Source organism: Adlercreutzia caecimuris B7, from assembly GCF_000403355.2.
In the GTDB taxonomy this organism is placed as follows: domain Bacteria; phylum Actinomycetota; class Coriobacteriia; order Coriobacteriales; family Eggerthellaceae; genus Adlercreutzia; species Adlercreutzia caecimuris.
Map to the genome: position 1 here is coordinate 2,370,501 of NZ_KE159646.1, position 57,671 is coordinate 2,428,171.

Annotated in this window: 44 protein-coding genes (2 of these 44 cut by a window edge); 35 read left to right on the plus strand and 9 right to left on the minus strand. The window is 64.1% G+C overall.

The features are described 5' to 3' along the window. Both C811_RS13575 and C811_RS13580 read right to left on the minus strand, forming a co-directional pair. Window positions 1–380, minus strand: the 5' portion of a protein-coding gene (locus C811_RS13575) for an FAD-dependent oxidoreductase (RefSeq protein ID WP_016310244.1). The gene continues 1,240 nt to the left of window position 1, outside the view; the window shows 380 of its 1,620 coding nt (coding positions 1–380); it begins with the start codon at window positions 378–380; the stop codon falls past the left edge of the window. Window positions 381–540: 160 nt separating this feature from the next. Continuing rightward, a complete protein-coding gene (locus C811_RS13580) occupies window positions 541–1,992 on the minus strand; it encodes a helix-turn-helix transcriptional regulator (protein ID WP_016310245.1) in 1,452 nt (483 codons plus the stop codon). A gap of 322 nt (window positions 1,993–2,314) precedes the next feature. Between C811_RS13580 and C811_RS13585 the strand changes: the two genes are divergently transcribed. The 8 genes from C811_RS13585 (at window position 2,315) to C811_RS13620 (ending at window position 13,093) form a co-directional block, all read left to right on the plus strand. Next, window positions 2,315–3,724, plus strand: a complete 1,410-nt coding sequence (locus C811_RS13585) for a Sapep family Mn(2+)-dependent dipeptidase (protein ID WP_016310246.1) — start codon at window positions 2,315–2,317, stop codon at window positions 3,722–3,724. 198 nt (window positions 3,725–3,922) lie between these two features. Then, window positions 3,923–4,636 (plus strand): LytR/AlgR family response regulator transcription factor, encoded by a 714-nt coding sequence (locus C811_RS13590; RefSeq protein ID WP_016310247.1) that lies wholly within the window; start codon window positions 3,923–3,925, stop codon window positions 4,634–4,636. A gap of 97 nt (window positions 4,637–4,733) precedes the next feature. Then, window positions 4,734–6,635, plus strand: coding sequence for a glucose-6-phosphate isomerase (locus C811_RS13595; protein WP_016310248.1), 1,902 nt, complete (start codon window positions 4,734–4,736; stop codon window positions 6,633–6,635). A gap of 378 nt (window positions 6,636–7,013) precedes the next feature. Continuing rightward, window positions 7,014–9,590, plus strand: coding sequence for a carbamoyltransferase HypF (locus tag C811_RS13600; RefSeq protein WP_016310249.1), 2,577 nt, complete (start codon window positions 7,014–7,016; stop codon window positions 9,588–9,590). A gap of 82 nt (window positions 9,591–9,672) precedes the next feature. After that, window positions 9,673–9,921: a HypC/HybG/HupF family hydrogenase formation chaperone gene (locus tag C811_RS13605; protein WP_016310250.1), complete on the plus strand. Its 249-nt coding sequence runs from the start codon at window positions 9,673–9,675 to the stop codon at window positions 9,919–9,921. A 320-nt stretch (window positions 9,922–10,241) separates the two neighbouring features. Next, window positions 10,242–11,333, plus strand: a complete 1,092-nt coding sequence (gene hypD / locus C811_RS13610; RefSeq protein ID WP_016310251.1) for a hydrogenase formation protein HypD — start codon at window positions 10,242–10,244, stop codon at window positions 11,331–11,333. 165 nt (window positions 11,334–11,498) lie between these two features. Continuing rightward, window positions 11,499–12,797 (plus strand): ATP-binding protein, encoded by a 1,299-nt coding sequence (locus C811_RS13615; protein WP_016310252.1) that lies wholly within the window; start codon window positions 11,499–11,501, stop codon window positions 12,795–12,797. A gap of 5 nt (window positions 12,798–12,802) precedes the next feature. Next, a complete protein-coding gene (locus C811_RS13620) occupies window positions 12,803–13,093 on the plus strand; it encodes a GIY-YIG nuclease family protein (protein ID WP_016310253.1) in 291 nt (96 codons plus the stop codon). 281 nt (window positions 13,094–13,374) lie between these two features. On the opposite strand, the gene C811_RS13625 is transcribed toward C811_RS13620, so the two are convergent. The 5 genes from C811_RS13625 to C811_RS13640 form a co-directional block, all read right to left on the minus strand. Then, window positions 13,375–13,818: a GatB/YqeY domain-containing protein gene (locus C811_RS13625; protein WP_016310254.1), complete on the minus strand. Its 444-nt coding sequence runs from the start codon at window positions 13,816–13,818 to the stop codon at window positions 13,375–13,377. A 46-nt stretch (window positions 13,819–13,864) separates the two neighbouring features. Further along, window positions 13,865–16,072, minus strand: a complete 2,208-nt coding sequence (locus tag C811_RS13630; RefSeq protein ID WP_016310255.1) for an ABC transporter permease — start codon at window positions 16,070–16,072, stop codon at window positions 13,865–13,867. Beyond that, the gene (locus tag C811_RS0104030) at window positions 16,062–16,820 is read right to left on the minus strand and encodes an ABC transporter ATP-binding protein (protein ID WP_028027790.1); all 759 of its coding nucleotides are present in this window, start codon (window positions 16,818–16,820) and stop codon (window positions 16,062–16,064) included. Before C811_RS0104030 ends, C811_RS13630 begins: the two co-directional genes overlap by 11 nt. Before the next feature lie 637 nt (window positions 16,821–17,457). Then, the gene (locus tag C811_RS13635; RefSeq protein ID WP_016310258.1) at window positions 17,458–18,552 is read right to left on the minus strand and encodes a sensor histidine kinase; all 1,095 of its coding nucleotides are present in this window, start codon (window positions 18,550–18,552) and stop codon (window positions 17,458–17,460) included. After that, on the minus strand, window positions 18,549–19,283 hold the full coding sequence (locus C811_RS13640) for a response regulator transcription factor (protein WP_244874328.1): 735 nt from the start codon (window positions 19,281–19,283) through the stop codon (window positions 18,549–18,551). The genes C811_RS13635 and C811_RS13640 overlap by 4 nt, the downstream gene beginning before the upstream one ends. Window positions 19,284–19,666: 383 nt before the next feature. Here C811_RS13640 and C811_RS13645 point away from each other — a divergent pair, with 383 nt between their 5' ends. The 10 genes from C811_RS13645 (at window position 19,667) to C811_RS13690 (ending at window position 30,982) form a co-directional block, all read left to right on the plus strand. After that, complete coding sequence (locus C811_RS13645; RefSeq protein ID WP_016310260.1) at window positions 19,667–20,158, plus strand: PH domain-containing protein; 492 nt, start codon at window positions 19,667–19,669, stop codon at window positions 20,156–20,158. Further along, window positions 20,158–22,098 carry a PH domain-containing protein gene (locus tag C811_RS13650; protein ID WP_022926649.1) on the plus strand — a complete coding sequence of 647 codons (1,941 nt, stop codon included), beginning with the start codon at window positions 20,158–20,160 and terminating at the stop codon, window positions 22,096–22,098. Before C811_RS13645 ends, C811_RS13650 begins: the two co-directional genes overlap by 1 nt. Window positions 22,099–22,190: 92 nt before the next feature. Further along, on the plus strand, window positions 22,191–23,048 hold the full coding sequence (locus C811_RS13655; RefSeq protein ID WP_016310262.1) for a hemolysin family protein: 858 nt from the start codon (window positions 22,191–22,193) through the stop codon (window positions 23,046–23,048). 237 nt (window positions 23,049–23,285) lie between these two features. Next, the gene (locus tag C811_RS16965; protein ID WP_016310263.1) at window positions 23,286–24,104 is read left to right on the plus strand and encodes a hypothetical protein; all 819 of its coding nucleotides are present in this window, start codon (window positions 23,286–23,288) and stop codon (window positions 24,102–24,104) included. Window positions 24,105–24,158: 54 nt separating this feature from the next. After that, a complete protein-coding gene (locus C811_RS13665) occupies window positions 24,159–24,821 on the plus strand; it encodes a potassium channel family protein (RefSeq protein WP_016310264.1) in 663 nt (220 codons plus the stop codon). 9 nt (window positions 24,822–24,830) lie between these two features. Next, window positions 24,831–25,502, plus strand: coding sequence for a potassium channel family protein (locus C811_RS13670; RefSeq protein WP_016310265.1), 672 nt, complete (start codon window positions 24,831–24,833; stop codon window positions 25,500–25,502). Then, window positions 25,502–27,331 (plus strand): DUF2207 family protein, encoded by a 1,830-nt coding sequence (locus C811_RS13675; protein WP_016310266.1) that lies wholly within the window; start codon window positions 25,502–25,504, stop codon window positions 27,329–27,331. The genes C811_RS13670 and C811_RS13675 overlap by 1 nt, the downstream gene beginning before the upstream one ends. A gap of 49 nt (window positions 27,332–27,380) precedes the next feature. Then, window positions 27,381–27,908 (plus strand): shikimate kinase, encoded by a 528-nt coding sequence (locus C811_RS13680; protein WP_016310267.1) that lies wholly within the window; start codon window positions 27,381–27,383, stop codon window positions 27,906–27,908. A 232-nt stretch (window positions 27,909–28,140) separates the two neighbouring features. Then, window positions 28,141–29,094: a fibronectin type III domain-containing protein gene (locus C811_RS13685; RefSeq protein ID WP_016310268.1), complete on the plus strand. Its 954-nt coding sequence runs from the start codon at window positions 28,141–28,143 to the stop codon at window positions 29,092–29,094. 364 nt (window positions 29,095–29,458) lie between these two features. After that, window positions 29,459–30,982 carry an alanine/glycine:cation symporter family protein gene (locus C811_RS13690; protein WP_016310269.1) on the plus strand — a complete coding sequence of 508 codons (1,524 nt, stop codon included), beginning with the start codon at window positions 29,459–29,461 and terminating at the stop codon, window positions 30,980–30,982. A gap of 183 nt (window positions 30,983–31,165) precedes the next feature. Here the strand turns inward: C811_RS13690 and C811_RS13695 are convergent, their stop codons facing one another. Then, entirely contained in the window at window positions 31,166–32,794 is a 1,629-nt protein-coding gene (locus C811_RS13695; RefSeq protein WP_016310270.1) for a hypothetical protein, read from the minus strand. Between the two features lie 286 nt (window positions 32,795–33,080). Between C811_RS13695 and C811_RS13700 the strand changes: the two genes are divergently transcribed. From C811_RS13700 to dxr, 13 genes are all read left to right on the plus strand, one after another. Next, window positions 33,081–35,222 carry a S8 family serine peptidase gene (locus tag C811_RS13700; RefSeq protein WP_016310271.1) on the plus strand — a complete coding sequence of 714 codons (2,142 nt, stop codon included), beginning with the start codon at window positions 33,081–33,083 and terminating at the stop codon, window positions 35,220–35,222. Between the two features lie 157 nt (window positions 35,223–35,379). Next, window positions 35,380–36,648, plus strand: coding sequence for a molybdopterin-guanine dinucleotide biosynthesis protein B (gene mobB / locus C811_RS13705; RefSeq protein WP_016310272.1), 1,269 nt, complete (start codon window positions 35,380–35,382; stop codon window positions 36,646–36,648). Between the two features lie 18 nt (window positions 36,649–36,666). Continuing rightward, window positions 36,667–37,830, plus strand: a complete 1,164-nt coding sequence (locus C811_RS13710) for a 4Fe-4S binding protein (RefSeq protein WP_016310273.1) — start codon at window positions 36,667–36,669, stop codon at window positions 37,828–37,830. Window positions 37,831–37,965: 135 nt separating this feature from the next. Continuing rightward, the gene (locus tag C811_RS13715) at window positions 37,966–38,820 is read left to right on the plus strand and encodes an amino acid ABC transporter substrate-binding protein (RefSeq protein WP_016310274.1); all 855 of its coding nucleotides are present in this window, start codon (window positions 37,966–37,968) and stop codon (window positions 38,818–38,820) included. A gap of 282 nt (window positions 38,821–39,102) precedes the next feature. Continuing rightward, a complete protein-coding gene (locus C811_RS13720) occupies window positions 39,103–39,756 on the plus strand; it encodes an amino acid ABC transporter permease (protein WP_035009160.1) in 654 nt (217 codons plus the stop codon). A 10-nt stretch (window positions 39,757–39,766) separates the two neighbouring features. Continuing rightward, window positions 39,767–40,537: an amino acid ABC transporter ATP-binding protein gene (locus tag C811_RS13725; RefSeq protein ID WP_016310276.1), complete on the plus strand. Its 771-nt coding sequence runs from the start codon at window positions 39,767–39,769 to the stop codon at window positions 40,535–40,537. Between the two features lie 9 nt (window positions 40,538–40,546). Next, the gene (locus C811_RS16010; RefSeq protein WP_016310277.1) at window positions 40,547–41,527 is read left to right on the plus strand and encodes a histidine phosphatase family protein; all 981 of its coding nucleotides are present in this window, start codon (window positions 40,547–40,549) and stop codon (window positions 41,525–41,527) included. A 148-nt stretch (window positions 41,528–41,675) separates the two neighbouring features. Beyond that, a complete protein-coding gene (locus C811_RS13735) occupies window positions 41,676–43,250 on the plus strand; it encodes a S1C family serine protease (RefSeq protein WP_016310278.1) in 1,575 nt (524 codons plus the stop codon). 196 nt (window positions 43,251–43,446) lie between these two features. Next, entirely contained in the window at window positions 43,447–44,163 is a 717-nt protein-coding gene (gene pyrH, locus C811_RS13740) for a UMP kinase (protein WP_016310279.1), read from the plus strand. 85 nt (window positions 44,164–44,248) lie between these two features. Further along, on the plus strand, window positions 44,249–44,812 hold the full coding sequence (frr, locus tag C811_RS13745; protein WP_016310280.1) for a ribosome recycling factor: 564 nt from the start codon (window positions 44,249–44,251) through the stop codon (window positions 44,810–44,812). A gap of 182 nt (window positions 44,813–44,994) precedes the next feature. Beyond that, the gene (locus C811_RS13750) at window positions 44,995–45,774 is read left to right on the plus strand and encodes an undecaprenyl pyrophosphate synthase (RefSeq protein ID WP_016310281.1); all 780 of its coding nucleotides are present in this window, start codon (window positions 44,995–44,997) and stop codon (window positions 45,772–45,774) included. Then, on the plus strand, window positions 45,775–46,935 hold the full coding sequence (locus C811_RS0104050; RefSeq protein WP_016310282.1) for a phosphatidate cytidylyltransferase: 1,161 nt from the start codon (window positions 45,775–45,777) through the stop codon (window positions 46,933–46,935). Between the two features lie 45 nt (window positions 46,936–46,980). Then, the gene (gene dxr / locus C811_RS13755; protein ID WP_016310283.1) at window positions 46,981–48,270 is read left to right on the plus strand and encodes a 1-deoxy-D-xylulose-5-phosphate reductoisomerase; all 1,290 of its coding nucleotides are present in this window, start codon (window positions 46,981–46,983) and stop codon (window positions 48,268–48,270) included. Here dxr and C811_RS16015 read toward each other — a convergent pair. Beyond that, the gene (locus C811_RS16015; RefSeq protein WP_016310284.1) at window positions 48,206–52,120 is read right to left on the minus strand and encodes a VaFE repeat-containing surface-anchored protein; all 3,915 of its coding nucleotides are present in this window, start codon (window positions 52,118–52,120) and stop codon (window positions 48,206–48,208) included. The two genes, dxr and C811_RS16015, sit on opposite strands and share 65 nt — an antisense overlap. A 507-nt stretch (window positions 52,121–52,627) precedes the next feature. On the opposite strand from C811_RS16015, the gene C811_RS13765 reads away from it, so the two are divergent. The 4 genes from C811_RS13765 to C811_RS13780 all read left to right on the plus strand — a co-directional run. After that, window positions 52,628–53,740 carry a site-2 protease family protein gene (locus C811_RS13765; RefSeq protein WP_016310285.1) on the plus strand — a complete coding sequence of 371 codons (1,113 nt, stop codon included), beginning with the start codon at window positions 52,628–52,630 and terminating at the stop codon, window positions 53,738–53,740. 237 nt (window positions 53,741–53,977) lie between these two features. After that, window positions 53,978–55,114 carry a flavodoxin-dependent (E)-4-hydroxy-3-methylbut-2-enyl-diphosphate synthase gene (gene ispG, locus C811_RS13770; protein ID WP_016310286.1) on the plus strand — a complete coding sequence of 379 codons (1,137 nt, stop codon included), beginning with the start codon at window positions 53,978–53,980 and terminating at the stop codon, window positions 55,112–55,114. Continuing rightward, on the plus strand, window positions 55,111–56,871 hold the full coding sequence (locus C811_RS13775; protein WP_016310287.1) for a proline--tRNA ligase: 1,761 nt from the start codon (window positions 55,111–55,113) through the stop codon (window positions 56,869–56,871). The genes ispG and C811_RS13775 overlap by 4 nt, the downstream gene beginning before the upstream one ends. A 342-nt stretch (window positions 56,872–57,213) precedes the next feature. Beyond that, window positions 57,214–57,671 carry the 5' portion of a helix-turn-helix transcriptional regulator gene (locus C811_RS13780; protein ID WP_016310288.1) on the plus strand. Its footprint extends 157 nt past the window's final position, so 458 of the gene's 615 nt are visible here — the first part of the coding sequence; the start codon lies at window positions 57,214–57,216; the stop codon falls past the right edge of the window.

Sequence of the window (57,671 nt, forward strand, 5' to 3'; positions counted from 1 at the left end):
GTCATCGTCGAGTTCTTCTCAAGGATGACAACCTTGGCGCCGGCCAGGGACGCCTCTACCGCGCAGCTCATGCCGGCGATGCCGCTGCCGATGACGACGATGTCGGCCTCTTTGGACTCCTGGTTCTTCGCGGGCTTCGCCAGGGCGTCCTGCACCGTATCGGTCATAAGGTCGTCCCCGTCGGCATTGCCCGTGGTGGCCAAGTCGTCGCCACCCGCGTTTTGCGGAGCCGATGCGGCAGGCGCGGAGCCCTGGGGCGCGCACCCGGTCAGGCCGCTGCCGGCTACGACGGCCGCCGTGGCGCCCAGGCCAAACAGGAACGAGCGGCGCGACACAGCGCCGGGAGTCTTGGTGCAGTCGTTCAATTTCTCGGTAGTCATTGCTTCCTCCCTTTTTCGAGTTGTGCCGGACCCTCCTGTCCGGACGAATCGCATCATGGGGGAAGTCGCAACGGGCCGTCAGCCCCAAAAGGGGTGGTAAGCGTGTTTTTCGCCGCTCCATAGTGAACCCCTCCATTTTGGAGGGGCGGCTCGGAAGGGGCTATCGGCGCTCTCGGAAGAGCTCTACCCGGTCCAGCAAATCCTGCTTGTCCACCGACCCGCTCTTCTGATAGACATTGCGGATGTAGCCCTTGACCGTATTGGGGGACAACCCCAACTCGTCGGCGATATAGGTGCGCGTGCGTCCTTGGCACAGCAGCAGGAGCACTTCGCTCTCGCGGGCCGTCAGGGAGTGCTCGCGGGCAAAGCCCTCTACGGCATTCTCTGCCGCTTGGGTCGTCGGGACGGCGGCCGTTGCGGAATCGCCGGTATCTGCGCCCACGGATGCCCGCTGCTCGATGCGGTGGGCGAGGATGGGGTTCAGAGCGAGGATGAACAGCGATATGAGCGCAATGAGGGCGAGCGCCGTTTCGGGGCTGCCTTGGGAGAGCACAGCGGCACCGAACGCGACGCCGGCAATGACCAAGAGGCTTCCGACGCCCAGGGCGCAGCCGAGGTAGACCCACAGCGAGATGCGATCGCCGCGGCACAGTTGGCTCACGATGATGCGCACATTCATGCCCGAGAGGTAAAAGGCGGCGAAGATAAGAACCGAGGCAATGCCGTGAACCCAAGGCGTCGTGATGAACGGCAGGGCGATCAGAGCGCCGGCGACGACGGGAAAGAGGAGCCCGTAAAGGTCTGAGATCGGAACGATGCGCTTGCGGCCCAGCGAGGCTGCGAGGAAGATGAGCGCCGCCCCGATAATGCTCGCGGTGGCCTGAATCTCGATAACGGTGATGCTGTGGCTGGAGGTTTCCACCATTTGGCTCACGGCGCCGAAGACGAACGAGAACACGGCCAAGTAGGAAATGGCCTTGACGAGGTTAACGTTATCGGAGCGCGACGGGGCGTGTGAGGGCGGCTCGTCGGCAACGTTCGGCGTGCGTGTGAGGAGCGCCCCGGAGATCAGAACCGTGAGGAGAGCGAACGTGAGCTCGACCGGTCCTGTCGCGAGGAAGATGAAAGCGGCTGCGGTTCCACCCACCAGATAGGCGAGGGACACCATGCGGGGTAAAAGGGTGCCGTCGGCCTTCCCCATGGTCACGATCTTTTCCATCCATCCGAGCTCGGCGACGGCCAGCCCGAAGCCGATGCTGAGACCCGTGACAATGGCGTAGGACCAGCCGCCTTCGATGATGGAGAGATAGCGCAGCAGCATCAGCCCGTTGCCGAGGAGCACGGCGCCCAAGGCCACGACCAGCGAGGCGCGGGGCAGCGGCTTGCGGCCGACAAGGTGCCAAAGGGCAAGGGCGAGCATGGCGGCCGCGTAGGCGAGAAAGAACAGGGCGCCGAAGGAGTCGCCGGCCCCATGGGAGAGGCTCATTTCCCGCAAGAACGTGTTCGAGATCATCAAAGGGAAGGTGAGACCGCATATAATGCCGTAGCCGACCCCTCCGATAAGGAGCGCACGGCGGTTCCCCTCCCCGTTTGTTCGCGATGCGATATCCATAGGGGTGCATTATCGCATAAAACCACAGTCGACCCCGCTTTTGTCCGCGGGCCATTTCGGCCATGGTAAAGTTCGCGCCTCTGACTCAACGAGCGGCAACGCCTTCACGGCTCGTCTTCTCTAACGAGCCCGCAACAAAATGCGAAAGATGACGCGGAGGTATCGGTCGCGGTCCATAATGGAAACGATGCGAACTTAAGGAGTGTCGCCCTTAAAATGTGGGGCGCTCGTGTGTGGAACGGTGAGCGGGCCTATTAGCAGGAGGCAACCATGCTACGATGCCCCGCGCTTCAGGGGACGACTCGTTTGAAAGGACGACGACATGGATCGCAAGGAAATCGTGGCCGCGGCCGACGCCTACTGGGATGCCAATCGCGACGCCATTGTGGCGGATATCGCCAAGCTCGTGGAAATTCCCTCGACCGAGGACTTAGCCGCCGCCGCACCGGGCGCGCCCTATGGTCCCGGTCCCGCTGCTGCGTTGGCGAAGGCGCTGGAAATCGCCGAGGGTATGGGCATGACCGCCACCAACTGCGAGGGCCATATCGGCTTTGCCGACCTGCCCGGTGAGACCGACACACAGCTCGGCATCATCGGACATATGGACGTGGTTCCCGCGGGTCCCGGCTGGACCTTCGAACCCTTCAAGGTGACCGAGAAGGACGGCTTCCTCATGGGCCGCGGCTGCCTGGACGACAAGGGCCCCTCGGTGGTGGCCTTGCACGCGGTGAAGTGCCTAGCGAGGTTGGATGTGCCGCGCCCCTACACCATGCGCTTCATCTTCGGCGCCAACGAGGAAACGGGCATGCGCGACGTGGCCTGGTACCTTGAGAACTACGAGAGCCCGGCGTTCATCTTCACGCCCGATGCCGACTTCCCCGTATGCTACGGCGAGAAGGGCGGCTACGACGGGCGCATCACGAGCGCTCCCATTGCCGACCCGGTGATTCTGGACATCTCTGGTGGCGTGGTCACCAACGCGGTGCCGGGCGAGGCCTGGGCTGTGGTACGCGCCGACGCATCCGCCCTGCCCGCAGCCGAGCGCATCACCGTGGAAGACGCCGGCAACGGCACCGCCCGCATCGATGCGGCAGGCGTGAACGCGCACGCGGCCTGGCCCGAGCGCGGCATCTCCGCCATCATGCTGCTGGCCGACTATCTGCTGGAAAACGGCCTCGTAAACCAGCAGGAGCGCGAGTTCATGGAACTGGTGCGCAGCCTGGTTTCCGACACCACGGGCGCCGGTGTGGGCATCGCCACGGCCGATGAGTACTTCGGTCCGCTGACCGTGGTGGGCGGCACCATCCGCAAGGAGGGCGACCGCCTCGTGCAGACCATGGACAGCCGCTGGCCCACGTCCATTACGGCCGACGAGATCACCGCGGCGCTCACGAAGCTGACCGACGCCATTGGCGCCACCTTCGAGAACACCCTGCTCATGGTGCCGTTCTTGGTGAAGCCCGAGGATCCCGAGATCCAGGTGCTGCAGGACGCCTTCCAGTTCGTGACGGGCGATACCGAGCATAAGCCCTTCACTATCGGCGGCGGTACCTACGCCCGCGAGTTCAAGAAGGGCGCGTCTTTTGGCATCAACATGCCCTGGATCGAGAACCCCCAGTGGGTCGGTGGCGAGCACGGGCCCGACGAGGGCGTGAGCGAGGAGCTGCTGAAGACCTCCTTCGAGATTTACGTGCTGGCACTCGCCGAGCTGCAGGAGCTCGATATCGCCTAGCGCTACGGCTCGCAGAGACCCGCATCGGCGCTCACGGGGCGGCTTCGGCTACGGCTGGGGCCGCTCCTCTCATAAGAATTTCCAATCCAGCATCTGGAAATAACCCGTGGTTTATTCTTGGGTTGGGATGACGGCCCGTCAGCTGTGCTATAGAATGAGCAGGAATTTTAAACCGAGGGTTCATATTTGGAGGATACCGTGCTTAACGCGATTATCGTTGACGACGAGGCGCCTGCCCGTTCCGAACTGCGCTTCCTCCTCGATGAGGTTGGCGGGGTCGAGGTGACGGCTGAAGCCGCCAACGTGCGCGAGGCGATTGAGAAGCTGAAGGAATACCCCTGCGACGTCATGTTTATGGACGTGAACATGCCCGAGGCCACTGGTCTGCAGCTGGCCGAGGCCCTGCAGCATCTGAAATTCCCGCCGGCGGTGGTGTTCGTAACTGCCTATTCCGAGCATGCGCTCGACGCCTTCAAGGTCAGTGCCATCGATTATCTGGTAAAGCCTGTGGAAACCGAGCGTCTGTCCCAGGCCATCGCCCGCGTGCGCGAGCATGTGGCCCTGCACATGCAGGCCCACAAGTCCGAGCGTATTCCCGTGGAGAAGGGCGGCAAGAAGATCCTCATCGGCATCGACAAGATCCGCTTCGTCATGGCGCGCGATGATTACGCGTACCTGCAGACCGACACCGACCGCTACTTCAGCACCGTCAGCCTTGCCCAGCTGGAGAAGCGCCTCGATGGTCATGGGTTCTTCCGCGTGCACCGCGGCTACTTGGTGAACCTGTCCATGGTGGAGGAGATCGAGTCGGTTTCCGGCGGCACGCTGCTGCTCACCCTGAACGGCGTGGAGGAGAAAATCCCCGTGTCCCGCCGCCGCGTGAGCTCGCTGAAGAAGGCGCTCAACCTTTAGAGGCGTTTCTGACCCAATTATGCAAGAGCCTCCGCTGCGCGGGGGCTCGTTTGCAATTCTGCTGGCTGGCGAATTGACCTGAGAGAAGAGGAGCGTCATGCTCACCGCAGACATCGAGAAAACGTACCCCGCGGCGAAGACCCTGGTGAAGGCCCGGGCGGCCAGCCGCATCCACGCGAAGGACGCCACGCTCTACGAGTTCTCCGACGAGGCGCGGGCGTGCGCGGCCGGCTACATGGGCTGGACCGACCTGGCCACCGATCCCAAGTGCGACCTGGAGGCCGTGCGCGCCTTCGCCGACGAGGCCGTGGAGGCGGGCATCGACACCATCCTGCTCATCGGCCAGGGCGGCTCCACCCAGGCCCCCATGACCATCACCAAGTACAACAAGCACGACTCCAACCGCGTGAAGTTCCGCACGCTGGACTCCGACTCGCCGGTGCGCGTGCGCGAGATGCTCACCATGTGCGACCCCCGCCGCACCCTCGTGGTCATCTCGTCGAAGAGCGGCGGCACCATCGAGCCGCGCATGCTGCTGGAGGCCGTGCGCGCCTCCTTCGAGAGGGAGCTGGGCGACCATGTGGCGCGCCACCTGGTGGCCATCACCGACCCGGGCAGCGACTTGGAGGCCCAGGCCCGCGCCGAGGGCTGGCGCGCGGTCTTCCCCGGCGAGCCCACCGTGGGCGGCCGCTTCTCGGCCCTGTCGGTGTTCGGCCTGGTGCCGGCGGCGCTCGCCGGCATCGACCTGGAGGCGTTCATGGCCCACGCGCGCCAGGCCGAGGAGGCCTGCTCCGAGGACGCCATCGACAACCCGGCCATAGGGCTGGCGGCCTTCCTCTACGACAACTACTGCAGGGGCCGCAACAAGTTCTCGTTCCTCACCCCCAAGCGCGGGCGCGTGCTGGGGCTGTGGATCGAGCAGCTGGTGGCCGAGTCGCTCGGCAAGGAGGGGCAGGGCGTGCTCCCGAACATCGAGATCGACCCGCTGCTGCTCACCGAGGACCCGGGCGACCGCACGGTCATCATGTACCAGACCCAGACCGACCTGTGGGACGAGCGCCGCAACTTCGAGATGAGCCTGGCCTACATCGACCCGGCCATCCCGCGCCTGAGCTACCGCATCGACACGGTGGAGGAGCTCGCGGAGCACTTCGTCATGTGGGAGTACGCCATCGCCATGTGCGGCTACCTCATGGGCGTGTGCCCCTTCGACCAGCCCGACGTGGCCGCGGCCAAGGCCGAGGTGCTGGGCATCCTCGAGAACGGCGAGCCCGCGCCCGCCTTCGACGAGGTGTTCACCGAGCGCGTGGACATGGGCCGGGCGGAGGTGAGCCTCGCCCCCGTGTTCGAGGGCTGCGAGGACCTGCACGAGGCGCTCTACGCGCTGCTGTCCTCCATCCAGCCGGGCGACTTCTTCGCGCTGAACGCCTTCCTCCCCTTCACGGGCGAGGGGCGCCGCGAGGCCATCGAGCAGATCCGCCACGGCGTGGCCGAGTCCTTCGGCGTATCGTCGTGTTTGGAGGTGGGGCCGCGCTACTTGCACTCCACCGGCCAGCTGCAGAAGGGCGGCCCGAACATGGGCGTGTTCCTGATACTCTCGGCCGACGAGCTGAAGGACATCCCGCTGCCCGAGGGCTGCCCGGCGGAGAGCCTCGGCCAGCTGGCGAAGGCCCAGGCCGCCGGCGACCTGGCGACGCTCGCCAAGCGCGGCCGGCGCTGCGTGCACCTGCACCTGCCCGACAACTCGAGCGTGACCCTGCGCCTTCTAGCCCAGGTGGTGGACGACGTGATCGCCGACATCCTCACCGACCGAGCGCTCGCCGAGGCGGCCGCCCTGGCCGAGGACGAGGAGCTGGCCGAGGCCACGGTGGTGGTGGAGGCGGCCGAGGCGAGCGAGGCCGCCGTGGAGACTGAGTTCGCCGTGGAGCCCGAGCCGGTTCAGGCGGAGGCAGAAGTCGCGGAGGTTCCGGTCGAGGAAGGTGGCTCGCCCGAGGCGTAGGACGCCTCTCACTCGCCCTTAACATAACAATTCGGCCTGATAGACCGCGCGCGATTTGGTTGAAAGTCGCGTTGTATTACACTACACTTGCGCGCACGGACGAGCGGACTGCTTCTTTCGTAGAAGGGAGCAGCTATGTACGTGAGCTGGATGGAACTTCTGACGTTTTGTTTGGTTATCGTAGCGGTGATCGAGTTGACCGTGCGCTTGCGGCAGTAGACGCAGCGGGCGGCAATGAAAAAGCCGCCCCTCGCATAGGAAGAACGGCTCTTCATCACATTAATCAGGATAATGTGAAGCAGTCGTGCCCGGTTGCAGCGGGCTTTCCGCTTGTCCGTAGTATATCGCGCAGTAACGCGCAAAGCAAGGGAGCAGCTCATGATCGACGCGGTTGACATTCATGTGAAGGGCATCGTGCAGGGGGTGGGTTTCCGCCCCTTCGTCTATCGGATGGCGAAGAAGTACCTCATCAACGGCTGGGTGCTGAACGCAGCTGATGGAGTGTACATCCACGCCGAGGGCGAGAGCAAGCTGGTGGACGAGTTCATCATGGAGCTGTCCGACAACGCGCCGGCTGCCTCGAAGGTGGAGGAGATCGACATCAAGGAAGTGCCTCTGGAGGATTTCGACTCCTTCGAGATTCGCTTCTCCGACGACGAGGCCGTGGCCGAGACGACCCTGGTGTCGCCCGAGCTGGCCACCTGCGCCGATTGCGTGGCCGAGCTCTTCAACCCGAATGACCGCCGCTACCGCTACCCGTTCATCAACTGCACGAACTGCGGGCCGCGCTTCACCATCATCGATCATTTGCCCTACGACCGCGCCGCCACCTCCATGGCGGCCTTCCCCATGTGCGAGCGCTGCTCCGCCGAGTATGCCGACCCGCTCGACCGGCGCTTCCACGCCCAGCCCGACGCCTGCTTCGAGTGCGGGCCGTCGGTTACCTGGCGGGTAGGAGCGGACGGCACGGAGAGCGTGGGCAAGACCCGCGAGGAATCCGATGCCATTTTCGCAGCGGCGGTGGAGATGCTGCTGGCGGGGAAGATCCTGGCGGTGAAGGGTCTGGGAGGCTTCCATCTGGTGTGCGATGCGAACAATGCCGGTGCGGTGACCGAGTTGCGCCGCCGCAAGCGCCGCGACGGGAAGGCCTTGGCCGTGATGTCCCAGGGCATGGGCGATGTGCGGGCGCTCTGCCAGGCGGGCGAGGAAGAGGAGGCGGTGCTCACGGGTTCTGCCCGACCCATCGTGTTGCTGCGCAAGCGACCCGACGGGGCCATCGGCGAAGGCGTGGCCGACGGGCTATCGGAGTTGGGGGTCATGCTTCCCTACACGCCGGTGCAGCACCTGCTCATGCACGACTTCGCAGCGGCCTGGTATGCGACGCATCCCGAGGAGGCCGAGGCGGGCGACGTGCCGGGGCGGCAGGTGCCGCTTTTGGTAATGACCTCGGGAAACGTGCATGACGAGCCCATCTGCATCGCCGATGAGGAAGCTCGTGAGAAGCTGGCCGGCATCGCCGATGCGTTCTTGGGCAACAACCGCCCTATTCTCACACGCTTCGATGACTCGGTGGTGCGGCTTATCCGTGTGGGCGAAACCCCCGAGGGAGCGCCGGAGCTCGCGGTGCAGTTCCTGCGCCGTGCCCGGGGGTTCGCCCCCGTGCCGCTATCGACGGCAGCTACGGTGACGGCGGCGTCCGAGAACGAGGCGGCTCAAGGGACGGCGACCGGAAGCGGCGCCGCATCTGAGGCGGCGGCCGACAGCGCCGAGCGTCCTGGTGTGGGCATCGTCTTCGCGACGGGCCCCGAGCAGAAGAATACCTTCACGCTCCTGCGCGGCACCGACGGCTTCGTGTCCCAGCATATCGGCGACGTGGAAAACGCCGACACCTACGACGCGTGGCTGGCCACCAAGGACCGCTTCGAGAGCCTGTTCGAAATGAAGCCCGCGGCCGTGGCTTGCGACCTGCATCCCGAGTACCTGACGAGCAAGTGGGCTCACCACCAGGATCTTCCCGTGACTGAGGTGCAGCATCACCATGCCCATATCGTGTCGGTCATGGCCGAGCACGGCTTGGCCGATGCGGTCTGCGGCATCGCCTTCGACGGCACGGGCTACGGCGCAGATGGCGCCATCTGGGGAGGCGAGGTGCTGCTCGCGAACCGCACCGACTTCGAGCGCTTCGCCAATTTTGCCTATGTGCCCATGCCCGGCGGTGCGGCGGCTATCAAGCATCCGCTGCGCATGGCCTACGGTGTGCTGTGGGCCTACGATCTACTGGACCATCCGGCGGCCGTTGAGGCCTTGGCGCCCCTCGGCGAGGAAGCCGAGGTGTGCGATACCATGATCGAGCGCGGCTTGAACACGCCCATGACCTCCTCCGTCGGCCGCCTGTTCGATGCCGCAAGCGCGCTGCTCGGCATCTGCACCGCCCCGAGTTACGAGGGCGAGGGGGCTATTCTGCTGGAAGCGGCTATGGAGGTTGCTGGGGCCGATGTTCCCGGCGCTGCCGCAGGCGAGGAGGCGGCCGGCGTGGCCGGCGAGGACGAGCTGGCGACCCGCGAGCGCTATGCGGTGACGGCCCAGAAGAACGTCGCTACCGAGACGAGCACCGCTGAGGACACCTCGGTGCTCCTGCTGGATGCCGAGCCCACGTTCCGCGCCTTGCTGGACGATGTGGCGGCAGGTGTTCCCGCATCGATAATAGCGCGACGCTTTCACGACGCCATGGTGAGCGCCATCGTGATGGCTGCCGAGCTGGTGCGGGCGCTGTACGGCATTTCGACGGTGGTGTTGTCGGGCGGCGTGTTCATGAACCGCTACCTGGTGGAGCATGTGCTGCCGGCTCTAGCTGAGGCGGGCTTCACCGCCGCCATCAACCGCGATCTGCCTCCCAACGACGGCTGCATCAGCTTCGGCCAGGCCGCCGTGGCCTCCGCCCGTTCGGAGGAATAGGCGGGCTAGCCGAATCGGGGCTGACTTTGCGGGCGGAACCTGCGACAATGGGCGCGAGAAACAGAACTGATTGGAGCAGCCTATGTGTTTGGCAATTCCCGCTAAGGTGGCGAAGCTCGAAGAGGGCAATCTGGCCACCGTCGATATCCTGGGCGTGACTCGCGAGATTTCCGTAGACCTGACGCCCCAGGCCCATGTGGGTGACTACGTGCTCGTGCACGCCGGGTTCGCCATCGAAGTGGTGGACGAGCAGTTTGCCCTTGAGACTATCGAGCTGGTGAAGCAGTTCCCCGATTTGGCCGACCTAGATGAGGCGCCGGCTTTAGCGTAAAGTGCAAATTACCTGTTGATTGGGGTTGTGTATTACACTACACTGGCCCCACGGACGAGCGGACTGCTTCCTTCGGAGGAAGGAGCAGCTATGTACGTGAGCTGGATGGAACTCTTAACGTTTTGTTTGGTTATCGTAGCGGTGATTGAGTTGGCGCTCCGTTTGCGGCAGTAGCCGTGCGGGCGGCAATGAAAAAGCCGCCCCCTGCATAGAGGACGGCTCTTCATCACATTAGTAACGGTAATGTGAAGCAGTCGTGCCCGCTGCACCGGGCTTTCCGCTTGTCCGCATTGTACACCCCTGAAGGAGTGGTTGCAAGAATGGATCATATGCAAGAAGAGCTGAAGGCATTCAAGGATCCGGCCCTGGCGCGGGGGCTCATTGAGTCCATTCAGACTTTGGCGCCGGAGTCGGCGACGCTGATGGAGGTGTGCGGCACCCATACGGTGGCCATTGCCCGCAACGGCATTCGCGGCCTCATGCCGGAAGGGGTGCGTCTGGCCTCGGGGCCGGGGTGCCCCGTGTGCGTGACGAGCAATCACGACATCGACAAGGTGATTGCCCTTGCCCGTGTACCCGAGGTGACCATCGCCACCTTCGGCGACATGACGCGCGTGCCTGGCTCCTCTTCCAGCCTGCTGGCCGAGCAGGCGGCCGGCCGCGCCGTGGAGATCGTCTACTCGCCGCTCGACGCGCTGCGCCTGGCCCAGGAAAACCCCGACAAGCAGATCGTCTTCGTGGGAGTGGGCTTCGAGACCACCACCCCGCTCGTGGCCATGGCCATCAAGCGCGCGAAGGCCGCGGAGCTGAAGAACTTCACCGTGTACGGGGCGCACAAGAACATGCCCGGCGCGCTGGAGGTCATCATCAACGATCCTTCGCTGAAGCTGGACGCGCTCATTCTGCCGGGGCATGTGTCTACCATCATCGGTGCGGAACCCTATCGCTTCCTGGCCGAGAAGTACGGCATTCCCGGCGTCATCACCGGTTTCGAGCCAGTGGACGTGCTCCAGGGCATCGCCATGATCATGCGCCAGCTGCACGAGGGGCGCGCCGAGATTGAGATTGCCTATGCCCGCGGCGTAATGCCCGAGGGCAACCCGGTGGCGCTCGCTGCCATCGACGAGGTGTTCGAGACCTGCGCGGCCACCTGGCGCGGCTTGGGCGAGATTCCCGGCAGCGGTTACCGCATCCGCGACGAGTTCGCCGAGTTCGATGCCATGCGGTGCTTCCAGCCCGAGGTGGAGCCGGTGCGCGAGCACGCTGGCTGCCGCTGCGGCGACGTGCTGCGCGGCATCATGGCCCCCAACCAGTGCCCGCTCTTCCGCACGGTGTGCACCCCGGAAAACCCCGTCGGCCCCTGCATGGTCTCAAGCGAGGGCAGCTGCGCGGCCTATTATCGGTATTATTAGACAAGCTCCTCGTCCGGAAAATCACAAATGAAAAATTCGGATTTTCTCAAGTGGAAAATTCGGAAAATCTAAAATGAAATGTTCGGATTTTCTTAAGTCACGGGGGAAATACCAGGTAGATGATCTATAATCATACCATTATCGATAACGCTGAAAGAGGATGCCATGACTGGTGATCTTCCTCCTCGCGATGAGTATATTCCTCGCATCGTGGACGCGCAGGTGCAACGCTATCTCGAGGTTTTCGGCGCGGTGGAAGTGGCGGGAACTAAGTGGTGCGGCAAAACATGGACGGCTTGCCGTCATGGTGAAAGCGTGAGTTATGTGGATCAGGCGCTTGCGTTGGCCCAGTCCGATCCTCAGGCGATGCTGGCGGGCAAGCGGCCCCACGTTATTGACGAATGGCAGTTGGCTCCGCTTATTTGGAATGCCGTGCGTCATGCGGTCGACCGCCAGCGAGGCTTGAGAGGCGCATGGCTGCTCACGGGCTCATCCACTCCTTTCAAAAAGGACGACGAGCGGGCTCGCGCCCTTCACAGTGGAGCGGGTCGGATCGGTCGCATTCGCATGCGCCCCATGACGCTCGCCGAGTCGGGCGATTCTACGGCGGCAATCTCTCTGGCGGCGCTCTTCGAAGGGGAATTCTCCCATGCGACAGTGCCCGGCGATGCGGCGTCTTTGGCTGCTGCGGTGTGTCGTGGCGGATGGCCCGAAGCTCTTGACCTCACTCCGTCCCAGGCGCAGCTAACGGCGCGTGAATACCTCAACCTCATCTTCGATGAAAGCGTGCCGCGCCACGGCAAAGATGGGGAGGCGGCCCGAAGAATCGCGCTTTCACTGGCGAGAAATTTGGGGCAGGCAGCCACCTATAAGACGATTCTGTCCGATATATCCGGCGGCGATGAGCCCCTTATGACTACGACGACACTTGCAACCTACCTGGATTTGCTCAAGAGCCTGTACTTCGTGGAGGAAGTTCCCGGATGGGTGCCGGAGAAACGTTCGCCTAAGCGGCTGTCGGTAAAGCCGAAGCGCTATTTGGCCGATCCATCGTTGGCAGTGGCGTTGCTTGGCATGAACGAGCAGGCGCTTCTCGATGATTGGCAGACTTTCGGTCTCGTATTCGAGAACCTCTGCATGCGAGATCTCATGGTATATGCCGGAGCGCATCCCGATATCTCAGCTGTTCCCGTGCGATATTATCGTGACGACAGCGGCTTGGAAGCTGACGCTGTTGTGGAATTGGCGGATGGCCGATGGGCGGCTTTCGAATTCAAGCTCGGGGCAGCCAAAACCGATCAGGGCGTGGCCTCGTTGCGACGCCTTCGCGAGAAGGTGACCGCTAACGAAAAGGCTCGCACACGGCCGCCTGCGTTCATGGCCGTTGTTACGGGAACAGGTGAGTACGCCTATCAACCTGAAGAGGGCATCTACGTGATTCCACTGCGAGCTTTAGGGGCCTAGACGCTATGGCGTCCCATTACATGTACGTGCTGGAATGCGCGGATGGCTCGCTGTACACGGGTTATGCGGTGGATGTGCAGGCGCGGCTCGCGGTGCACAATGCGGGCAAGGGCGCGAAGTACACCCGGGCTCGGCTGCCCGTGAGCCTGCTTGCCTATGCGGAGTTTTCCACCAAGCACGATGCCATGCATGCGGAATACGCCTTCAAGCAGCTGTCCCGCAACGAGAAGGACGCCCTGCTGGCTGTCGCCTCCCATTCCTCCTTCGAGGAGGCGCTGGAAGAGTTGCTCGGTTAGGGAAGGCTGCTCGCGGGATCTTCATCTGGTGCTGGCTGTCGGAAGGCTGTCTAATAGTTGAGGCCGAAGGCCCACAGTGGCACAACGTTGGCAAAGCTGTTGTAATGCGGCTGGGGCATCAGTGCTCGGAAACGGCAGCTGCACTCATTGAGTGCAGGTCGCCTTTTAACTCTTTTAGGTTGCTTTAAAAGTTTTAGGTCGCTTTAACTTTTTAGCGAAGAAAGGCCTCCCAGTTGCGGGAGGCCTTTTGGCTCGTGCGCGGGGTGCTTTGCCGGCTGCTGCTAGCTCAGCTTGCTGCCGAGCTCCTTGGCGGCGGCTGCCTTGTCGAAGTTGCCGCCGGTGCGCTTCGTGAGCTCGCCCATCACGCGGCCCATGTCCTTCTTGGTGGCAGCCCCGGTGTCGGCCAGCACCGCGTCGATGAGCGCGATCAGCTCCTCGCCCTCCACCTGCTTCGGCAGATAGCCTTCCAGGATGGCCACCTGCTCGGTGAGGGTGTCGGTGCGCTCTTGGTTGTTCCCCGCTTTGATGGAGCCGTCGAGCGTCTCCTTCGTCTGCTTGATGACGCGCTTGAGCATGGCGTCCACGTCGGCCTCGGTTACCTCGCGCCGCTCGTTCACCTCGATGGCCTTCAACTCGGTGTGCACCTGGCGCAGAATGTCGCGGCGATGGTTGTCGCGCGCCTTCATGGCCGCCTTGATCTCGTCTTGCAGCTGTTGATATTCCATGCTCGTCCTTTCGGCTGCGGAAGCTTCAGACTCCATCATAGCGCTTTTACCCCTCGGTGAGGGCGGTTTTCGCGATGCCGCGGGCGGCCAGGTAGGTGACGAGCATATAGCCGCCGTAGATGACGATGGTAAGCCCCGCGGCCATCATGATGGGAGTGAAGGTGTTCACGCCGATGGCATCGAACATGGAATCGGACAGCACGCCGATGGCGCAGGCCGCGTGGCACACCGCCAGCGCCAGCGGTACGAGGAAGTACACGAGCACCTGGATCAGAAGCGAGCGGTAGATCATGCCCGCATCGCAGCCGAGCTTGCTCAGGATGCGGTAGCGCGGCGCCGAGTCTGAGGCCTGACTCAGCTGTTGGATGGCCAGGATGGCTGCGGTGGACACGAGGAAGATGAAGCCGATGTAGAGCGCCAGGTAGGTGATCATGAGTCGCATGCCGGCCGACTGGTCGGTCATCTCGTGGGCTGTGATGATGCGCGTGACCGGCCACAGCAGGTTCGCGTAGGCGTTGCCGGCGCCGCTGCGCCCCTGCTCGAAGCCGCCCATATCCGAAGGCTGCGTGGCGGCTACGATATCTCCCAGGGCCGTATCGTTCTCGGCAGCGGTCTTGCCGTTGTCGGCGTACATCACGTTCAGCGTTTGGGTCGTGGGAATGAGTCCCTCGGCACCCAGGGCCTCCACAGCCTCATCGGGCACCACGAAGATAAGCGCGGTGGCGGCCATGGCGTTGTCTTCCAGCTGGGTGTCGTAGATGGGGCCGGCCACGGTGAGCTCTTGGTCCGCCACGGTGATGGTCGGGGCCGCCTTCGCCACGGCCTCGGCCAAGGCATTGACGATCTCCATGTTGTTCACCAGGCCGCAGGTGCCCGGCTCAAGATTCACGGCCGGCTGCCCCTGCAGGGTGCGGGCGGCGTTGAAGTCGGACAGCGACATCACAGCCACGGCGGTATCTCGCACCTTGCCCAAGTCGTCGATGCGCATGGCCTCGGGGCTCGCCACGGTTTCGGCGGCATCGATGATCGGGTCGTAGGTCATGTCGGGCAGCGACCACATGCTCACCTGGGCCCATGCGCCTATCGTCTCGGCCCACAGCTCGGGCGCGCCTGCTTCCAGAGCGGCGGCCATGTCCCAGTCGTATTCCTCGGCCAGGGCCAGCCGATCGGGGGCATCGGCCTCCATTTCGGCGCGGCGCTCGCGCTCGCCGGCCGACGAGCCCGTGGTGCCATCGGGGCCGTACCATACCCCGGCGCTCAAGGTGGCCGAGTAGGGGTTGGCCTTCTCCACGCCGCCGACGAACACCTCCACGAACCCCATGCCCGACGAGAACACGGTAATGGAGAAGAACAGCAGCACGCACACGGCCCACAGCGACAGAAACGCCGTGTTCACCTTGCTGGCAATCTGGCGCACGGTGAACAGGTTCAGCTTGCGCAGGTACACGCCGCGCAGGCGCGTGAGCACGGCGATGGCGAAGCCGGCCAGCGACCAGAAGAACATGAGCGAGCCCACAAGCATGGCGATGGTGGCGCGCACGAACTCGGGCTGGTCCAGCATCACCAGGCCATTGGCGATGAGCTGCTGGTAGGCGTAGGCCAGCACGGCGATGGCCGCGACGAACACCACGAGGCACGCCCACGGGTTGCGCACTCCGGCCCGCTCATTTCTCTCGCCGGCGCGGATGAGATCGATGAGCTTGCAGCGGCTCACGGTGAACGTGTTGAACAGGGCCACCACCACATAGATGGCGGCGAAGCATGCCAGGGTGACCACGAGCGCGTCAGGCGAGAACACGAACTGGTAGTTGCTCATGGTGGTGCCGAACAGCGCCGCGGTGAAGAACGACAGCGCCTGGGACAGCAGCACGCCGCAGATAAGGCCCACGGCCAGCGAGATGAGGCCCACGAGCACCGTCTCGTACAGCACGATGCGCGACACATGGCCCGGCGTCATGCCCAGCACCAGGTAGGTGCCGAACTCGCGCTTGCGGCGCCGGATGAGGAACTGGTTCGCGTACAGGATGAGGAAGCCCAGCACGCAGGCCACCACGACCGAGAACATGCCGAGCAGCTGGGTGGTCGACTCGAAGACCGAAGCCGAGGCCGAGCTTTCCATGTCGAAGAGGATCTGCTGGCTGCCGATGGAGTTGAACGCGTAGAACACCGCCACGCCGAACAGAAGCGTGATGAAGTAGATGGCGTAGTCGCGCACCGACCGGCGGATGTTGCGCAGGGCGAGCTTAAGATACATGGCCGGCCTCCCCGCCGAGGAAGGACACCACTTCCATGATGCGGGCGAAGAAGGCATCGCGGCTCTCGTCGCCCCGGCGCAGCTCGTTGAACACGGCGCCGTCCTTGATGAACAGCACGCGGTTGGTGTAGCTGGCGGCGAAGGCATCGTGGGTGACCATCATGATCGTGGCGCCCATCTGCGTGTTCATCATCTCCATGATCTCGAGCATCACCGTGGCGGCGCGGGAGTCGAGCGCGCCGGTGGGCTCGTCGGCCAAGATGAGCTTCGGGTCGCACACCATGGCCCGGGCCGCGGCCACGCGCTGCTTCTGGCCGCCGGACATCTGGTAGGGGTACTTGGAAAGCACGCCGTCCACGCCGAGACGCGCGGCCATGGCGTTTACCTTGCCGGGAATGCTGCGCGCCGGCTCGCCCTTGATGGTGAGCGCGAGCGAGATGTTCTCGAAGCCGGTGAGGGTGTCCAGCAGGTTGGAGTCCTGGAAGATGAAACCCAAATCGTCGCGGCGGAACTTCGCCAGCTGGCGACGGGACATGCCGGTGATGTCGCGGCCGCCGACGATGATGTGGCCGCTCGTGACGGTGTCGATGGTGGACACGCAGTTCAGCAGCGTGGTCTTGCCCGAGCCCGAGGGGCCCATGATGCCGACGAACTCGCCGGCGGCCACGTCGAAGGAGACGCCGGCCAGGGCATGGGTGACCGAGTCGCGGCTGCCGAAGACCTTCTCGATGGAACGCACCGACAGGATGGGGGAACCCGCAGGCCGCGGGGCCGCCGCATGGACACCGTGGGAAGCGGCGGCAGAGGCGCCGGCACCCTGGGCGACGCGGCCCGCGGCAGCCGAGGAGGCGCCGGGCGCGTAGGCATCGCGCGAGAAGGCGGCGGCCAGGCCGTCAAGGGCGCTGCGGTCGTCGGCCGAAAGCGGCAGGGGCGTGCCCGGATCGGTGGGGTTGGCGCCAAAGGCCGAGGGGGTGGGTTCGGTGTACACTTCAGCCATTAGTGGTAGCTCCTCTCGGTCTTGGGCAGCTGGCGGGCGATGATGGCGCCCACCGCCCCGATGATAGCAACGGCAAGCATAATCTTCCCTGACGTCTTCACAATGGTCCTTTCTCTCGAATGCGCGGCCCGCTCTCCATCCCGCCGGAGATGGCTTCGCGGTATTCCGATTCGCTCAAACAGTCCTCGCTTTGTGGAAATGTCCACTGGACATTTCCAGTCGCTGTGGAACTCGCTCGGTCGGAACACCCCGAACCCGTCTCCTACATTGCGTAGGCTGCGAGCACAATTCCATCCTAGGGAAAGGGGCGCGGCGGCTCCATCGATCGGGCTTACGCTTACCTTACGAACGTGTTAGGTAAGCTCGCCCGCACCATAGGTTCGGGCCCTTACGCGCCGTAGAGTTCTTTGCGGGTGCGGTCGTGGGGGAAGGTGAGGATGACGCGGGTGCCGGTGCCCTCTTCGCTGGCCAGGCCTACGTGCAGGCCCATGGAGGCGCACAAGCTGGCCACCAGGTACAGCCCCATGCCCGTGGCCGATCCGTGGGCGCGGCCGACCTGGCCGGTGAAGCCGCGCTCGAAGACGCGGGGCACGTCGGCGGCGGGAATGCCGCAGCCGTTGTCGCGCACCTCCAGCACCGTGCGGCCCCGCGGGGTGCCGGACTCTTCCTCGCGCGCGGTGAACTCGATGCTCGTAGCGCCGTATTTCGCGGCGTTCACCACCACCTGCCCCAAGATGAACACGAGCCACGGTTCATCGGCCAGCACCGTCATGGTCTCGGGAATGTTGAACGTGGGGAGTGCCCCGCGTTCGATGAGGAAGCGCGTGTTGCGCTTGCACGCCTCGCGAGCTGCCTCGCCCAGGCTCATCTCGCGGATGGCATAGTCGCGCTCCACCGAGGTCGATCGAGCATAGTACAGCGCCTGGTCCACCTGAGCCTCGATGCGCTCGAGCTCGCGGGCGATTTTCGCCGACTGGGTGCTCGGCTCATTGGCGAGCATGAGCTTTATCGCGGCAATGGGCGTCTTCGTCTCGTGGATCCACAACTCGATGTAGCGACGGTAGGCCGCAGCGTCTTCCTGGAGCTTGTCGGTTTCCGCGGCGGCAAGCGAGCTGATGCGGGCCGCGGTTCCGTAGGCAATCTGCCCTTCCAGGAAGGCGGGTTCGGCGACGAGAGCCGGCAGTACGCGGGCTTGCCGCAGCGAGGCGAGCAACCCGCGCAACTCGTGGTAGAAGGCGGCTTTGCGGCGGTAGTCCAGAAAGCCGGCACCCACAGCCAGCAGGGTGAGGATGTCGGCCGCCAGCAGCACGCCCGATGAGTTCACGCCGAGGGCGGGCAGGATGAGCACGAGGCTTACGAGGCTCAGCACCAGCGCCGCCAGCCCCAGCATGTTGTCGCGCACATAGGCGGCGGGCGTGAAGGCGGCGAGGTCTTCGATGGAGAAATCGTCGCCAGCGAGGGAGCAGAGGGGCGGCTGGCTCATACGGCGTACCCCACGCCACGGCGCGTTACGAGGAAGTCGTCGGGCACGCCAAGGGAGGCCAGCGTCTTGCGCAGGCGATTCACATTCACGGTGAGGGTGTTGTCGTCGATGAAGGCATCCGACTCCCACAGCGCGCACATAATCTCGCTGCGCGGCACCACGACGCCCGGATTCCGCATGAGCGTCTGCAGGATGCGCAACTCGTTGCGGGTAAGCTCGGCGGTGCGGTCGCCAAAGGAGACGGTGCCGGCGCCAATGTTCAAGGTGACGCCCTTGTGGCGCATCGTCATATCCGCCGCCGGTCCTGCGCTGCGCCGCAGCAGGGCCTGAATGTGGGCCAGCAGCACGGCAGGGCGGTAGGGTTTGGTCACGTAGTCGTCGGCCCCCAGGTTCATGGCCATCACTTCGTCGAACTCGCTTTCCGAGGAGGTGAGCATGAGAATGGGCACCGAGCTGTTCGCCCGAATGTCGCGGCAGATGGAATGGCCGTCGGCACCGGGCAGCTTCAGGTCGAGCACAATGCAGTCGGGCTCGGCGGCCAGGGCCCGGGCGGCGGTGTCGGCCCAACTTCCTTCGTAGGCTCCCACGGCAAAGCCGGAAAGTTCCAGCACGTGGGCCAGTTCCGTGCGCAGGGCCACGTCGTCTTCGATGATATAGATGCGCTGGGCCATGGCGGCCTCCTCCTTCATCTTGCTCCCCGGCATTTCAGGGGCGATTGCCAGCCTGCCCATTCTACCGCGATGCCCCTGTCGCGGGAACGGCGGCCGCGCACTCTTACAAGAGCGTAAGCGGCCTGCCGGCGATGTTGGTCGAGCCGACCCCTGTTTTTTGCACGAGGTTTGGAGTTATGAGCGTCTTCCAAAAGAAAAGGAGGACGGTTTTACTGAAATTCATTAAATTGTAGAGCCTCGAAGGGCTGTGAGACGCTCATAACTCCAAATCTTGCGCAAATAGGGGAAATCGCGTCAAACGAAGATGGTCATGGATTTCCTCCAAGGTCGAGCAAGTATTAAGTTTTCGCGAGAATTGCTGAAAGTGGGGTAGTATGGTCAGCGCATTTTCAAGCAGCGGTGAGCGTCGTTGGCGGCGCCCCGCGAGGGGCGAAAGGACATATATGAGAGAGATGCCCGCTAACCAGCTGAATCCGCGCATCAAGAACGTGTGGCGCATCAGCGATGCCATCTGGATTGCCATCGTGTTTCTGTGCTGCTTCGCGCCGTTTGCGATCATTGCGGCAGTTGAGCCGTCGGAGACCTGGGCGGGGTTCGTGGCCCTTATGGTGGCCGTGGTCTTCGCGGCGTTGTTCGTGTTCTTCGTCGTGGTGCTGCCGCCCATTCGCTATGCCCGCTGGCGCTACGAGCTGACCGACGACTACCTGGATATCGCCCGGGGCATCTTCTGGCGCAAGCGCTTCATCATCCCGTTCATTCGCGTGCAGAACACCGATACGCGCCAAGGACCGGTGCTGCGGGCCTTCGGGCTGTCCAGCGTCACCGTGGCCACGGCCGCCGGTGAGCACGAGATTCCCGGCCTGGGCAACGAAGAGGCCGACCTGCTGCGCGACCGCGCCGCCGAGCTGGCCCGTCTGGCCCGAGAGGATGTCTAATGGAGGCCCCGATGCAACCGCAGCCCGCGCCTCAGCCTGCAGAAGGCGAGCCGGTGAAGCACCATGTTCATCACAGTTACATGTGGCTCGAGAGCATCCGCACCCTGGTGGTGGTTGCCCTGGCTGTTCTGGTGACGAACTTCTCCACCATCGTCGGGGTCATCGCCGATGGAGGCCTCGACGGCCTCCCTACGGGCCTGGCCCTGGCCCTCGTAGCCGGTGGGTCGCTCCTCGCCATCCTCGTGGTCGTCGGCATTGTGGTGGCCATGCGGGTTGTCAGCTACAAGCACCTGTACTTCATCGTAGGACCCGAGGAGTTCACCCTCTGCTCCGGCGTGTTCAGCAAGAAGCGCGTGCACGTGCCCTACCAGCGTGTGCAGTCCATCGATCAGCGGGCCACGCTGCTCCAGCGCATCTTCGGGGTGTGCACGGTGCTCATCGACACGGCCGGTGGTGCCTCGAACAAGGCCGTCACCGTGCCTTACGTGACCAAGCAGCAGGCAGAATGGCTGCGCGCCGAGCTGTATAACCGCAAGAACCACCTGGCTGCCGTGGCCGCCGGCGCAGTTGGGTCTGCAGCTGCCGGTGCCGCTGTCGGGTCGGGCGCTGTCTCCGCCACGGCGGCTCCGGCCACCGCCAGCCCCGCGGTCTCCCCCGCGCCCGGCATCGCCGCGGGTGCCGCAGCCCCCGGCGCCCCGGCCCCGGTCGGTCAGCCCGCGTTCGGCAACGTGCTCGACATCGGTTCGCAGGCATGGGACGAGGTGGGCGGCCTGTTCGCCGGCGCCGATGTGGACACGGGCCGCGTCACCTACGAGTACGGCCTCACCAACAAGGAGCTCTTCCTCACGGGCCTTTCGGGCTCCACCTCGGCAGGCCTCATCCTTCTCGGTCTGATCGTCGGTCTCTTGCAGCTGGTGGGCAACGCCTTCGAGCTGTTCGGCGATGCGGCGAACAGCGTGGTGGCCAGCGCCGTCAGCTATGCCACCTCCCAGGCCATGGGCGCGGTCGTCGGGCTGGTCGTCGTGCCGTTCATCGTGGTGCTGCTCGTGCTGTGGCTGTTGTCGGCTCTCGGCACCTGCGTGAGCTACGGCGGCTTCAAGGCGCGCCGCCGCGACAACCGCATCGAAGTGGAATACGGCCTGCTCAAGCACAGCTTCCAGGGCCTTGCCGTAGATCGCGTGCAGTCGGTCAGCATCAACCAGACCTTCATTCGCCGTCTGCTCGGCTATTGCGAGATATCCCTGGGCAAGATCGACGCCGCCGAGGGCGAGAGCGCCAACAACAACCAGAACGCCAACGAGCTGCTGAACAAGGGCCTGGTGGTGCACCCCTTCGTGAAGGTCAGCCGCGTGCCGGAGATTTTGGCCGGCCTCATTCCTGAGTTCGCCGACCTGCCCCAGGATTCCATCCCCGTGGCGAAGGTGGCTCTGCGGCGCGCCCTCATTCGCCGCGGTATCGTGCAGGGCGGCGGCTTCTGGTGTGCCGTGGCGGCCGCGGCCCTTGCGGCGGTCACGGCGGCCGTGGGCGCTGCCATCGAGTCGGGAGCGCTGTACCTCGAGAGCGACGACTTGTTCCTTCTGTCCATGGGCTCTGTGGCGGCTATGGGCCTGTTCGCCCTGGCCGCCATCCTCTTCGTCATCGACATCATCGGCGCGGTGCTGTGGGCCCGCGAGTCCAGCTTCGCCTTCAACCGCCGCTTCATGCAGGTGAGCAATGGGGGTCTGTCGCGCACCACCATCAGCTTTCCGCGCCAGAAGATCCAGTTCGGCTGCGCGCGCAGCAACCCGCTGCAGCGCCGTGCTGGCACCCGCACGCTGCTGGCCACCACAGCCGCCGGCCAAGGGGGCACCACCACGACGCTCGTGGACGTGCCGGCGGAAGACGCCGCGGCGTGGCTCGACTGGCTGAAGCCGGGCGGCAACCAGGCCTGCGGCTCGTAGCGCTGCCGGCGAGCAATCAAAAGCGAAACTCACGGGGGCGGTCTCGGGCCGCCCCCGCTGTTTTGCGGCTGAAATATGGTAAAGTACCCGCCATGGCTAAGACAGACGACATATCACCCAAGCCGGGCTTCCTCGAGTTTTTGAAGCCGGGCCGCCGCGACACCGTGTCCGAAGACGAGATCAAGGACATGGTGGCCGACAACGACGAGCTCCTCGACGACGAGAAGCGCATGATCAACGACATCCTCGATCTTGCCGACATGACCGTGCGCGAGATCATGAAGCCCCGCGTGGACATGATCATGGCCGAAGATGTGGAGCCGGCCCGCACCGCTTTGGAGCGCATGCGCGGCACCGGCTACTCCCGCCTGCCGGTGTACCACGAGGAAGTGGACGACGTCATCGGCATTGTGAACTACAAGGACCTCATGGGTCCGCTCATGGACGGTCGCATGGAAGGCCCCGTGTCCGACTACATGTTCGAGCCGCTGTATGTGCCCGAGACCAAGAACGTGCTGGCTCTGCTCTCCGAGCTGCAGGAGGCCCGCATGCAGATGGCCATCGTAGTGGACGAGTACGGCGGCACCGACGGCCTTATCACCATGGAAGACATCGTAGAGGAGATCATCGGCGAGATCGTGGACGAGACCGACCGCGACCGCGAGCTCGTAAGCGCCGTCGGCCCCGACCAGTGGCGCTGCGACGGGCGCTTCCCCGTGGAAGATGCCGTGGAGCTGGGCTGGCCCATGGAGGAGTCCGACGATTACGAGACCGTGGCCGGCTGGCTCATCCACACCCTGGACTTCGTGCCGAAGGTGGGCGACGAGTTTGCTGTGGACGGCTTCTCCTTCAAAGTGGAGAAGATGCGCCGCAGCCGTATCTCGGTCATTCGGGTGCGCAAGATTGCCGACGGAGAATCGAGTTGTGGAGAGGCCTCCTCAACTGACTGACAGCCAATATGCTCACGGGCTTCCAATGCCACCTGCGGGAATATTTCAGCTGGTATTTGTCAAGCGAACAAAACGTGAACGTCGGTTGCCGCCGTTTTTGCCGTTGGGGCCAACTAGGGTAAAATAGCCGAGTCAAAAACAGCATAGCCCTGACTTTTTGCAGCAAATCATCCACCCTAATCCAACACGCTGCTGCCGCTCTCGCGGCTTGTTTTGTGCTGTCGTGAAAGGATGTATGTGGTTACGCAACGGAGAAAATCTCGCGGAAAGGTCGTCGTGCTCACGATGGCTGCTGCGTGCGTGCTCTCCGTCTTCGCGGTGGGCTTCGTCAACTTCGACTGGGCATCTGCCGGTTCCAACGACGCGACGGCCGCTACGTTCGGCTTGGAGCATCAGAGCGCCGAGGATAAAGCTCGCGCCGGCGTGTCCCCCGAGACGGTTGACGACAAATCCGATGCAGAGGTGCTCGCCGTCGAGGACGTTGCCGCCGGGGCCTCGCTGTCCACGGCGTCATCCCGCGACGTGAGCGCCGGTGTTGAGGAGATTGCCGCCGAGGAGGAGGCTGCCCGCGTCGCCGCCGAGGAAGAGGCCCGTCGCGCCGAGGAGCGTGCCATCGCCCGCGCCGACGCCGCCCGTTCCGAGTACTATGCCACGTTTGGCGGCTTGCCCGCCGGCGATGTGGATTTCTCCGTCGGTCGCGAGGCATTCATCGCGGAATGGGCCGAGCGCATCGACAACTACCTGGCCGGCAGCCCCCTTGCGGGTCACGGCTCCACCTTTGCCGAGGCGGCATGGGATGCGGGCATCGACCCCCGCTGGTCGCCAGCTATCTCCAATACGGAGTCCACCCAGGGCCGCGTGTGCTTCAAGGCCCACAATGCCTGGGGGTGGGATCAGACGAACTGGCCCGATTGGGACACGGCCATTCGCGCCCATGTGGCTGGCTTGGCTCGCGGTTACGGCTTCACCATCAGCTACTCCTATGCGCAGCGCTACTGCCCGCCAAATTATGACAACTGGTATAGAGATACGCTCGGCCAGATGCAACTGATCTAAAAGAATGAGAAAATGGCTTCGGCCATTTTCTTATATACAGGAGGAAACGCGATCATGAGCAACGTCATTGTCGTAGGATGCGGGCGTGTGGGCTCGCAGCTGGCGAACATGCTCTCGGACAATGGCAGCAACGTCTGCGTGGTCGACAAGAACGCCGAGGCGTTCTCCAACCTGGGACGCAACTTCAACGGGAGCACCATTCAAGGCGTCGGCTTCGACGAGGACGTGCTGCTGCGCGCCGGCGTCGAGGATTGCGACGTGCTGGCCGCGGTGACCCAGTTCGACAACGCGAACCTTATGTGCGCCGAGGTGGCCAACCACCTGTTCGGCGTGCCCCACGTCATCTCGCGCCTGTACAACCCCGACCACGAGCGCGCCTACATGCAGCTCGGTATCGACTACGTGTGCGGCACGTCGCTTGTGGCCGAAGACGTGTTCAGCAAGATTGTTTCGGGCCATGGCTCGCATATCGACACGTTCGGCGAGTTCGAGGTGCTTCGCTTTACGTTGGATCTGTCGAGCCGCGATAACGCCCGCACCATCCGCGTGTCCGAGCTAGAGCGCGACCACGAGGTGCGCATCATCGCCTTTGAGCGCGCGGACGGGTCGGCCTCGTCCATTCCCACGGTCGATTCGCTGCTCTATGCGGGCGACTCCATTCTTGCCTGCGTGCGCCATGACGTTATCACGCAGTTCTCGCGCTACATTCTGGATTAGGGAGGATCTATGTACATCGTCATTGCCGGCGGCGGAAAGATCGGCTCTTATCTGGCGTCCATTCTTCTGAAAAGCGGCAACGAGGTGGCGGTTATCGAGCAGAAGCTGACGACAGCCGACCGCCTTTCGATGCAGCTGGAAGGGCGTTACCTGGTTATTCACGGAGACGGGTGCGATTCGCGTTACCAGGAAGACGCGGGCATTCGCGGCGCGGATGTGTTCGTGGCTACCACGGGACAGGATGATTCCAACCTCGTGTCGTGCGAGATTGCCCAGCGCGTATTTCATGTGCCGCGCTGCATCGCACGCGTGAACAATCCGAAAAACGAGCGCATCTTCCGCGAGGTGGGTGTCGAATGCGTATCGTCTACCACGCTCATCGCCAACCTGATCGAAGAGGAGGCCCTGCTGGGCTCGGTGTCGGTGGTGTCGTCGCTTACCCACGGCAACGTGGCGCTCGCCGAGGTGGTGGTGCCGCGTATGCGCCATTTCTCCGACGAGGACGGCGTGCTGGTCGAGGAGATCCCGCTGCCCGACAATGCGCTGATCGCAGCGGTCTCAAGCGGTGGCGACGTGGAGGTGGCCAACGCGGAAACGCTGCTGTTTTCCGGCGACAAGGCCATTGTGGTGGCCGATGAGGATGTGCTTGACGACGTGCGCTTGGCGTTCAGGAGCCTGTAGTGTCTGCAGCGGCTCGGAACATGCGTCTGCGCCTGCGCGCTCTGCTCGTTCTGGCGGCGGTGCTCTGCGGCATGCTGGCTTATCCGGCCGATGCATGGGCTGCCGACTACCAATGTTCCCAGGTCGACCTGACGGCCGTTGTGGAGACTGACGGGTCGGCAACCGTTACCGATCAGCGTATCTTCGAGTTCCCCGGCGACGGCGAAGCGCGCGAGACCTTGAAGTGGCTGTATGCCGGTTTTCCGGAAAATGCCGAGGTGAAGGTGAAGCGCGTGCGTCTGGCGCCCGTGGACGATGAGGGCAATGTGGTGGATGAGTGGACGAAGCTGAAGTCCACGACCTTCCAGATTCCCTGGCGCGGCGGCGGCAGGCCCGAGGCCGATGGCTGGGCCTTCGACCGTTTTCAGGATACCCTGTATGCCTTCGTGCAGGATCTGCCCGAAAAGGCCGTGGTGGAAGTCACCTACAAAGTGAGCCATGCGGTGGAGACCTACGACGATGCCGCGGATTTCCAATGGCTTTATGCGCCGCTCGATTACGCCGTCGATCTGCATCAGGTGACGGCCAAGGTGATTCTTCCGGTAGCCGCCAATGCCGCGGTGGAACCCAACGAGAACGTGCTTGCCTGGGGTCATGGCCCCAAAGACGGCACGGTGGAAATCTCCCAGGACGGTTCGATCACCTTTACCGACCCATCCGTGGCGTCAAGTGCCTACGCCGAGGGCCGTGTGATGTTTCCCGTCGGCTGGCTGACCAACCTGAGCGAGGAAGATCGCCTGGCGAACCAGGGGAGTTTGCAGTACCAGTGGACGGCCCAGTACGAGGAGGGCTGGGTCGATCGCGACGCCCATCGGCTCATTATGCGCGACAGCCTGGCCTCGGGATTGATGGGCGCCTGCGCCCTGTTCCTCGTCGTGGCCTTGCTCGTATACGCCCGCTGGGGCCGCGAGCGGCCGCCGTCTTTTACCGACGACTACTGGTGCGAAGTGCCCGACGGAAGTTTGTCGCCGGCGGAGATGGGACGCCTGTGGCGGTGGAACCACGAGAGTCCCGATGATGCCGTGGCCATGGCGCTCGATCTCGTGCGACGCGGTATCGTGGGCGTGCGGTACAAGGCCGGCCGGCCCGCGGCGCTGCTGCTGCCGACGGCAGACCGGCTCGAAGACGACTGCCTCGGCGCAGATGATCGTGCAACGCTTCGGCTGTTAGAGGCGCTGGCCGAGGGGGCCGATCGGTTGACGCTGGCCGACCTGTCGTCCTTCGCGCACCAGCGTCCCCAGGCGTTCTTGGAGGCGGAGCACGCATGGCAGCAGGGGCTGTCTCGCCGCATCGAGGCCTACGGCTTTTTCGACAACGGAAGCCGTCGCGCCCAGCGCGCGATGCTGGTGCTCGCGGCCCTGCTCGCGGTTGCGGCGGTGCTCGCCTTCCTGCGGCTCGGCTGGTTTCCGGCGCTGCTTTCTCTGGCAACGGCGGCGGCCGTGGGAGTGCTGGCGAACTATACCATGCGGCGTTCGGTTCGAGGCAACGAGATAACCGCCCACGCCAAGGCGTTGCGCAACTGGATGCGCGATGGCGGCTGGAGCTTTGCGGCCTGCGGGCTAACGGTAGGCGAACGAGCCGAGCTTGTGCCCTATGGCTACCTGTTCGGCGTGCTGCGCTTCTTGAAGCCCCTCGGGGAAAACGGGCGAGTCCTCGGCACCGATGCCGCCGAGGGCGCCGCGGCCCCCGTCGATGCCGCCGATCAGTTGGCGGAGCTGGCCCCCAAGTTGTCCACTGCCTTCGACGACGCCCTGCGTGTTGCCCACCATCGCGCCGAAGTGCGTGCCTAGTTGGAAGCGAAGAGGCGAACGCATCGTTTCGCCAAGAAAGGAAGCCCCCATGAAAGAGAAGTCCTTCGAACCCGGTTGTGACAACGTCGTGCTCATCGGCATGCCCGGAGCCGGCAAATCTACTCTCGGCATTGTGCTGGCGAAGATCCTGTGCAGGGATTTCGTCGATGCCGACCTGCTCATTCAGCAGTCGTGCGATAAGTCGCTCCAGCGGCTTATCGACACGCTGGGTCCCGATGCCTTCATCGAGATCGAGAACCAGGTGCTCTCGGAGATGAGCTTCGAGCACTCGGTCATCGCCACGGGCGGCTCGGCCGTCTACAGCGATGCGGCCATGGAGCATCTCGGCAAGATAGGCCGCGTGGTGTACCTGAAGATCAGCTTCGACGAGCTGAAGGCGCGCCTGGCCGACTTCTCCGATCGCGGCGTTGTCATGAAGGGCGGTATCGGCATGAGCCTGCGCGACCTGTACGACGAGCGCCTGCCCCTCTACGAGAAGTACGCCGACATCACCGTGGACGTGAACGACCTGTCCATTACCGCCGCCGCCCGCAAAGTAGCTGCCGCGCTGAAGTAGCCTCTCTCGTGCCGAGGCTCGTGGCTGCCGAGCGCTGCGGCGGCGGAGACGGCGGAAGGATTCGGACTGCCAGCAGACCCGTGCCCCCCGGTTACCCAGGGGGCATTTTTCTTGACGAAAAAATTCATATATGACCGAATTAATCCTGGTGGGGGGGGGGGGGCGATTCTATGATAGACTCGTTGGCAAGTAGGAAGAGGCTGGTTTGAGAGAACGAGGAAAGGAGTTGCGTATGCAACTGACCATGAAGAAGATGGGCGCCGCCGCTATCGCTGCCGCCCTGGCGCTGTGCGTTGCGCCTGCCATGGCGATGCTCACTCCGGGCACCGCTCACGCCGCCGGGAAGGCGAGCATCACCAAGCTCTATCACGAGGGCGATCTGGATATCGATGTCATCACGACCAAGGTGACCAAGAAGGAACAGGCGGACGGCAGCCATTGGGCGAGCCTTACCAACTATACCGGCAAGGCCGTGAAGCCGAAGGTCGAGGTGCGCGTGTACGACAAGGATTATGAGGGCAAGCGTACCGAAAAGTACTGGGACGACGAAAAGAAGAAGATCGTGAAGGAAACCTACACGACGAAGTATCGTCCCCTGAAGGTGGTCAACGTTACGGGCAAATCCAGCAAGGAAGCCAAAAAGCTCATCAAGAAGAAGAAGGCCGATGTCACCATCGAGTACAAGAACAACAAGAACATCGGTCGCGCTCAGGTGGTTATCAAGGGCGTGAACAAGTACAAGGGCACTGTGTATCAGACGTTTTCCATTAACGTTCCCCAGGTGAAGACCGTGAAGGTGAAAGCCGCCAAGAAGGCCCTGAACGTTTCCTGGAAGAAGGTCAAGGGCGCGACGCACTATCAGGTGGCCGTGCGCGACAAGGCTGCCGGAGAAACGGTGAAGACCGTGCTGGTGGATGCCAAGAAGAAGTCCGTCAAGATCAAGGGCCTGAAGGCGAAGCGCGCTTACGAAGTGACCGTGCAGGCGTGCGCCAACGGCGTGAAGTCTTCCTATAAGACCACCGAGTCCGTCAAGTACGATCAGAAGTGGGAGACGGTGACCGACGAGTGGGGCGACATGGATGAGAAGCTCGTGTCCTATAAGACGCTGAACTTCACCGGCTCCTACGAGAGCATCGGTACCTACTGGGGCGACGAGTCCCCCGTGAAGGTCAAGAAGACCAAGTAACTTCCATTCCTAACATTGCTTCCTACTTATCGAGGGAGAGGCTGCGGGGGACGCGGCCTCTCTCTTTTTGTGGGCGCGGTGTTGGGCCGAAAGCGAGTGCAGCCGTCACGGGCCGCAGCGGGAAAGCGGGCACGTGCTCCCCGCTAAATCTGATACTCTCCCATAACTTTAGTCGCCTGTAGTGTAGAATACAGGACAAGTTTTTGCGCCGATGGGGATTGGCGCATGGTATCCATGAGGCCGTTTTCCTGCTGCGAATCGAAGAAACTGCACCGCGTGTGCTGATTCGCGCGCAGAAAGACGTGCCCCGACCGGGGAGGCGCGAGGGCCGCGATGGCCGTCCGCTTTCGGAAAGGAAGCATCTATGGATTTTGAGAAGCTGAACCAGATGCTTGTCGACTGGACCGGTGAGATCGACGGGTTTATGTACACGTACATCCTAGTGATCTTGCTCGTGTTCGTCGGCATCTACTTCACGATCCGCACCAAGGGCGTGCAGATTCGCTACATCAAGGACATGTTCACCCAGCTGACCGAGAAGAAGCACGTGGAAGGTGAGAAGTCCATCTCATCGTTCCAGGCTCTCATGGTGTCCACCGCCTCCCGCGTGGGCACGGGCAACATCGCCGGCATCGCCACGGCCGTGGCCACCGGTGGCCCGGGTGCCATCTTCTGGATGTGGCTCATGGCGCTCATCGGCGCGGCTTCGGCCTTCATCGAGTCCACTCTGGCCCAGATCTACAAGATCCGCGGCAAGGAAGGCGAGTTCCGGGGCGGTCCGGCCTACTACATTCAGCAGGGCTTGGGCCAGCGCTGGCTCGGCATTATCTTCGCGTGGGCGCTCATCCTGTGCTTCGCCTTCGGCTTCAACGGCCTGCAGGCCTTCAACATGACCTCGGCCCTTGAGTACTACATCCCCGACTACGCTAGCAACGGCACGGCCATCGGCGTGGGCATCGTGCTCATCGTGTTTACCGCCTTCGTCATTTTCGGCGGTGCGAAGCGCATCTCCATCATCACCTCCATCATTGTGCCCATCATGGCCATTGCCTACATTGTCGTGGCCGTGTGGACCACGGTGGCCAACATCGGTGAGCTGCCGGCCGTGTTCGGCACCATCTTCCAGTCGGCCTTCAACTTCCAGTCCATCGCCGGCGGCTTCGCGGGCTCGGTGGTCATGCTCGGCATCAAGCGCGGCCTGTTCTCCAACGAGGCCGGCATGGGCTCGGCCCCGAACGCCGCCGCCACGGCTTCGGTGTCGCACCCGGTGAAGCAGGGCCTCGTGCAGAGCCTGTCGGTGTACATTGACACGCTGCTCATCTGCACCTGCTCGGCCATGATGGTCATGATCTTCTGGGTGCAGGATCCGGCTTTGGCCGCATCCCTGAACGGCATGCCGCTCGTGCAGATGGCCGTGAACAACTCCATCGGCGAGATCGGTATCCACTTCATCACCTTCGCCATCTTCGCCTTTGCGTTCTCCAGCCTCATCGGCAACTACTTCTACGCCGAGACCAACTTCCGCTACATCTTCAAGCACACGAAGTGGGGCATGGTGGTCTTCCGCGTGCTGTGCCTGGCCGCCATTTTCTACGGCTGCGTGAACAGCTTCGATCTGGCGTGGAACCTGGCCGACATCTTCATGGGCTTCATGGCCATTATCAACCTCGTGGCCATCCTGCTTCTGGGCAAGTGGGCCTTGGCGGCGCTGGACGACTACACCCGTCAGCGCAAGGAGGGCAAAGACCCGGTGTTCTTGGCCTCGAGCGTGCCCGGTATGCCGGCCTGCGAGTGCTGGACTACCGCCGATCTGCCCGATTACGGCGACAACCCGGTGGGAGAGTACATCGAGGAAGCCGCTTCCTTCGAGGTGGAGGGTTTGAAGTAACCTCTGCGCGAGAGAATGACCAGCAGCGAAAGGGCGTCGCTCGAAGGAGCGGCGCCCTTTCTTCGTGGAGGGCCGGGGCGAGCATGCGCGGGCGGCTGCATTTGCTGAGTGCGACGGCTTCGCGTGGCCGCGGGCTCGGCCGGAGCCATCGCGGCTGTTCGCGCACGCGGCCCGGATACGCTGCTACAGCTGGCGGATGCGACGGCGGGCTATCAGGGCGGCGGCCAGGGCGAAGGCACCGGCGGCAGCGGTGAAGCCCATGGTCCAGGGCAGCTCGTCGCCGCTTTGGGGGATGGTCTTGGCGGCCGTGGTGCGCTTGTAGGTGGACGAGGGCGTGGTGGTCGTGGTCTTCGGGGTAGCCGAGGGCGTTGTGGTTGCCGGGCGCTTCACCTCGCGCACGTCGTACACATCGAAGGCCTCCTTGGAGTCGGCGTAGCCCTTATTGGCGGCCAGGGCCATGAGCACGGCGGCCGAAGCGGCTGGCTCGGCGCCCTTCTCCATTCCGTCCAGATCGGCATAGCCGTCGAGGGCCTTGTCGGCATGGGCCGTCAAGTAGCCGAGCGGAGTAGAGTCGTTCGAGGTTTTCAGATCCTTGGAGGGATCGGCCCCGAGGGCCACCAGCGCGGTGGTGGCATAGGCGGTGGCGGGCACGTCTCCGGTCAGTGCCAGGCCGTCGGCCGGCCAGCTGCCGTCGATAAGCTGCGCGTCGTAGAGCGCCTCGCTCGCGCTCACCACGGCGGCGGCCACTGCGTCGTCGTCCTCGGCGTAGGGCATGAGCGCCAGCAGGGCTTGGCTCGTCAGCGGGATGGAATAGGTGTCGGCCTTCTCGCTCGCCCAGAAGAACCCGCCGTCGTCCTGGGCGGCCAGCAGCAGGTCGATCAGGCCTTCAGGGGTCACGCCGCTGATGTTGCGGTACTTGTCGTTGCCGTAAACGGGCAGCAGGTAGACGGCGTCCTCTAGCGTAGGATCGGTGGTCTCGGAGAGCTTTTCCATTTCTACGACGAGGTTGCGGGTCTTGCCGCCTATTTGGGCCTTCGCGCAATCGATGCCGCCGGCTGTGAGCGCCATGATGTAGCGACCGTACTGGCCGAGGGTGAGGCCCGCATCGGATTTCTCGTCCTTGAGGAAGTTCTTGACGAGCGCGTCCACATCGATGTCGGCGCCCTTGCCGAGGGCGTTCAGGGCAATGGCCGCGTCTGCGGTCTTGGCGGAGAGCTTGCCGTCGTCCCCGTCGGCGGAGAAGCGAGCCACGAGCTTCTTCAGAAGCTTGGCCGAGGCCTGCTTGTCGGCGGGAAAGTACTGGTCGACGGCTTCGGTCGGCGCCGTGGAATCGCCGGGGTTGGCGGCACCGGGCGTGCCCTCATCGGCCTGGTCGGGCACAGCGGGAGAGGGGGCGTCGGCACTGGCGGGGTTGTCGGTGTCGGTTGCACCCGCATCGGCGGGGGCGGCAGGAGCGATGGGCGCAGCTTCCGTCTCGGCAGCGGGCGCGTCGGAAGCGGGCTCGGAGGCACTGGCGCTATCGGGGGCGGCTGTCTCGCCGTCGGCCGGGGTGTCGGGGGCCGCAGGGGTTGTCTCTTCGGCTTCCGGGGCATCGCCGCCGACCGCGTCTGACGCGTCCGAGGCGGCCTCGGCCGTCGTTTGGGCGGGGAGGCTTGCGTCGTCACTGCCCCAGGCGGGCGCGAGGGGCATCATTCCCAGGCACAGCGACGCGGAGACGATGCCCGCGAGCAGCTTTCTCCAGGGGGCGGTAGCGGCGCTGCCCGCCGCGGCGCGGCGATGGGCGCGAAGGTACGGATTGGTGTGCGTTTGCATGATGGAGAACCTCGCTTTCTCATCGCTTGGCGGCCGGCGCCTCTCGGGGAAGGCGCAGCCGCAGGGTCGATCATGGCAAGCGACTTCATTCTAAGAAGGGGGCTCTGGCCGCAGAAAAGAAGGCGGGATCCGTCATCTATCGGTTTCCGCCTCAACTTTCTACCGTCAATTTCGCGACCCTCCCTTCACTTTGTTGACGCGGTGATAGTAAGATAAGCGACAACATCATCTAATCCTGCCCGCGAAGCTGGGGCAGCGCGGGGTTCTTGTGCGAAAGGGGAGCGACATGGCGCGCATCGACCGTTCGACGTTGCGATGCGTCGGGCGTGCCGTGCCGGCGGTGGCATTGACGGCGGCTCTGACGGTGGCCGCGGTAGTTTCGGAAGATGCGCGGATCGATCCCGAGCGTTTCTTCGCTGCTGAGCGCAGCGGCTGCATTGTCGATGAGCGGGCTCCCCTGGCCGAGACGCCGGTCTCTGAGGGCGAGGAGCAGGCCGCCGTCGAGCGCGCGACCGATGCCGAGGAACTCGGCTACGTTCCCGGCCAGATTGTCGTGGTGTACGAGGAGGACGCGACGAGCAGCGATCGCCGTGAAGCCGCCGAGGAGCTGGGTGCCGAGGAGGTCGGGCAGACCGTAGAGGTGGAAGCCGGCTCGGTGGTATCGCTGGACATCGCCGAGGATATGACGGTGGATGACGCCGTGCAGGCGGCTCGCGAGTCGTCGGCGGTAAAATACGCGCTGCCAAATTATGTGGCGGAAACCTTTGACGATGTGGTGGCGACCGAGACGTCGTTTACGACGGTGGCCGGCGATGACCGCGTGGCCGACCAGTGGCATCTTCCGTTCGTGAAGGCCCCTCAGGCATGGGAGGCGCTTGCCTCGTGCGGGGAGGCGCTGGAGCCGGTCAAGGTGGCCGTCGTCGATACGGGCGCCTCGCTTTCCCATCCCGACCTGACGGCGGTGGTCAACCGCGATCGCAGCATCGAGGTGGTATGGGCCGACGCGACGTCGCTCGCCTCGTGGACGGGGTTGCCCTTGCGCGGAGACGGCTACACGAACGGCGGCGCGGCAGTGAGCGAGTTCACCAGCCACGGCACCCATGTATCGGGTATCGTGGCCGCTCAGGCTGGCAACGGGGGCGTTCTCGGGGTGGCCAGCGGCGGCGAGACGAGCTACGCCAACGAACTTGTCGACCTGGTGGTCATCGATGCCTTCTCCCTGCTGGCGAGCAACGGGAAGCCCAACGCGACTTTGCAGGACATCGTCTACGCCCTCGACCATGCACGGCAAAGCGAGTGCCGGGTGGTGAATATGAGCTTGGGATTCGTGTCGGACGACGCCGATCTGGCCCAGTTCTTCGACGAGTTGTGCCGCGGACTCACCGAGAAGGACGACATGCTGCTCGTGTGCGCCGCCGGCAACAGCAACGCGCGCACGAAGAACTATCCGGCCGCCTGCGATGCGGCCCTCGGCGTCATCAGCATCTCGGAGCGAACGGCGGTGGGGAGCTCCTCGCTCACGTTCCGCCGTCCGTTTTGGCGCGGCTCCGACGTGCTGCGCTCGTCGTTTTCCAATTACGGAAGCTGGTGCGATGTGTCCGCGCCCGGCGAGAGCATTCTGAGCACCTACGTGCGCAGCGGGGTGACTGACGGCTACGCCACCATGAGCGGAACCTCCATGGCCTCGCCGGTAGTCGCTGGCATAGCCGCCATGGTGCGCGCGGCCCACCCCTCGCTCTCGGCAACGGAGGTGAAGGAGCTGCTGTGCCTGACGGCGACCGATCTGTACAAGGCCGGCAAGGACGAGCAGACCGGTTACGGCGCGGTAGATGCCGAGGCGGCCGTGCAGCGTGCGCTTGCCTTGCGCCAGGGCGCAACCGAGCAGGCCCCGCCCGCTCCCGCTCCCGAAACGAATCCCACCGGCCCCGAGGCCGATGCCGCCCCCGCGCCGCCCGCACCGGAGGTTGAGCCCTCCCCTTCGCCCGCGCCGGAAACCCCCTCTTCTCCCGCGCCTTCCACCCCTGCTCCTGCAACTAAGCGGCCGCAGCAGTCTTCGGAGTCGCAGGCCGGCGCCGCGACCAAGGCGCCAGCGGCCGCGCAGGCCCCGGCTGCCCCTGCGAAGGCATCCAAGCCCACGGTGAAGAAGGCGGCCAGGCCCACGCTCAGGGCCATGAGGAGGGGGTTCAAGGTTTCCTGGAGGAAGGTTTCGGGCAAGGTAAGTGGCTACCAGGTGCAATACGCGCTCGACAAGAAGTTCAAGAAGTCGCCGAAGATAAAGACGCTCTCCAAGGGCAAGAAATCGCTGACGGTGAAGAAGCTGAAGGCGAAGAAGCGCTACTATGTGCGCGTGCGGGCCTATTACAGGCAGGATGGCCAGAAGTACTACGGGAAATGGTCACCGGCGAGATCGGTGGTCACGAAGAAGTAGGCCGCGACTGCGCCCGGCGCCGCGGTTTCGCCTGATTGTCGTTGTGGCGCGTCGTGCTATACTTTCCCGGAACTATGACGAGGGGTGCGATCCGGCAGTACTCGTGCTGCACGCCTGGGGAGGCGGGGGCGCCCAAATAAAGGATCCGAGGGATGCCATGATAGATATTCCGAGTCCGGCCATTGCCATCGTGGGCCGGCATAATTCCGGGAAGACCACGCTCATCGAGCGGCTTATCGCCGAGTTGGTGGCGCGCGGCTTAGATGTGGGCTCCATCAAGCACCACTCCCATCGCGGCTTCGACATCGACCATCCGGGCAAGGATTCCTACCGCCATCGCGCCGCCGGCGCCTCTGAGACCGTTATCGCTGCGCCGGGCCAGGTGGCGCGCGTAAAGACCATCGAGGGCGAGATGGAATGCAGCGATCTGGTGCGCTCTATGCCCGGTCACGACATCGTGGTGGTGGAGGGCTACCGCAAAAGCGGGCTGCCCACCATCGAGATCATGCGCCAAGCCAACGCCGCCGACGCCCACACTGCCGAGGCGCTCTTGGCTGCCGCCCGCGCCGGCGAGCCGCTCGGTGCCGACCATGTGCAGCTTGGCCGTGCCGAGGGGGAGGTGCAGGGCGAAGGGCCTTTCGCTGCCGACGAGCGCGAGAAGATGCCGACGGCCGCCACGGTGGCCGTGGCCACCGATATTCCCGCTGCCCGCGAGGCGGCGGCTCTCTACGGCATTCCGGCCATTGGTTTGGAAGACACGGCGGCTTTGGCCGACTTCCTGACCGAGCACTATGTGCGCCCGCGTGTGTCGGTGGTCATCCAGGCCGGCGGCGAGTCGCGGCGCATGGGCCGCTCCAAGGCCACGGTGCCCTTCGCCGGCCGTCCGCTCATCTGTCGGCTCGTGGAGCGTCTGGCTCCCGTGGCCGACGAGCTTATCATTACCACCAACGAGGCGACCAACCTGGAATTCTTGCATGAGATGTATCCCGATCGGGACATTCGCCTCGTACCTGATGCCTATAACGAGCGCGGGGCGCTCCCGGGCTTGTATACGGCGCTCTCGGCGGCCCGCAATCCCTACGTGGCCGTGGTGGCCTGCGACATGGTGTTCGCCAGCGCGCGCTTGGTGGTGGCCGAGGCGCTGGCTATGCACGAGAGCGGTGCGGATGTGGTAACCCCCCATAACAAGCACGGGTTCGAGCCCTTGCACGCGATGTACCGCCGGGATACTTGCGCGCCGGTCGTGCACCGCCGCACCGAGACCGGCGAGAAGCGCGTGCAGAGCTTCTTCTCCGATCCCGAGATCACTGTGCTTCCCTTTGCTCAGGAACGCGTGTTGGAGGTGGAGCCCCGCGGCGGCTGCTTCATCAACGCCAACACCCCCGAGGATCTGGCGCGTATCGAGGAATCCTATTTGGGAGAGTAACCGAGAGGACGAGATTCCATGCCCAACTTGAACGACATCATGGAGATGATGGACGCTTTGGAAACCAAGGCGGTTGTTTCCATTCCCACCCGCTGCGTGGCCGTCCGCAACCGCCATTCCACCTGCCAGAAGTGCATCGACGCCTGTCTGGCCGATGCCATCCACATCGAGAAGAACGAGCTCGAGATAGACGCCGGCGCCTGTGTGGCCTGCGGGGCGTGCATTGCCGTATGCCCCACCAGCGCCCTCATATCGGTGGACCCTATGGAAGAGGAACTGGCCGCCGCCGTGGCCGCCACTACTCCCGCTGCCGACGGAGCGACGGTTATCGCCTGCGCCCGCAAAGCGGCCCGCCAGGTGGGCGACCCCGACAAGTACGCGGTGGTGCCGTGCCTTGCGCGCATGGACGAGCGCCTCGTTGTGGAGCTGGCGGCCCGCGGCGTCGTCGATATTCAGCTAGTGGATGGCGTGTGCGCCACCTGCAAGTACCGCGGGGCCGTGCCGGCCATCGACGACACCGTGGCCTCGGCTCGCGAGCTTCTGGGCGCCGTGGGCTCCGACACCGTTATCACCCGCACTTCCGAGTTTCCCGAAGCCGTGCGCGTGGCCGACCTGCAGAAGGCCGTAGGTGCCGCACGCCGCGAGTTCTTCACGTCCACGGGCCACTATGCCAAAGACGTGGCGAAGTCGGCGGCCGAGAAGATGGTGAACGAGAAGCTCAAGCAGCTGAAGCTGCAGAAGGAGGAGCAGTCGCTGCGCGATAAGCTCGGCGTGAAGAACGGCGCGGGAAAGATGCCCACCATCGACGCCGAGCGCAACATGGAGATTCTAGATGCGCTGGCCCGCATTGGCGAGCCGGTGGAAGAGGAGATGTTCACCCGCATCTTCGGCGACGTGGAAGTGGACGTGGAAAAGTGTTCTGGCTGCGGCATGTGCGTGATGTTCTGCCCCACCGACGCTTTGCGCAAGAGCTTGGACGTGCACCCCGACAAAGCCCGCGCGTACATGGAGTTCTCCATGGCCGAGTGCACTCAGTGCAACCTGTGCGCCGACGCTTGTCTGAAGAAGTGCATCGAGGTAGTGCCCGTGGTGTCCCTGGCCGAGCTGTTCGACTTCGAGCCGCGCCTCGTGGAAATCTCGGCCTCTAAGAGCGGCAACAAGCTTTTTAACCGAAATAAGTAGGCGGAGCATGCCGACCATGCTATACTCTGCAACACTTTCAGTACTTTAGTACGGTAGAGTCATAAAGTGAAGGGACGACGCAGTCCCGAGAGAGCCGGGGGCATGTCCCCCGCCGATGCGATAGGGGAGGAACCTATGAAGAAGATGACGAAACTGGCGGCCATGGCTGCTGCCCTGTGCCTGGGCGCGGCGCTTCTGGCCGGTTGCGCCGGTGCGGCCGACAACGGCGCGGCCGATAATGGCGCCGACAACGGTGCCGCGGCCAATCCCGAGGCCACCACGCTTATTGTGGGCCTCGATAACGCCTACCCGCCCTACGGCTTCATCGGAGACGACGGCAACCTGACCGGCTTCGATATCGACCTGGCCACCGAGGTGGCCAAGCGCAACGGCTGGAACCTTGAGCTGGAGGCCATCGACTGGGATGCCAAGGACGCGCTCTTGGGCCAGGGCACCATCAACTGCATCTGGAACGGATTTACCATGGAGGGCCGCGAGGGCAAGTACGCCTTCTCGAAGCCCTACATGCACAACGAGCAGGTCGTGGTGGTGAAGAAGGACTCCGGCATTAGCAAGCTGGAGGATCTGGCCGACAAGAACGTCATGACCCAGGCCGACTCTGCCGCTCTGGACGTGCTCGAGGGCGATCAGAAGGCCCTGGCCGACACCTTTGCCGGCGGCAAGGCTCAGACCATCGGCGACTACAACAACGCTTTCATGCAGCTGGAGTCCGGTGCCGTGGATGCCGTGGCCTGCGACCTGTCCATTGCCGACTACCAGATGGCCGCCAAGCCGGACATGTTCGTGAAGCTGGAGCCCCTGTCCACCGAGAACTACGCCGTGGGCTTCGCGAAGGACGGCGACACCGCCATGGTGGACGCCGTGAACAAGACCTTGAAGGAGATGTACGACGACGGCACCATCGCCCAGCTGTGCGAGAAGTGGGGCGAGTACGGTATCACCATCGACAACTGGGTTCTTGTTGATTAATGGCTTCTGCCATTAATCAACGCCGATGCTGCGGTTCCGACAGGCACCTGCCTCTACGCTTCAAGGCTTTCCTTCGCGGCACGAAGGCCGCTCAGCCGCCTTTCAGCGCAGATCCAGGCACCTGTCGCAACCTCGCTGACTTCCTTGGGCATACCCCGAGAGTCGGGAAAGTAAATGTATAGGGAGGGCGAAGTCCTGACGGGCTTCGCCCTCCGTGGCGCTGGGGTGCGGTATCATGGGCCCCGGGTGTAGGCCGGACGGCTAGAGAGGAAGTGGAGAGGCGTGGAATTTCCCGTTATGATGGGCATTCTCATGGAAGGCTTCGGGCTGACGGCCCAAATCTTCGTCATTACGCTCGTGGGGTCGCTGCCCCTCGGCATTGTGGTGGCCCTGGCCCGCATGAGCCGGTTCAAGCCCTTGGCCTGGCTCGCCCAGCTCTACATTTCCATCCTGCGCGGCACGCCGCTCATGCTGCAGCTCATGGCCATCATGTTCGGCCCCTACTATTTGCTCGGCCTGAACATGGGCAGCGATTGGAAGTTCTGGGCCTGCGCCATCGGCTTCATCCTTAACTATGCGGCTTACTTCGCGGAAATCTACCGCTCGGGCATCCAGTCCATTCCCCGCGGCCAGTACGAGGCGGCCACGGTGCTGGGCTATTCCAAGGCCCAGACCTTCATGAAGATTGTGCTGCCCCAGGTCATCAAGCGCATCCTGCCGGCCATGGGCAACGAGATCATCACCCTGGTGAAGGACACGTCCCTGGCCTTCGTGCTCGGCATCATGGAGATGTTCTCGGCGGCCAAGGCGCTCGCGGCCAGCGAGGTGTCCATGGTGCCCTATGCCATTGCGGCGCTCGTCTACTGGGCGTTCTGTCTCATCATCGAATTCATCCTGAACCGCGTCGAGAAGCGTCTCGACTACTATCACGACTAAGGGGGCGCCCATGACGAACACGGTTGTTGAGCTCGCGCACGCCAAGAAGGCCTTTGGGGATAACGAGGTTCTGAAGGACATTTCGCTCACAGTGAACAAGGGCGACGTGCTGGCGGTCATCGGGCCGTCGGGCGGCGGCAAGTCGACGCTTCTGCGCTGCATGGCGCTGCTGGAGACCCTTGACGCGGGAAGCCTGGCCTACGGCGATCTGGTCGTGTGCTCCGAGGGTGCCGGCGGACGCGCCGTGTACGGAGATGCGGCCACTATCGCCCGGGCGAAGACCCGCTATGGCCTGGTGTTCCAGAACTTCAACCTGTTCCCGCACTATACAGTGCTGCAAAACGTCACCGATGCGCTCATCTGCGTGCAGAAGATGCCGAAGGACGAGGCTCTGGCTCGCGGCCGCGAGCTTTTGGCGCGCATGGGGCTTGCCGGCAAGGAGTCCATGGTGCCCTGTGATCTGTCGGGAGGCCAGCAGCAGCGTGTGGCCATCGCCCGGGCCCTGGCTATGAATCCCGACGTGCTCTTCTTCGACGAGCCCACGAGCGCCCTGGACCCGGAGCTCACGCGCGAGGTGCTGAAAGTCATCCGCGATTTGGCCGCTGAGCATATGACCATGGTCATCGTCACCCACGAGATGGGCTTCGCCCGCGATGTGGCCGACCAGATCATCTTCATGGATGGCGGCGTCATTGTGGAGCAGGGGCCGGCCGACGAGGTTATCGACAATCCCCGGCACGACCGAACCCGGGCCTTCTTGGCGAACTACGATCGCGACTAGCATTGCCCCATGACCGTCACGTTCTATATCACACGTCACGGGGAAACTCAGTTCAACGTCGAGAATCGCGTGCAGGGTTGGTGCGATTCGCCGCTGACGGCCAAGGGTATCTACGATGCCTATAAGTTGGGGCAAGGGCTTGCGGGCGTTGATTTCGTCGGCGCGTGCACAAGCGATGCCGGCCGCGCCAAAGACACGCTCGCCATTGCACTGGAAGCGCGTCTGAACGAGCGCGAGCGTCTGTACCACGGGCTGCCGATACCGAAGGAGCAAGTGCGGGCCGAGGAGGCGTCGGCCCTGCTCGAGGCAGGCATGCTCGGTCACGAGGAGTACGCCGAGGCCGTCATCGGCCTTCTTCGCTCCCGCGGCTGCCTGGCGCCTCGATCCTCCGTTCCCGACAGTGGCGAGGTGGGCTCGGCAGCCGCACGACTGCTTGCCGCCGCAGAGGCGTGGCGACCGCCGATTGACGAGCTGAGCCGCATCGAGTACCCGGCATTCGATGTGGGTGCCCGGGCTTTGGATGGGCACGCGGAGCGTCCTATTCCCGTGCGCTGCGACGAGTCCTTGCGCGAATGGTGCTTCGGCGATTTGGAAGGCGAGTCGTCACGGCGACTGCGGAACCGCTTGTTCGACCTGTTCGGCGATGACATTCCGCGCGAGGATCAAAACGAGCGGCTCAATGAGATAGCCGACTACCTCCATGCGACAGATGCGGCCGGACGCGCCGAGGATTTCGCCGCCATTGCCGCACGGGTGAGGGGCTTTCTCGAAGAGTGCGGCCGGTCGGTTGACCGACGCGGTGGCGGCAACGTGCTCGTGGTGACCCACGCGATGTTCATTCGCGCCCTCGTGTTTCTGTTCGCGCGCGATCGGGTACGCACGCCGGCGAAGATCGCGAACGCCTCGGTGACGAAGGTGCGCTGGGACGACGGCGCGGTAACGGTGGAGGCAATCGGGGATGTGACGCACTTGGGGTCGCGTCGTGGGTGACGGGCGGCTCATCCCCGAGGGGTACACCAATTGGTGTATCTCCGTGACGCAAGCGTGACGATGGGTTGCCAGCATGGTGGATTTGCGCAGGGGCGTGCTAAGGTTTGCGACAGCTCAAAGCACTATCCCCTCTGCAAAGGAGAGACCCATGACTGACATGAACGGCACTCCTGTTCCCGACGGGAGCACCCCCGGGCCGGACCAGCCGACGGCGCCGCAGCCCCTTCAGCCGACGCAGCCGACGGCCCCCGTGCCGCCCCAGAACACCTATCAGCCCTACGGCGGCCAGGCTCAGGCCCATGCTGCGGGTCAGCATGCCTACGGGCAGCAGCCTCCCTATGGCGCTCAGCAGACCTACGAGGCCGAGCCGGTGTCGGTGCACCCGCAGCATGGCGGCCAGAAGAGCTCGGGCGGCAAGACCTTCCTCATTGCCTTCGCAGGCGCGCTTGTGGCCTGCGTGCTTGCCTTCGGGGTATGGGGCGTGGCCAATGCCATGGGCGGCATCGGCAAGACCGAGACTGTGACCGACCCCGTGACCGGCCAGCAGACCGTTATCGCTCCGAGCGAGGATGCCACGCTGGCCGAGACGGTTTCGGCGAAGTGCCTGCCTTCCGTGGTGGCCATCGATGTGTATGCCGCGCCGCAGCAGGGCAGCATGGGCGGTTGGGCCGAGCTGTTCGGCTACGATTACGGCTACGGTACCGATCAGGGCCAGGACGGCCAGGAGCTGGAAATGTTCTCCCAGGGTTCTGGCGTGGTGCTGACCGAGGACGGATACATCATCACCAACAACCATGTGGTGGAAGGCGGCAGCGCCTATAAGGTGACCGTGGGCGGCAACACCTACGACGCCGAGCTGGTGGGCACCGATCCCTCCTCCGACGTGGCTGTGCTGAAGGCCAAGGACGCCAAGGGCCTTACCGTGATGGAGGTGGGCGATTCCGACAACCTCACCATCGGCGAGTGGGTCATGACCCTCGGCTCCCCCTTCGGCCTTGAGCAGTCGGTGGCCACGGGCATCGTGAGCGCCACGAGCCGTTCCCAGATCATGGATGCCCAGGAGTCCGTGCAGTCCGGCGGTTCCGGTGAGATTACCATCTACCCGAACATGATCCAGACCGACGCGGCCATCAACCCCGGTAACTCCGGCGGCGCGCTTGTGGACGCCGAGGGCAAGCTCATCGGCATCAACACGCTCATCACTTCCTATTCCGGCAACTACTCCGGCGTCGGTTTCGCCATTCCCGTGAACTACGCCATCAACCTGGCGCAGCAGATCATCGCCGGTGAGACGCCCACCCATGCGCAGCTCGGCGTGAGCCTGTCCAGCGTGAACGCCCAGTCTGCCAAGCGCTACGGCCTGTCGGTAGACACCGGCGCCTACGTGGCCGGCGTGGCCGAGGGCTCCGGTGCCGCGGCCGCGGGCATCGTGCCCGGCGACATCATCACCGCCTTCGACGGTCAGCCGGTGGAATCGGCCTCCGACCTCATGCTGGATGTGCGTACCAAGAACCCCGGCGATACGGTGACGCTTACGGTGAACTCCGGCGGCCAGAGCAAGGACGTGCAGGTGACGCTCGGCGATGATGCTGCCAGCCAGCAGCAGAAGGCCGAAACCCAGCAGGAGTCCATGGACGAGTTTCAGCAGGGCGGCCGCGGCGGCATGAGCCTCGAGGACATGTTGCGCCTGTACGACCAGCACCAGCAGAAGAACGCTGCGTAAAGCTGGCATCCCAGCCCTTCTTGAGCTCGCGTCTCTCTACCAGCCTCTGATGCAGCTCGGGTAAGACGCGGCCCCCTCCGCTAGTGGAGGGGGCCGTTTGTTTTGTCTGATTTGGCTTGCTGACGCTTTGGCAGGCATACACATCGGGTAATATGTATCCGTTTAGATAGAACCTGCCGACGAAGGGATTGGCTCGATGGCGAACGAATACAAGTACGATCGCGTTCTGCTGAAGTTGTCCGGCGAGGCGCTGGCTGGCGATCTCGGTTACGGAATCGACCCGAAGGTCGTCGATGACCTGGCTGAGGAGATTGCCGAGATCGTGCATGACGGCGTGCAGCTGGCGGTGGTTATCGGCGGCGGCAACATTTTCCGCGGCTTGGCCGGCTCGGCCGAGGGCATGGACCGTGCTCAGGCCGACTACATCGGCATGCTGGCCACGGTGATGAACGCGCTCGCCCTGCAGGATGCCTTCGAGCGCCACGGCATTTTCTCCCGCGTGCAGAGCGCCATCAACATGCAGGAAGTGTCCGAGCCCTACATCCGCCGCCGCGCCGTGCGCCACCTGGAGAAGGGCCGCGTGGTCATTCTGGCTGCCGGCACGGGTAACCCCTACTTCACCACCGACACCACGGCCGCCCTGCGTGCTTGCGAGTTGGACGTGGACTGCGTTATGAAGGCCACCAAGGTGGACGGCGTGTACGACGCCGATCCGAAGACGCACCCCGACGCGCATCGTTTCGACCGCATCAGCTACATGGACGTGCTCAGCCGCGGCCTGAACGTAATGGATGCCACGGCCACGTCGCTGTGCATGGACAACGACGTGCCCATGATCGTGTTCGACCTGACTAAGCCCGGCAACATCAAGGCAGCCCTTCAGGGTGAGCCGGTGGGCACGGTCGTCGAGTAGCATGTGCGGGCGCCGGCGTCGGGCCGGCTTGTTGCTTGTATCCGAGAGCCCGCGGGCTCTGTTCCTAAAGAGGGAGGAAACCCCAATGGCAGATATTGATGAGATTCTCATGGGCGCCGAGGAGCGCATGGAGAAGGCCGTGGCGGCCTTGAAGGACAACTTCGCCGGCGTGCGCACCGGCCGCGCCAACGCCATGGTGCTCGACCGCATCAAGGTGGACTACTACGGCGTGCCCACCCCGGTGAACCAGATGGCCGGTGTGAAGACCCCCGAGGCGCATCTGCTGGTTATCGAGCCCTGGGATAAGGGCGTGCTGCGTGCTATCGAGCAGGCTATCCTGGAGAGCGATCTGGGCGTGACGCCGAACAACGACGGCAACGTCATCCGCCTGCCGTTCCCGAGCCTGACCGAGGAGCGCCGCCGCGATTTGGTGAAGCAGTGCAAGACGTTCGCCGAGGAGGCCCGCGTGGCCGTGCGCAACGCTCGCCGCGATGCGAACTCCGCTGTGGAGAAGGCCGTGAAGAACGACAATCTTCCCGAGGACGAGTCCAAGCGCGCTGAGGCCGAGGTTCAGAAGATGACCGACAAGTTCGTCGCCGAGATCGACGAGGTGCTGAAGAAGAAGGAAGCCGAGGTCATGGAGATCTAATTGGTTCCGCCGTTGCTAACGCAACGACGGGAACGCCGACGCTGCGGTTCCGACAGGCACCCGGCCTTGCGCTTCAGGGCGTGCCTTCGCGGCACGAAGGCCGCTCAGCCGCCCTTCAGCGCAATTCCAGGCACCTGTCGCAACCTCCGCTGGCCTCCTTGGGCGAACCTGCGAGAAATGATATGGTTAAAAGTTTGGATTACATATTCCCGGATCCGCCGGCGGGGCTCGACCCCGCCGCGCTCGATCGCACGCGGGTGCCCGAGTCGGTGGCCGTCATCATGGACGGCAACGGTCGCTGGGCGAAGAAGCGCGCGCTCAATCGCCTGCGCGGCCACAAGGCCGGCATCGAGGCAGTGCGCGAGACCATTCGCTGCGCATCCGATCTGGGTGTGCGGTACTTGACCATCTACTCCTTCTCCACCGAGAACTGGAAGCGGCCCGAAGACGAGGTCGTGGGGCTCATGGATCTGTTCGCCAAGACCATGCTGGCCGAGGTGGACGGGCTCCATGCCGAGGGTGTGCGCGTGCGCACCATCGGCGACCTGTCGCCGTTGCCCGCAGAGACGCGCGAGGCCTTCGACGCCGCATGGGAGAAGACCCGCGACAACGAGGGAATGACCCTGGTGGTGGCCGTGAACTACGGCGGTCGCCAGGAGATCTTGCGGGCCACGGCCGCCTGCATGCGCGAGGCGGCGCTTATGGCCGAGGAGACCGGCGAGGTGCTGGAGCCTACCGAGGAGATGTTCGAGCGCGGGCTGTACACTTGCGGTATGCCCGATCCCGATCTGGTTATTCGCACCTCGGGCGAGATGCGCGTGTCGAATTTCCTGCTGTGGCAGATCGCCTATAGCGAGTTTGTGGTAACCGATACGCTGTGGCCCGATTTCGATCGCTACGAGTTTCTGCGCTGCCTGCTGGAGTACCAGGGGCGCAATCGCCGGTTTGGCGGGGTGGCCTAAATGCGCGGTGGCATCTCGGAAGACGAGAAGAAGAGCCGCGCCCGGGCGGCTCGCGAGCGTCTGCGCCAGAGCGCGCCGCGCCGCAAGCGCTCGGAAGGCTGCGAGAGCAATGAGACAGGCGAGCGCATCGGCTTCGGCCTTCTATCCGAGGAGGACGAGGAGCGCGAGCTGCCGCCTTTGGTGTGCGACCCCGATACAGCGCCCCCCGGACCGCCCTGGCACTACGATTTGACCGACGAGGAGGCCCAGGCGCGCCAGGAGAAGCGCGAGGAGCGCCAGGAGAAGCGCGATCAGCTGAAGCAGAGGGCGCTCGACAAGACGCCCGAGAAGCTGCGCAACCCCTCCGACCTGCAGGTGCGCTTTCGCACCGGCGCGGTGTACACGGCGGTGACCATCGTGTGTGTGCTGGCGGGCAACGTACCTATGCTGCTCATGATCATGGCCGTGGCCGGCATCTGTGCGGGGGAGTTCTTCTACATGCTGCGCTCCGACGCGAAGCTGCCCAACGAGATGCTCGGCATCATCGCGGCGGTGCTGTATCCGCCGAGCGTGTACCTCGGCGGCCTCATCGGCGCCATGCTCGTGAGCCTGGCTCTCTTGCTGGCGTTGCTCGTGTGGTACGTGTTCTGGCTGAAGGCCCGTATCCCCGATGTGGGCGTGAGCTTCTTCGGGGCTGCGTATACGGGGCTTCTGCTGTGCGGTCTCATCGTTATCCGCGCGTCGCTGCCCGCGCCGTGGGGCGGTGTCGTGGTGCTGCTGCTGTTCCTCAGCGTGTGGGCCAACGACGCGTTCGCCTACCTGGTGGGCAGCAAAATCGGTCGCCATAAGCTGGCGCCGCGCACGAGCCCCAAGAAGAGCTGGGAGGGCTTCTTCGCCGGGTTGGTGGGCTCGGTGCTGTTCTGGTGTGCCATTTCCTTTGTGCCGGGGGTGACCATGACGCTTGTGCAGGCGATCGCCTTCGGCGTGGTCGCCGGCTGCATGGGCGTTTTGGGCGATCTGGCCGAGAGCCGCATCAAGCGCAACTCCGGATTCAAGGACTCGGGCACCATCATGCCCGGCCACGGCGGTCTGCTCGATCGGAGCGACTCGCTGTTCCTCACCTCCATTACCGCCGCCATCCTCATGGTGGCTGGCGGCTGCATTCCCTACACCCTCTTCTAGGGCGAGCGGGCGCAGCCCGCTTCCACCGAGCGGAAAGGCATTCTCATGGCTAAGCGTCGCATTGTCGTCTTGGGATCGACGGGATCTATCGGCACCCAGACCTTGGATGTGGTGCGCCGGCATGGCGACCAGCTGGAGATCGTGGGCCTGGCCGTGAACGGAAGCGTGGATGCGCTGCTGGCCCAGGCCCGGGAGTTCGGCGTGCGCCACTTGGCCGTGGGCGATGCCGCCCTTGCCGACGATCCCCGTTGCGATGAGGCCCGCTCGCTTGTATGCCACCTGCTGCAGGCGCCTGAAGACGCGGCTGCGTTCGGGAACGGGGAGGCGAGCGAGCCGACCTTTGGCGTGGGGCCCGAGGCCGTGGCTGCCTTGGCCCAGCTGCCCGAGGCCGACGTGGTGGTGAATGCGCTGGTGGGCGCGGCTGGCTTGCGGGCGAGCTACGATGCGCTGGCTGCCGGCAAGGTGCTGGCGCTTGCCAATAAGGAGTCGCTCGTGGTGGGCGGCGATCTCATCATGCCGCTGGCGGCTGAGGTCGATGCGCAACGTCGGGCTGCGGGCATGGCTCCGGCCACGGGGCCGGCAGGTGCGCTCATGCCCATCGATTCGGAGCATGGGGCCATCTACCAGTGCCTGCTGGGGGAGAATCCCCACGAAGTGGCGAAGCTGTGGGTGACTGCCTCGGGCGGCCCCTTCCGAGGGAAGACCTGCGACGAGTTGACGGCCATCACGCCGGCTCAGGCTTTGGCCCATCCCACCTGGAACATGGGGGCGAAGATCTCCATCGACTCCTCCACGCTCATGAACAAGGGCCTGGAGGTGATCGAGGCGCACCACCTGTTCGCCATGCCCTACGACAAGATCGAGGTGGTGGTGCAGCCCCAAAGCGCCATCCATTCCATGGTGGAGTTCGCCGATGGCTCGGTGAAGGCCCACTTGGGCACAACCGATATGCGCATCCCCATTCAATTCGCCCTCTCCTATCCCGATCGGTGGGAGGCTCCGGTGCCCCCGCTCGATTTCCGCACGCTGGGCACCTTGGAGTTCGCGGCGCCCGACACCGATACCTTCCATTGCCTGGCGCTCGCCCGCCATGCGGGCGAGGTGGGGGGCACCTTGCCCGCAGTGATGAACGCCGCCAATGAAATTGCCGTGGCCTCCTTTCTCGCGGAGCGGATCGGATACTTGGACATTGCGGCCTGCGTCGAGGCTGCCATGGACGCCCACGAACGCGCGGGCGTCCAGGTGGTGGAGTCGCTCGAGCAGCTCGAGGCTATCGACGCGTGGGCCCGCCAGACTGCTCGCGCTTGGTGCGCAGGGCGCGTAGGCCGAGCATAGCGGCGAGGCTCGCCGCAGCCGCCCCGCCTAGGCCGAGGAGCAGGATGCCCAGCACGTCACCGGTTTGGGCGAGCGGGCGCACGAGCGAGGTGGTACGCTCGCGCTCGGCGGGGACGCTCGGTTCGACGTCCTCCTCCTCGGCCGGTTCGTCGTCGGGCTCGGGTGCCTCAGGCGTCTCGGGCTCCTCGTAGCTGCCGGTCGGCGGCAGTGGGAAGTCGGGGTGTCCGTAGGTGACCGTCTGCCCCTCGTCTTCGATATCGGCATGGGCGGCTACTTCCACCTCGTTGTGGTACAGCGTTTCGAAGACGACGAGGCTTGCGCCCTCTAGATTCAGGCCGGGGATCGTGATCTCCATATCTACGGAGCCGCTTGGCTCTTCGGGCGTGAAGACGTGCTCGACCGAGACGGGTTGCCCTTCGACAGCGAACGGCTCGCCGGTAGTCTTGTCCATGAGCACAGCGACCATACGGTACTCGAAGCCGGGGGTCAGTCCCTGGTAGGTGACGGTGTCGATGATGGTTACCTCTTCCGCCGGCACACCCTCGTGGGTGCCGCTCACGCTGTCCTTGGCAAGCGTTTCGATGGCGATGGGGTTGACGGTGACCGTCTGTCGCAGATCGTTGATGTCGCGATGCGCGGCTTCCTCCACATCCCCGCGCCAGAGGGTCTCGAAGACAACCAGCTCGGTGGCTTCGGCAACCTCCGAAGCGTCGAAGGCAAGCGGTACGTTTACGTAGCCGTGGTCGTCTTCGGGGCTGAACTCCACCGTGTTGGCGACTGGTTCGCCCCGGGAGAGGAACGGCTCGCCGGTGGCCTTGTCCATGAGCACGGCGTCGAGCCGATAGGTCGCACCCGGCTCCAGGCCCGAGTAGGTGACGCGGTCGATGATGGCCGTCTCACTGTCGGCGTTGATGTCGGCATCGTACCGGTTGCCCGAGACGCCGTCGTAGGCATCGGTGGCGATGACGGGCTTGCCGACAATGGAGTTGTTCAACGTACCCAGGTCGATGGTGATCTTGTCATCGGTATCGCCAACGACGATCTCGTCGCGGATCATCTGGAAGATGGCGTTGGCGGGGCAGCGCAGCTCTTCCAGCTCGTAGGTGTCGAAGGGCAGCGCTCCCATGCCGTCGTTTACCGCCACGGGCGTTCCGTCGGCATGCAGACCGAACCAGACGCCGGCGCTTGCATCGAGCGCATCGGTGTCGAGGGTAAGCGGCATGCGGAAGCTGCCGTCCTCGGCGCGGAACTGAGCATCGTTGCCGTTGGTGTTTGCCGAATGGGGGCGTGCGACCGTCGACTCCGTCGAGGCGAGACCGTTCTTGTCGGTGACGATGACGTGCCACTCGCCGGTGGTCTTGGAAGTGAGCTTGAAGGGGATGCCCGCCAGCTTGGAGCCGCCGTCGACGCGCTTGAGGAACTTCATGTCCGACCGCATGACCTGGTCGGTGATGCGGTCGCCGCCTTCTTCGGCGTTAAAGGAGCTCACGGTCTCGCTCGTGCCTCCGTCGTCGCTGATGTGACGCACGTGCAGCGTCTCGTCTAGACGGTAGCCTTCGGGGGCCTTGACCTCCTGGATGGTGTAGGTGCCCAGCGGCATCGAGAGACGTCCGTCGCTCAGCTTGTAGAAATCGGGGCCACTGACCTTGTAGGGCAGCTCCGTCTGCTTGCCGGATGCGTCGACATGCACGAAGCTCCCCTCGGCGTTTGCGAGCGAGAAGGCGCCCGTATCATCGGTGCGTACCACCCAGCTGGCTCGAGGCGTGCGCTGGGCTACGGCATCGGCGGAGGCGCCCTCTACATCGTAGTAGTTGATGCGATAGTGGGCATCGCCCAAGGTGGCGCCGCCCTGGGCCGCTGCATCGCCGGACTGGGCGTCCTTCTTTTGGAGGAGGATGTCGATGGGGTTCAGCCTGGCCGGATCGAAGACGGCATTGCCGCCCACGCGCGTCACCTTGCCCGCCGCGACGGTAACCGGGTAAATGGTCGGGTCGGTGCCGTAGCCCTTGAGGGGGCGCTTCGTCTCCTTCACCCAGTAGGAGCCGAGCGGCATCTGATCGAGGCGTCCGTAGCCGTCGCCGTTCTCGTCAAGTGCCGTGGTTAGGGTGTCGTAGAGCGCGGTGCAGCCAGCGTCCGTGTAGACGCCATAGGTGGCGCCTTCCAGGCGATAGCACGGGTTGTTCGCGGTAAGCGCGGGGTTGTTGGATAGCTTGAGCAAGTCAATGGAGCCGGTCTGCGGCTCATCGGCGAAGGTGATCATGTGGGGCTTCTCCTTGTCGGAGGACGGATCGATGGATACCGGCTCGATGGCGTTGCTCAGGTGATAGCCCTTCGGTGCGAACAGCTCGACGACGTGGTAGTTGCCGGCGTCGATGCCCTCGACCACGGCGCTCGAGCCATCCTCCTTCGTCGTGAAGACGAAGCTCGCGTTCTCGCGGGCCCAGTTGCGGGCGTCGCGCCAGGTTTCCCATGCGCCTTCCTGAGCCTGGGTGAGCGCCGCCTGGGCCTCGCTTTTCTTGGCGAAAGCCGCGAAGACGGCGTTTTTGAACGAGTAGCGATCGTTGCCCGCGGTCAGGGTCGGGTTGGTCGATTCCTTGGTCAGCTGGGCGGCGCCGGTGTCGGGGGGTGCCACGAGCAGGTATCCCACGACGTCCTGAAAGGTCTGGCCGGTGGTGGCGGACTTGGCATCGAATTTGTAGTAGAACTTGCACCAGCCCTCGTACTTCGACTGAGAACCGCGGTAGGTGCCCTTGTACACAATGTAGTTGTCACCGCTGTGGTTTGCCATAAGGGGGCCGCTGCCGTTGGTGACGCCGGCTGAGCCGCAGGTGGCATGGGCCAGCGCCTTGTTTGTCGGAGCCTCCCCCGGGCCGTAGCCGGGATCCTGGTAGGTGCCCCCGCGGGTGAGGTAGCGATCGCGGTAGGTGTCCCCGCTACGCGAGATGGCGAAGTCGGTCTCATCGCCGAGCCGTGCGGCCAAAGTCTCGGCGAAGAATGCCTCCACATCGGCGTCGTAGGAGCTGTGCGAGGTCTTCAGCACGCTGTCCTTCCACTCGGTACCCGTGGAGGTGCCGTTCTTGTAGTCCTGATGGGTGCCGAAGAACGCGCCAAAGCCGTAGGAGCCCAGCATATCGCTGGGAAAGCCATAGGCATGCTGCTTGTTGCGCTGGTCGACGTCGAAGTTCTCGAGACGGGTGTACTCGTTGAGCTGGTAGCGCTTATCCGACTCCCCGGGGAACACTGCTGCGCGGAGGGCCTTCAGGGGGCCGTTGCCGCTACGGGCAGCTTCGCTCACCACGTCTTCCACATCGGAGCGGAAGGTGATATCCGCACCGTGGAAGTCGACGGTCAGGTCGCTTGTGTCGAGGTCGGCGGTCACGTAGTGCTCATAGGCGGGATGTACAGGGGAGAGCTCGAAGACGATGCCGAGGGTATCGAGGTTCTCCTGATAGCCGGCCGGCACGGTGACGATGCCCGTGGCGGCATCATAGGAGCATTCCTCGGTGATGTCTCGCTGCTTGTTGCCGAACGTGGCGTAATGCTCGTAGACGGCAAACGACAGGCATTCGTCGAAGGAAAGCTGGTCGGGGTCGGTGTTGACCTTCACGTAGAGGGCATCGCCCCGCTCGACATAGCCGGCTTGGTAGGTGGCGAAGTCGATGGTCTCATAGGCTGCGTCCTTGAAATGGAGCGTGACCGCAACCGTGCCGCTTGTGGCCGGCGCTGCGACCGCCGGCGTCGGCTGCATGGTAAGGGGCAGAAGCCCGAAAGTGAGCAAAAACGCGATAATCATGCTCAGGAGGTGGCGGCCGGCTGCTGGCCGCGCGGGGGCTGGACGGTGGTCATCCACGAGAATCTCCTCTCTGCGCGGGCCAACAAGCCGCGCGGAACGGGTGCAAGGGGTCAGGTCTTTGGCTGCAGGCAGTGACGTCCAAATCTCGCAGGGCTTTTCGCTATCAAAAGGGTTGGCGTATGGCAGCCAAAGCACCTGACGCTTGGTACCGTAGAGCCGCAGAACCGTGAAACGATATCGAGACCTTCCCGTTTTCCGCCGTCTGAGAACCGCCTGAGAACCGTCGAGAAACCGTCCCCGAACCGTCTGAGGCCCGCCACGCGACCGCCCCCGAACCGCAACAGCGCCCCGCCTCCGAGCGCCGAGGAAGTAGATGGGACGATTTTGTCTCAGCTAAAATATCCGAGCCTGTGAAGAGGCGGTTGTGACCTTGTAGTTATTTCGCGAGCGCGCGACTGCGGAAGATTCCCCTTGGGGCTTCCTCTCTATAATGGGCGACGAACGAAACGGCCCCGTGTACGGCGGCCTTCTCTTACCTGAAGCAAAGCAAAAGGAGCAAACGCAGTGGATATTCTCATCATGCTCGTCTGCGGCGTCATTACCATCGGCCTGCTCGTGTTCATCCACGAGGGCGGCCATTTTCTCGCCGCTCGCGCCTTCGGGGTGCGCGTGACCGAGTTCATGCTCGGCCTGCCCGGCCCCTCGGTGGGCTTCACCCGCGGCGAGACCCGCTTCGGCGTGACGGCGGTGCCGCTCGGCGGCTACGCGAAGGTGTGCGGCATGGAGGCCGGCCCCTTGCAGCCCCATCTTCAGGAGGTGCTCGCATCGCTGTACCGCCGCGGCACGGCGAACATGGAGGACGTGGCCCGCGACTGCGGCATCTCCACTGATGCGACCTACGAGGCCCTCGAGGAACTCGTGGAATGGGGCAGCGTCATCGCGCCGCAGAAGTCCGACCAGTTCAACACCTACCGCGCCCCGCGCGTGGCCCCCACCAAGCGCCAGATGAAGCGGGCCGCGAAGGCGGGCAAGGGCGAGCTTCCCTCCTACGAGCTGGGCGAGGCGCGGCCGGTGGACGACCCGCGTGCCCTGTACGAGAGCGAGTACCGCCAGCAGTACCGCTCGCTGCCTTTCTGGAAGCGCTCGGTCATCCTTTTGGCGGGCATCGCCGTGAACCTGCTGTTCGCCATGCTCGTGTTCGTACTGGTGTTCTCGGTCATCGGCTTTCAGGTGGCCCACCCCGACACCGGCGAGATCGTGACCATCCACGCCTCGGTGCTCCAGGCGCTGCAGGCGGGCTTCTCCTACATCGGCATGGTGGTGCAGGCGGTCATCGGCCTGTTCAACCCGGCCACGGCGGCCCAGACGGTGTCGGATTCCACCTCCATCGTGGGCATCGCCGTCATGTCGAAGGACTATTTCCAGGCCGGTCTCATCGAGGCGCTCGAGTTCATGGCCATGATCTCGGTGTCGCTCGGCATCATGAACCTGCTGCCGATCCCGCCGCTCGACGGCGGTCGCTTCGTGGTGGAGCTCTTCCAGAAGGGCACCCGCAAGACGGTGTCGCAGAAGGCCATGAACTATATGTCCATGGCGGGCATGGCGCTGTTCCTCGGGTTCTTCGTCATCATGCTGAACCAGGACATCCAGCGCTTCGTCTTCGGCAACTGGGGGTAGGCGGCGCTCCGTCCTGGCGGGACGAGCGGGCGGCCCGACGGTGCGGGGGTGGCAAGGAGCCCCTCGAAGAGGCCGGCCGAAGCATACGGGCGAGGCTGGGGCGTTCAGCACCTGCGCCACTGCATGCGTCTTGCGCGAACGTTCCCCCACGATGAGAAATTCTACGCACTGCGTAGAGAATCGCGATGTCGTCCCTGCTCTATAATGGAACGACCCGTTTCGTTCTAAGGAACATCTATGACCAACGAATTGAAGCCCCGCGAGCGCACGGACGCTGCTGCAGATGCGTCGGCATCATCCCGCACCCCCGGCGTGCTCAAGCCCCACGAGCGCACGCGTTGCGTGATGGTGGGCAACGTGCCCGTGGGCGGCGGGGCTCCGGTGGCGGTGCAGAGCATGCTGAACGCTCCGGCCGACGACGTGGCGGCCAACCTCGCGCAGATAGAGGCGCTGGCAGAAGCCGGCTGTGAGATCGTGCGCATGGCCATCCCGCGCCGCAACTGCCTGGACGCTTTCGAGGCCGTGTGCGCCGCGTCGCCTTTGCCTGTGGTGGCCGATATCCACTTCGACGCGCGCATCGCCATCGAGGCGGCTCGGCGCGGGGCGGCGAAGCTGCGCATCAATCCCGGCAACATCGGCGGCCTGGAGGCCACGCGCGAGGTGATCGCCGCGGCCCGTGCGGCGGGCATCCCCATTCGCATCGGGGTGAACGCCGGATCGCTCGATGATGCGCTCGCGGCTCGCGACGACCTCACGCTGCCCGAGAAGCTGGTAGCTTCGGCAGTCGAGTACGTGCGCTTCTTCGAAGACGAGTGCGACTTCCGCGACATCGTGGTATCGGCCAAGGCCCACGACGTGCAGACCACCATCGACACGTACCGCTTGCTGGCCTCTGCGTTGCCGCAGGTGCCGCTGCACATCGGCGTCACCGAGGCGGGCACGGCCTTCCAGGGCATCATCAAAAGCGCCTGCGGCCTGGGGGTTCTTCTGGAAGAGGGCATCGGCGACACCATGCGCATCTCGCTCACCGACGACCCGGTGGTGGAGGTGCGGGCCTGCTGGACGCTGCTGGGCTCGCTCGATCTGCGCCGCCGCGCGCCCGAGCTCATCAGCTGCCCTACCTGCGGCCGTTGCCAGGTGAACCTCATCGGCCTGGCGCGCGAGGTGGAAGAGCGCTTGGCGAACGTGCAAAAGCCGGTGAAGGTGGCCGTCATGGGGTGCGTGGTGAACGGCCCCGGCGAGGCCGCCGATGCTGATATTGGGGTGGCTTGCGGCGCAGGGTCGGGCGTGGTTTTCTCCCATGGTAAAATCGTTCGAAAAGTTCCCGAGTCAGATATCGTGACCGCCCTTATGGAAGAGTTGGAGACCCTATGAACCAGATTCTGCACATGAGCAACCTGTACGCTCCCACCCTGAAGGAAGATCCGTCGGACGCCGACATCGCCAGCGCGCGCCTGCTTCTGCGCGCGGGCATGCTGCGCAAGACCGCCTCGGGCGTGTACACGTTCTTGCCGCTGGGCTGGCGCGTGCTCCACAAGATCGAGGATATCGTGCGCGAGGAAATGGACGCCGCCGGTGCCCAGGAGATTCTCATGCCGGCCCTGCAACCGGCGAAGCTGTGGCACGAGAGCGGCCGCTGGGACGATTACGGCCCGGAGCTCATGCGTCTGACCGACCGCCACGACAACGAGTTCTGCCTCGGGCCCACCCATGAGGAGCTCATCGTGGACTTGGTGCGCAACGAGCTGCGCTCCTACAAGGAGCTGCCGGTGAACCTGTACCAGATCCAGACGAAGTACCGCGATGAGATTCGCCCCCGCTTCGGCCTTCTGCGCTCCCGCGAGTTCATCATGAAGGACGCCTACAGCTTCAACGCCTCTCAGGAATCGGTGCAGGAAACCTACGACGCCATGGGCGAGGCCTACAAGAAGATCTGCGACCGCTGTGGTTTGGAGTGGCGCGAGGTGGAGGCCGACGGCGGCCAGATCGGCGGCAGCGTGACCGCCGAGTTCATGGCCCTGGCGGAATCGGGCGAGGCCGAGCTGGTGTACTGCTCCTGCGGCTATGCCGCCGATGCCGAGGCTGGTGCCTGCCTGGCCCGCCCCACGCTGTACGAGGTGGATGCCATGGAGAAGATTGCCACGCCCGGCGTGCACACCATCGCCGAGCTGGCCGCGTTCTTGGACATCCCCGAGTCCTCCACGGTGAAGGCCCTTTCGGGCAAGGACGCCGAGGGCAATCTCGTGTGCCTGTTCATCCCCGGCGATCACGAGTTGAACGAGCTGAAGATCGAGGGCGTGGTGCCCGGATTTGCGCTGCTGACCGATGAGGAGATGAAGGATTTCGGTCTGTGCAAGGGTTCCATGGGCCCGGTGGGGCTGCCCGAGAGCGCGCGTGTTATCGCGTGCGCGAGCCTGCAGGCGGTGCCCCAGTGGGTGGTTGGCGCCAACGAGGACGGCTTCCACTATGTGGGCGCTCGCCTCGGCCAGGACTTCTCGGTGGACGAGTGGGCCGACCTGTCTGCGGTCAAGCCCGGTGATGGCTGCCCCGAGTGCGGGCTGCCCCTCGATGGGGCCCGCGGCATCGAGGTGGCCCAGATCTTCCAGCTGGGCGACAAGTACTCCCGCGCCATGGGCGCCACGTTCATGGACGAGGAGGGCAACGAGGTTCCCTTCTTCATGGGCTGCTACGGCGTAGGCATTTCCCGCACCCTGGCCGCCATCGTGGAGCAGCACAACGACGAACACGGCATTATGTGGCCTCCGTCGGTGGCTCCGGCCCAGGTGTGCGTGGTGCCGCTGACCGTGGGTGACGACGAGGTGCAGCCCATGGCCGAGAAGATCGCGCGAGATTTGGCCGAGATCGGCTTCGAGGTGGTCGTCGACGACCGCGACGAGCGCGCCGGTGTGAAGTTCAACGACGCCGACCTCATCGGCTGGCCCGTGCAGATTGTCGTGGGCAAACGCGGCCTGAAGGAGAACAAGGTGGAGGTGAAGCTGCGCCGCACCGGCGAGAAGAAGGACGTGTCGCTGGATACGTTGGCCGAACTCATGGGCTTCGCCCGCCGCTCTATGCGCAACAACACGCGCGCCGGCGCCGGCTACGGCAGCTTCGACGCTATCTTCGGCTAGTATATTCCGTCGTTGCTCACGCAACGACGGGAACGCCGATGCTGCGGATCCGACAGGCACCTGGCCTTGCCATTCAGCGCTTTCCCTCACAGCCCTTAGGCTGCTCGGCCGCGCTTCAAGGCAACTCCAGGCACCGGTCGGATCCTCGCTGACTTCCTTGGGCGCATTCCGTGACGACTTACCCTATCGCTATAAGTCATAAGTCGGTTCGGAAAACACCAGTTCAGAACCCCTGTCAAAGACTTTTGGCAGGGGTTTTTCATTAGATGAGGGGCCATGTCAAAGAGTTTTGGTGGTAGGGTGGCACCCGTCATGTCACTCTGATTGCGAAAGGACGGAACAGTGGAGCTGAAGGAATCGTTGAAGGAGCATCGGGCCCGCCTCGGTCTGTCTCAGGAAGAATTGGCGGAGCGCATTTTCGTGTCGCGCCAGACCATATCGAACTGGGAGACCGACCGAACCTATCCCGATGTGCAGAGCCTTCTATTGCTAAGCGAGCTGTTCGAGACGTCCATCGACGAACTCGTGAAAGGAGACGTGGCAACTATGGAGAAGACCATCAAGGAAACCTGGAAGACGATGCAGAATTGGGCGCTGGCCGCCTGGGGCTTGGTGGCCGTAGGATTCATCTGCCTGATTGTGGGATTCCTGCTGCCGACGGGCCCCTCGTCGCTGGCAGCCAACTGCACCGAGGGCGAGGTGCTGGGCATCGTGCTGTTCGTGGCCTTCTGGGTCATGGGCCTTATCGTTATCAACAAGGTAGAGGTCATGAAGAAGCAGAACGACCTGGTGACCTACCG

What these genes read in the sequence shown, in the direction of transcription:
- C811_RS13580 (WP_016310245.1), bottom strand. Translation starts at nt 1,992, where the DNA reads ATGGATATCGCATCGCGAACAAACGGGGAGGGGAACCGCCGTGCGCTC.
- C811_RS13585 (WP_016310246.1), top strand. Translation starts at nt 2,315, where the DNA reads ATGGATCGCAAGGAAATCGTGGCCGCGGCCGACGCCTACTGGGATGCC.
- C811_RS13595 (WP_016310248.1), top strand. Translation starts at nt 4,734, where the DNA reads ATGCTCACCGCAGACATCGAGAAAACGTACCCCGCGGCGAAGACCCTG.
- C811_RS13600 (WP_016310249.1), top strand. Translation starts at nt 7,014, where the DNA reads ATGATCGACGCGGTTGACATTCATGTGAAGGGCATCGTGCAGGGGGTG.
- C811_RS13605 (WP_016310250.1), top strand. Translation starts at nt 9,673, where the DNA reads ATGTGTTTGGCAATTCCCGCTAAGGTGGCGAAGCTCGAAGAGGGCAAT.
- hypD (WP_016310251.1), top strand. Translation starts at nt 10,242, where the DNA reads ATGGATCATATGCAAGAAGAGCTGAAGGCATTCAAGGATCCGGCCCTG.
- C811_RS13615 (WP_016310252.1), top strand. Translation starts at nt 11,499, where the DNA reads ATGACTGGTGATCTTCCTCCTCGCGATGAGTATATTCCTCGCATCGTG.
- C811_RS13620 (WP_016310253.1), top strand. Translation starts at nt 12,803, where the DNA reads ATGGCGTCCCATTACATGTACGTGCTGGAATGCGCGGATGGCTCGCTG.
- C811_RS13625 (WP_016310254.1), bottom strand. Translation starts at nt 13,818, where the DNA reads ATGGAATATCAACAGCTGCAAGACGAGATCAAGGCGGCCATGAAGGCG.
- C811_RS13630 (WP_016310255.1), bottom strand. Translation starts at nt 16,072, where the DNA reads ATGTATCTTAAGCTCGCCCTGCGCAACATCCGCCGGTCGGTGCGCGAC.
- C811_RS13635 (WP_016310258.1), bottom strand. Translation starts at nt 18,552, where the DNA reads ATGAGCCAGCCGCCCCTCTGCTCCCTCGCTGGCGACGATTTCTCCATC.
- C811_RS13640 (WP_244874328.1), bottom strand. Translation starts at nt 19,283, where the DNA reads ATGGGCAGGCTGGCAATCGCCCCTGAAATGCCGGGGAGCAAGATGAAG.
- C811_RS13645 (WP_016310260.1), top strand. Translation starts at nt 19,667, where the DNA reads ATGAGAGAGATGCCCGCTAACCAGCTGAATCCGCGCATCAAGAACGTG.
- C811_RS13650 (WP_022926649.1), top strand. Translation starts at nt 20,158, where the DNA reads ATGGAGGCCCCGATGCAACCGCAGCCCGCGCCTCAGCCTGCAGAAGGC.
- C811_RS13655 (WP_016310262.1), top strand. Translation starts at nt 22,191, where the DNA reads ATGGCTAAGACAGACGACATATCACCCAAGCCGGGCTTCCTCGAGTTT.
- C811_RS13665 (WP_016310264.1), top strand. Translation starts at nt 24,159, where the DNA reads ATGAGCAACGTCATTGTCGTAGGATGCGGGCGTGTGGGCTCGCAGCTG.
- C811_RS13670 (WP_016310265.1), top strand. Translation starts at nt 24,831, where the DNA reads ATGTACATCGTCATTGCCGGCGGCGGAAAGATCGGCTCTTATCTGGCG.
- C811_RS13680 (WP_016310267.1), top strand. Translation starts at nt 27,381, where the DNA reads ATGAAAGAGAAGTCCTTCGAACCCGGTTGTGACAACGTCGTGCTCATC.
- C811_RS13685 (WP_016310268.1), top strand. Translation starts at nt 28,141, where the DNA reads ATGCAACTGACCATGAAGAAGATGGGCGCCGCCGCTATCGCTGCCGCC.
- C811_RS13690 (WP_016310269.1), top strand. Translation starts at nt 29,459, where the DNA reads ATGGATTTTGAGAAGCTGAACCAGATGCTTGTCGACTGGACCGGTGAG.
- C811_RS13695 (WP_016310270.1), bottom strand. Translation starts at nt 32,794, where the DNA reads ATGCAAACGCACACCAATCCGTACCTTCGCGCCCATCGCCGCGCCGCG.
- C811_RS13700 (WP_016310271.1), top strand. Translation starts at nt 33,081, where the DNA reads ATGGCGCGCATCGACCGTTCGACGTTGCGATGCGTCGGGCGTGCCGTG.
- mobB (WP_016310272.1), top strand. Translation starts at nt 35,380, where the DNA reads ATGATAGATATTCCGAGTCCGGCCATTGCCATCGTGGGCCGGCATAAT.
- C811_RS13710 (WP_016310273.1), top strand. Translation starts at nt 36,667, where the DNA reads ATGCCCAACTTGAACGACATCATGGAGATGATGGACGCTTTGGAAACC.
- C811_RS13715 (WP_016310274.1), top strand. Translation starts at nt 37,966, where the DNA reads ATGAAGAAGATGACGAAACTGGCGGCCATGGCTGCTGCCCTGTGCCTG.
- C811_RS13725 (WP_016310276.1), top strand. Translation starts at nt 39,767, where the DNA reads ATGACGAACACGGTTGTTGAGCTCGCGCACGCCAAGAAGGCCTTTGGG.
- C811_RS16010 (WP_016310277.1), top strand. Translation starts at nt 40,547, where the DNA reads ATGACCGTCACGTTCTATATCACACGTCACGGGGAAACTCAGTTCAAC.
- C811_RS13735 (WP_016310278.1), top strand. Translation starts at nt 41,676, where the DNA reads ATGACTGACATGAACGGCACTCCTGTTCCCGACGGGAGCACCCCCGGG.
- pyrH (WP_016310279.1), top strand. Translation starts at nt 43,447, where the DNA reads ATGGCGAACGAATACAAGTACGATCGCGTTCTGCTGAAGTTGTCCGGC.
- frr (WP_016310280.1), top strand. Translation starts at nt 44,249, where the DNA reads ATGGCAGATATTGATGAGATTCTCATGGGCGCCGAGGAGCGCATGGAG.
- C811_RS13750 (WP_016310281.1), top strand. Translation starts at nt 44,995, where the DNA reads ATGGTTAAAAGTTTGGATTACATATTCCCGGATCCGCCGGCGGGGCTC.
- C811_RS0104050 (WP_016310282.1), top strand. Translation starts at nt 45,775, where the DNA reads ATGCGCGGTGGCATCTCGGAAGACGAGAAGAAGAGCCGCGCCCGGGCG.
- dxr (WP_016310283.1), top strand. Translation starts at nt 46,981, where the DNA reads ATGGCTAAGCGTCGCATTGTCGTCTTGGGATCGACGGGATCTATCGGC.
- ispG (WP_016310286.1), top strand. Translation starts at nt 53,978, where the DNA reads ATGACCAACGAATTGAAGCCCCGCGAGCGCACGGACGCTGCTGCAGAT.
- C811_RS13775 (WP_016310287.1), top strand. Translation starts at nt 55,111, where the DNA reads ATGAACCAGATTCTGCACATGAGCAACCTGTACGCTCCCACCCTGAAG.